The sequence below is a fragment of the Streptomyces sp. 130 genome (genome assembly GCF_007096885.1).
Classification (GTDB): Bacteria; Actinomycetota; Actinomycetes; order Streptomycetales; family Streptomycetaceae; genus Streptomyces.
This window is the reverse complement of the sequence record NZ_VJNO01000004.1, coordinates 170,875-228,545: the sequence shown is the minus strand read 5'-3', so window position 1 is coordinate 228,545 and position 57,671 is coordinate 170,875. Positions and strand designations below refer to the sequence as shown.

Genomic DNA, 57,671 nt, shown 5'->3' with positions numbered 1-57,671 from the left:
TCGCCAGTTCCCAGAAGCGCAGATAGGTCTCCCAGTCGAACCCCTGGTAGGGCTCGTCCAGCAGCAGGACGTCCGGATCGTGCATCAGGGCGAGCGTCAGGTTCAGCTTCTGGCGGGAGCCTCCGCTGAGGAGTCCCGCCCGCTGGTCGAGGTACTCGGTGAAGGCGAGGATCTCCATCACCTCGTGGGCCCTGCCGAGGTCCCGGAGACCGAACGCGTGCCGGAAGAAGTCGAGGTGCTGGCGGACGGTGAACGAGTCGTCCAGCACGACTGCCTGCGGGCAGTAGCCGAATCTGCCGCTGCGCCGCACCGTGCCCCGGTCCGGGCGGAGTTCACCGGCGAGGATCTTGAGCAGGGTCGACTTGCCGGCCCCGTTCTCCCCCACGATCCCGGCGAGAACGCCTGGTTCGAGCCGCAGGCCGACGCCCCGGAGGACGGCGTGCCGCCGGTAGGAGTGGTGCACATCGGTGACGTCCATCGCGCTGCTCCGTCGTGACTGGGCTTCCGGGGTGCGCCCGCCTGCCGCCGCCCGGGCGGCGACGGCTTCCGGCCGGCCGCGGACCCTCCGTCCGTGCTCAACGACCGTGTGGCGCCCCGGAAACGGTGCTCGGGGCTCGCCGTCCGGGCGGCGTCAACCCGGTGCGGCCCCGACCACGCGTGCGGCGGGTTCGCCGCCCGCCGACCGGCCCGGCGCGGACGCGGACGGCTAGCGTGGCGGGACACGGGCGCACCGGGCCGCGGCCCGGTCGGGAGAGGTCGGCGAGTGATGCGGAGAACGTGTGTGATCGGGGCGGGCCCTTCGGGGCTCGCGGCCGGCAAGGTCCTCGCCTCGCGCGGCATCCCGTTCGACTGCTACGAGGCCGGGTCGCGGATCGGCGGGCTCTGGCGCTACGGGAACGACAACGGGATGTCGGGGGTGTACGCGTCGCTGCACGCCAACATCTCGAAGGAGAGCATGTCCTTCTCCTCGCTGGCCATGCCCGCGGACGGGCCGGTCTTCCCCCATCACAGCCAGGTCCTCGCCTATCTGGAGGAGTACGCGGCCTCGTCCGGTCTGCACCGGCACATCGTGTTCGGCACCGAGGTGGTTTCCGTACGTCCCCTGGACGGCGGCGGCTGGGAAGTCGGCCATCGCAGGCGCGGGGACGCGGGCGCCGGGACCGTGACCCGGCGGTACACCGAGGTGGTGGTGGCAAACGGCCACCATTGGGACCCGCGTCTCCCGGACCCCGCCGTCCCGGGCGCCGAGGACTTCGAAGGCCTCTCCGTGCATTCGCACGCGTACCGCACTCCTGGGCCGTACGCCGGCCTGCGGGTGCTGGTCGTCGGCATGGGCAACTCCGCGTGCGAGATCGCCGCGGAGATCTCCCGCACGGCGGCGCGGACCTACCTGTCGGCACGTGACCCGGTCCATGTGTTCCCCAAAATGCTGCTCGGCCGGCCGGCGGACCACTTGGCCGTGAGTCCGCTCGCCGCGCTGCCACGCTTCGTCAAGGGTCCGGCGATGGCCCTGCTCCTGCGGCTGAGCAGGGGTGCTCCCCAGCGGTACGGGCTCCCCCGGCCGGCCCGGGGGCCGCTCGACACGCACCCTTCGTCGTCGGACGAACTCCTGGTGCAGCTCGCCCGTGGCGCGGTCACACCCAAGCCGGGGGTCAGCTCGTTCGGCCGGGACTCCGCGGTGTTCACCGACGGCAGCCGCGAGGCCGTGGACGCGGTGGTGTACGCGACCGGTTACTCCCTCTCCTTCCCGTTCCTGAGCCCGTCCGTCTTCGCCGCCCCCGACGGGCGTACGGACCTCTACCTGCGTACGGTTCCGCCCGGGCTGCCCGGGCTCTACTTCATGGGGCTCGCGCAGCCGGCCGGTGCGGCCTTCCCGCTGCTCGAGCCCCAGGCGGAGTGGATCGCCGATCTGATCGAGGGCACGGTCGCGCTCCCGGCGCCGGAGCGGATGGTCCGGGCGATCCGTCGCGAGCGCCGCCGCGATTCCGGGGCGTACGCGCCCACCTACCGGCACGGCATCGAGATCGAGGTCCGCGCCTACCGCAAGCTCCTGCGCCGGGAGCTCAGGGCGGGCCGACGCCGCGCTCGCGGCGCCCGCCCGGCGGACGCGTAGGGGGCGGGGGCTCAGTGCGGCGCGGTGGTCTCCGCCAGTTCCGCCACGGCCCGCTCCCACAGGTCCGGCAGCTCCCCGCCCAGGGCCAGTCCCCTGTCGACGACGACGGAGACCTCGGCCCACTCGCCGAAGAACGAGAGCCCGACGGCGAAGAGGTGCCCGGGGACGACCAGCGGCAGCAGGGCGGTCCCCGTCACCTGCGTCTCGCCCAGGCTGCCCCGGTGGGCGAGCGGCATCGAGGTGGCCATGACGTTCGCGACGCGGGGGGAGAGCACCCGGCGCATGTACCACGCGGTGGGGCGGGCCGGCATGTGGCGGACCAGGTCCACGATCGCCTGCCGCCACGCGGCGCCCCGCAGCTTCCGCGTCGCCGCCGTGACGTGGTCCAGCCGCCGCCGGGCCGCGCCCGGGTGCCCCGGCGCGATGTGCACGGGCAGTTCGAGCGGCAGGGCGAAGCAGCGGTTCCCCCAGGTCTGTTCCTCCTCGGGGCGGCGTGCGTCGACCGGGAGCACCGCCGTGGCCCGGGGCAGGGGGATGCCCGCCTTCTCGGACCAGGCCGCCAGCGCTCCGGCGAGCGCGGCGAGATGCGCGTCGTGCGCCGAGCCGCCCCCGGCGGCACCGATGCCGCGCAGGGTGTCCACCGGCACGCGTCCCCGGTACAGCCGCCGTTCCCCGGTCGGCGCGAATCCGGCGGCCGGGCGGTAGCGGCGTACGAGCGTCCCGGCCGCGAACTTCACCGCGAGCCGGAGGGCCGCGACCACCCGGCCGGGCACGGCGGAGCGGCGGCCGGGTGCCGGCACGGGGCGGCCCGACGGCTCTCCCTCGCCGAGCAGTGCCCGGAAGGCCATGGCCGCCGCCGAGCCGTCCTGGCAGGCGTGGCGGAGGCGGTAGCACACGGCGTACGCGTCGTCGGCGTGGCCGTGGACCAGCCAGATCCCCCAGTAGGCGCCGGGCGCGAAGGGGGCGTTGAGCGCGGCGTGCAGGGCGGCGTCCCATCCGTCGGGCCCTTCGGCGACGGACTCGTGGACGTGGTGCTCCAGGACGAAGTCCTCGTCCGGCTGCCAGCGCGGGCGCCGGCCGCCCGTCACCCGGCTCGTCATCAGGGGCACGCCGCGCAGGCAGTACGCGACGTAGGCGCGGAGGTCCGCGAGGGCGGGGGGCGGGCCGCTCAGGTAGGCGATGCCGCCGGTGTCCCAGCGGACGTCGGGGCGCGTCCGTTCCAGGCCGAGGAAGGCGCGGTCCACGGGGTGGACGCGCAGGTGTGCGGGGGCGCGGGACGGCTCGGGCGGGGCTGGTGGGGGCGTCTGCCCGCGGTGGCCGGCGGAGGGGGCGGCGGGCCGGGGCGGCGGGACGGGCGTGGTGGACGGCGACGACTGCGCCGGCGACCGGCCGGGAACGGACATGGGTGACGACTCCATCGTGACGGGTGCGCGCGGCGAGGTGCGCGGAGACGGGGTGCCGGGCGGCGAGCACGGCGCGCGGCGGCGGGTGCCCGCCGCGTGCCCCAGGATGACCACCGGCCACGCGGCCCCGTGACCGCCGACGGCACCGGACCCGGGTCTTCCCGGCGGGCCGCGCCGGTCGGCTGCGGCCCTCCGCGTACGGAGGCGGCGGCCCGACCGCCGTGCCGTTCCCGCGCCGTGCGACCGCGGGCCCCGCCGGTTCCCGCTTCGGGTCCCGTCCCGGGGTCTCCCCCGGGACCACCCGCAAGTTCCCCCGAAGGAGGGACGGGTGACGGGCTCGCACGCCCTGCGCACGCGGGGACTGACCCGGTGCGCGCACAGGCCGCGCCCCGGCGCCCGTGGTGCACGCGTCCGCACTGACGTGCGCGGCCCCCGGCGGGGGGCGTACTTCGTTCGGGTGAGCCGCCCGGATCGAGGTCTTCCGCTTCGCCCGCCGTCTGTCATGGTGTGCCGTGCGTCGACGATCAACGTGCTCGGGGAGGGCCGTGGAGCCGGCGGCGAGGCCGGCGTCGCCCGGAGTGGCGGTGCGCCGTTCCCGGTCGCCGCAGCCGTCCCGTGCTCCGCCGTAGGCGGCGGGCGCGGGCTGTCCCTTCCTAGCCCTTGGAGCCCTGGCCGTGCACGTAGCCCTCACCGGCGCCACCGGATTCCTCGGCCTGCGTCTGCTGCGTCGCCTGCTCGACACGCACCGGTCGGTGACGGTTCTCGCGCACGCCGGCTCGGGGGACGCTCTGCACCGCATCGTACGGTTCTTCGAACTGACCGGCTCCGCCCCGGCGTTCACCGAGGCACTCCCCGAGCGGCTACGGGTGGTGGAGACCGACCTGGCGCAGCCCCGGCTCGGGTTGCCGAAGCGGGCGTTCCACGAGCTGGCCGACACGATCGGCGCGCTCTGGCACAGCGCGGGAAGCATCAACCTGGAGGGGGACCTCCCCGAGCTGCGCCGGACCAACGTCGAAGGGACGCGGCACGTCCTGGAGCTGGCCGCGGCGGGCAGGCTGAGGCCCCGCGTGCACCACGTCAGCACCGCGTTCGTGGCCGGTGCCCGACGCGAGGGGGTGGCGTACGAGGACGAGCTGGACGACGCCTGCGGCTTCGAGAACGCCTATGAACGCTCCAAGTACGAGGCCGAGTTACTGGTGCACGACTGGGCGCGGGAGCACGGCCGGCCGGTCCTGGTCCTGCGGCCGAGCATCCTGGTCACCGACCTGCCGCCGCATCCCGAACTGCCCTCGCACCCGCTCCAGGTCATCGAGCGGATCCTGCGGGAGGCGCGCGACGCCACCGGTCCCGGGGGTGAGCGGGCCGGCGCCCCGGGCGTCCGGCCCCGCGTCCGGACGGTGGGGCATCCGCACGGCCGGCTGAACCTCCTCCAGGTGGAGCACGCGGCCGAGGTCATGGTGCGGCTGGCCGCCCGGGCCCCTGCGAGCGGGGTCGGCACGTACCACGTCGTCCATGACCGCGACGTCCCCGTGACGACGGTCGTGGACGTGCTGGAACGGCTCGTCCCGGTCTCGGTCGAGCTGGTGGCCGTCAGACCGGGCACGCCGACGGCCCTGGAGGCGCTGCTGGACTTCTACCCGGGCATGACCGCCTACCTCGCGCACCGGCGGCGGTTCGACGACACCCGGGTCAGAGCGCTGCTGGGTGCCTCGGCCGCGTCCGCCCCGGTGGGGGCCGACTACCTGTGGGCCGGCCTGGCCCCGCGCGCCCGGACGGTGCCCGGACCGCCGGGCGGGGCAGCGGGCCCGCGCTCCGTGCGCTGCGCCTGACCTGCCGTCGCCCGCCTCTTCCCGCTCTCCCCTTCTTCGTCACCTTCTTCGTCACCGTTGGAGCATCCCCGTGTCCGTCCTCGCAGCTTCCGGCTCCCCCGTGGTGGCCCGGGAGGTCTTCTCCCCCGACGAGATCGCCGCCTGCGCCCGGCGCATCCGTGAACCCGTCCATCTGGTCAGCGGTCCGGGCGGTGAGCGGGGGCTCGCCCTCGGTGCCGTGCCGCCGCCGGACCGGGTGCTCGGGACGCTGCCGCCGCTGTACCCGGAATGGCTCGGCGGCCGTACGTTCTGCGAGGCGCACGGCGTCCGGTTCCCCTACGTCGCCGGCGAGATGGCGAACGGGATCGCGACCACGGCCATGGTGGCGGCGATGGCGCGGGCGGAGATGCTGGGCTTCTTCGGCGCGGGCGGCCTGGCGTACGCGGAGGTGGCACGGGCGGTCGACACCCTCGCCGGCGAGCTGGGCGCTTCGCGGAACTGGGGCGTGAACCTCATCCACTCACCGGCCGAGCCGGAGCTGGAGCGGCGCGTCGCCGAACTCCTGGTGCGCCGCGGTGTCCCCGTGGTCTCCGCGTCGGCGTACATGGAGCTGACGCCGGCCGTCGTGTGGTGTGCGGCCCGGGGGCTGCGCCGGGGCGCCGAGGGGACGGTGGTCCGGCGTACGCGGATGTTCGCGAAGGTCTCGCGGCCCGAGGTGGCGGAGAGGTTCCTCTCCCCCGCTCCCACCGGCCTGCTGGAGCCGCTCGTGGCCCAGGGCCGGCTGACGCGGGAGGAGGCGGAGCTGGCGGCGTGCGTGCCGGTCGCCGAGGACATCACCGTGGAGGCGGACAGCGGTGGGCACACCGACAACCGGCCGCTGTCGGTTCTGCTGCCGAGGATCGCGGCGCTGCGCGACGCGGTCTGCCTGCGGTACGGCTATCGCCGGCCCGTCCGGATCGGCGCGGCGGGCGGCCTCGGCACACCCGACGCGGTGGCCGCCGCCTTCGCCCTCGGGGCGTCCTACGTGGTGGTGGGGTCGGTGAACCAGACCGCTGTCGAGGCCGGCCTGTGCCCGGAGGCCAAGGCCATGCTGTGCGAGGCGGACATCGCCGACGTGGCGATGGCGCCGGCGGCCGACATGTTCGAGCTGGGCGTGAAGCTGCAGGTGCTGTCGCGGGGGACGATGTTCGCCCGGCGGGCCGGCCGGCTCCACGCGGCGTACCTGGCGCACGGCTCGCTGGAGGAGATCCCGGCCGCTCTGCGGACCACGCTCGAACGCGGCGTGCTGGGCGCGTCGTTCGACGAGACCTGGCAGCGTACGCGGGAGTTCTGGGAGCAGCGCGACCCCGCCGAGATCACGCGGGCGGAGGCGGACCCGAAGCACCGGATGGCCCTGGTCTTCCGCTGGTACCTGGGCAGTTCGAGCCGCTGGGCGATCGACGGGCAGGCGTCACGGCGTGCGGACTACCAGATCTGGTGCGGGCCTTCGATGGGGTCCTTCAACCGGTGGGTCGCGGGCACGCCGCTGGCCGATCCCGCGAACCGGACCGTGGTCGGGATCGCCCTCCACCTGCTCGAAGGGGCCGCGGTGCTGACCCGGGCCCATCAACTGCGCACGCACGGCATTCCGTTGCCGCCCGAGGCGTTCAGGTACCTGCCGTGCGAGGCGGCATGAGCGGCCCGGGCGTCCCGCGGCCCGATCTCCGAGGAGACCAGGTGTGTGCCTCCGCGCTCAGCCGCGATCCCGTCGCCGTGGTGGGGGTGGGTGCCCTGGTGCCCGGTGCGACGGACGCGGCCGGTTACTGGCGGCTCGTGACCGGCGGGCGGGACCTGATCACCGAGGTGCCGGCGACCCGCTGGCGGGTCGAGGACCACTACGATCCGGACCCGGCGGCCCCCGACCGGACGTACGCCCGCCGGGGGGCCTTCCTGCCGGAGGTCGGCTTCGACCCGATGGCGTACGGAATCCCGCCTGCTGTCCTGTCGTCGACGGACAGCTCCCAGCTGCTCGCGCTGATGGTCGCCGACCAGGTACTGGCGGACGCCGGGGGCAGGGAGCGGCTGGACCCGGACCGGACCGGTGTGGTCCTCGGCGCGGCGGCCCTGGAACTGCTTCCGCACATGTACGCGCGGACGCACCGCCCGGTGTGGCTCGCCGCGCTCCGCGAGAGCGGGTTTCCGGAGGCCGACGCGCAGGCGGTGTGCGACCGGATCTCGGCCCGGTTCGAGCCGTGGCGCGAGTCGACGTTCCCGGGGCTGCTGGGCAACGTCGTCGCGGGCCGGATCGCCAACCGGTTCGACCTGCACGGCATCAACCACACCACCGACGCGGCCTGTGCCAGTTCGCTGGCCGCCCTGTCGACGGCGGTCGGGGAACTGGCGCTCGGCCGGGCGGATCTGGTGATCAGCGGGGGTGTGGACACGGGCAACGACGTCGGCATGTTCCTGTGCTTCTCCAAGACGCCCGCGCTGTCCCCCAGCGGGGACTGCCGGCCGTTCTCCGCTGCGGCGGACGGGACCATGCTGGGCGAGGCCGTCGTCATGTACGCCCTGAAGCGCCTGTCGGACGCGGAGCGGGACGGCGACCGCGTCCACGCGGTGATCCGGGGCATCGGCACCTCGTCCGACGGCCGCGGCACCGCTATCTACGCACCGCTGCCCGAGGGCCAGGCGCGGGCCCTGCGGCGCGCCTACGAGGAGGCGGGTTACGGGCCGGAGACGGTGGAGCTCGTCGAGGCGCACGGCACCGGGACCAAGGCCGGGGACACGGCCGAACTGACGGCTCTGAACGAGGTGTTCGGGGCGTCCCGGCGCTCGGAGGGGCAGTACGGGCAGTGGTGCGCGATCGGTTCGGTCAAGTCCCAGATCGGCCACACCAAGTGTGCCGCGGGTGCGGCGGGGCTGCTGAAGGCGGTCATGGCCCTGCGCCACCAGGTGCTGCCGCCGACGGTGAAGGTCGAGCGGCCCAACCCGGAGGCGGCCCGGCCCGACGGCCCGTTCTACGTGAACACCGAGACGCGTCCGTGGGTACGGCCGCCGGGCCATCCGCGCCGGGCCTCGGTCTCCAGCTTCGGGTTCGGCGGCAGCAACTTCCACGTCACGCTGGAGGAGTACGTGCCGTCGGGCGGCGGGGCCCGGACGGCACCGCGCCACCGCTCGGCGCCGAACGAGCTCGTCCTGTTCAGCGCCGGCTCCCCCGGCGAGCTGGTGCCCCCGCCGGCGGACGGGGCCCGCCCGCTTGTTGCACTGGCCCGGGAGAGCCAGGCGTCCTTCGACCCCGCCGCACCGGTGCGCCTGGCGGTCGTGGCCGCCGACGCGCAGGAGTTGCGGGAGAAGTACGACCGTGCGCTCGCGCTGGTCGCACAGCGCGGGGACGCGGCGTTCGCCGCGCCTTTCGGGGCCTGGTACGCGTGCGGGGAGCCGGCTCCCGGCCGTATCGGTTTCCTGTTTTCCGGCCAGGGTTCGCAGTACGTCGGGATGGGCGCCGGCCCGGCCATGCTGGTCCCGGCGGCACAGGCGGTGTGGGACGGCCTGGGTGGCACCGCCTTCGACGGGCAGCCGCTGCACCGGGTGGTGTTCCCGCCGCCCGCCTTCGACGACGGGGAACGGGCGGCCCGGCAGGCGCTGCTGGACGCCACCGAGTGGGCGCAGCCGGCGCTGGCGGTGCACGCGATGGCGCTGCTGGAGGTGGTGCGGGAGCTGGGGCTGCGCCCGGACTGTGTGGCGGGGCACAGCTTCGGTGAGCTGACCGCGCTGCACTGCGCGGGTGTGCTGGACGCCGGGGCGCTGCTGGGCCTCGCCCGGCGCCGTGGCGAGCTGATGCGGGATGCGGCGGGTGTGCCGGGGGCGATGCTGGCCGTGGCGACGGACCGTGCCCGTGTCGCGCGGGTGCTGGCCGAGGGGGCGTTCGGGGACGTGTGGCCCGCGAATCACAACGCGCCGCGCCAGGTGGTCCTTTCGGGCGCGGCGGACGCCGTCGCACGCGCCGGGGAGGCGTTCGCCGCCGAGGGTGTGACCACCCGGCGGCTGGCCGCGTCGACCGCCTTCCACAGTCCGGTCGTCGCGCCCGCCGCGGAGCCGCTGGCCGCGTACCTGCGGACGGTGCCGCTGGTGGCGCCCGGGATCGAGGTCTACGGCAACGCGGACGCGGCACCGTATCCCGCGGACCCGGAGGAGGTGCGCCGCCGGATCGCCGGCCACCTCGCCTCGCCGGTGCTCTTCCAGGACCAGATCGAGGCCATGTACGCGAGCGGGGTGCGGACGTTCGTCGAGATCGGCCCGGGCAACACGCTGACCGTTCTGGCCGGTCAGATCCTCGGTGACCGGCCGCACACCGCCGTCTCCCTGGACGGCGCCGGCCGGAACGGAACCGGCGGCCTGCACGCGGCACTCGGCGAGCTGTCCGTGCGCGGTGTGCCCCTCGACCTCGGCGCTCTCTGGGCGCCCTACGACTCGCCCGAGACCTCAGCGAAGGAGCGCGAGCCCCGAATGACGGTGAAGATCAGCGGAGCCAACCACGGTCAGCTCCCCCCGCCCCGCGCGGCGGCCACCCGGCCGCACGGTGAGCCGGCGCCCCGGCCGCGTCCCCCGCACGTACCCGAGTCCGAGACCCAGGCGGCCCCCATGCCCGCGTACCTCCCCTCCCCGGCGCCCGTGCCCGCACAGGCCGCGGAGGCCGTCACCGCCCCGGTGTCCGCCCCCGCGCACGGGACCTCGGGGCTCCACGACCCGGATCTGTACGCGGCCGTGGACCGGATGCACCGGCAGACGGCGGAGGCCCACGCGGCCTGTCAGCGCATGCTGGTCGACAGCCACCTGGCGTTCCTCCGGATGACCGAGACGAGCATGTCCGCGATGCTCGGCGTGCCGCTCGCCCAGGACGCGCCCGTCCTTCCGGCTCCCACGGCACCGCTGCCGCTCCCCCGCCCTCCGGCGCCCGCGCCGGTGGCGGTGCCGGGGCCGGCTCCCGCGTTCGCCCCCGCACCGCCGGCCCCCCTCGCCCCCGAGCCCGAGCCCGCCCCGACCACGCCGGCACCGGCCGCGGCAACGGACGCCGAACCGGCCGACGACGCCGCGCCGCGGTCCCTCTCGCCCTCGGAACTGCGGGACGTCCTGCTGTCGGTGGTGGCCCGGCTCACCGGTTACCCGGCCGAGATGCTCGACGTGGACATGGAGTTGGAGGCGGATCTGGGCGTCGACTCCATCAAGCGCGTCGAGATCCTGTCGGCCGTCCGCCGCGAGGTGGGTGACCTGGCGTCGGGGGACGTCGGGCACCTGGGCCGGCTCCGCACGCTGCGCGAGATCATCGACGCGCTGGTCACGGGCCCCATGCCCGTGGGGGCGCCCGCCGCCGTCGCGGAGAGCGGCGCTGCGGAGGGCGCCGGGTTTCCCGTCCCCGACGCCCACGGCGGCGAGGAGGTACCCCTGACCCGGTTCGTGCCGCGCCTGGTGGAGGCGCCTGCCGGCGGTCTGGTGACGGCGGGGCTGCTGGACGGGCCGGTCGTGGTCACCGGTGAGGGCCCGGACGGGTGCGGACTGACCGGTCTCGTCGCCCGGAAGCTGGCGGAGCGGGGCGTGGACGCCACCGCCGTGGCCGAGGTGCCCTCGGGCGCGCGGGCCGTCGTCCATCTCGGCGCGCTGACCGCGGCCGGTGCTCCGGACGAGGCGAGGGAGGTCCACCGTTCGGCGCTCCGCGCGGCGCGCACGGTGGCGGCGCGGGCGGCCGGGGGCGATGCCGTGTTCGTGGCCGTGCAGGACACCGGGGGCGACTTCGGGCTCGACGGCCGCAGCGGCGAACGTGCCTGGCTGGGCGGGGTCGCCGGGCTGGTCAGGACGGCGGCCAAGGAGTGGCCGGACGGGTCGTGCAAGGTCATCGACTGCGAGCGGGGCGGCCGGGACGACGAAGCGGTCGCCGAGGCGGTCGTACGGGAGTTGCTCGAAGGGGGTGCCGACCCGGAGACCGGTCTGCGGGCCGACGGTTCACGGCTCGTCCCGCGCCTGCTGCCCGCCCCGGCCGAGCCCTCCGGTGAGGTCCGGATCACCTCCGCGTCGGTGATCGTGGCCACCGGCGGCGCCCGGGGGGTGACGGCCGCCGCCCTGCGGGACCTGGCCAGGGCCCACCGTCCGCGGATCGCGCTGCTGGGCAGGACCGACCCGGACGCCGAGCCCGAAGGGTTCGGCGCGGCGGCCGACGAGCAGGCGCTCACCCGCCTGCTGGCCCGGCGTGCCGATGAGGCCGGGACGGGCGCGTCGCCCGCGCGGATCGCGGCCCGGGCGCGGGAGATCCTGGCCGCGCGCGAGGTGCGGGCGACGCTGGCGGCCCTGGAGGCGGCCGGTTCGCCCGTGCGGTACGTCCAGGTGGACGCCCGTGACGGGCAGGCCCTTGCCGCGGCCCTGCGCGAGGTCCGTGACGCATGGGGTCCGGTCACCGGCCTGGTGCACGGTGCGGGGGTGCTGGCCGACAAGCGGATCGCCGACAAGAGCGACGAGCAGGCCGAGTCGGTGATGTCCACCAAGGTGGACGGTCTGCGGGCCCTGCTGGCGGCGACGGCGGACGACCCCCTGGACACGATCGTCCTGTTCTCCTCGGTGGCCGCCGTGTTCGGCAATCCGGGGCAGTGCGACTACGCGATGGCCAACGAGGTCCTGCATCAGGTGGCGTCGGCCGAGCAGGCCCGCCGCCCCGGCTGCCTGGTGCGGTGTGTGGCCTGGGGGCCTTGGCAGGGCGGGATGGTCACCCCGTCCCTCGCGGCGCACTTCGGCCGGTCCGGGGTGCCGCTCATTCCCCTGGCGCGGGGAGCCGCCGCCTTCACGGCCGAGCTGGCGGGCCCGGCCGGTGAGCCCAGGGTCGTCCTGGTGTCCGGGGACGACCCGGCGGCCGTCGCACCGGCCGGCGGTCCCGCCAGGGCGCAGGTCCTCGTCCGCGCCAACTCGCTGCCGCAGCTGGCGGACCACGCGCCCGCCGAAGTGCCGGTGCTGCCCGTGGCGATGGCCCTGAACTGGTTCGCGGGTGCCGGCGCGGCGTGGCTGCCGGCCCCCGGCCCGCTCGTCGTACGGGAATTGCGGGTGTACCGGACGTGCGCCCTGCCCGGCCTGGCGGGTGGGGGCCACCGGCTCACCCTGCTCGGCAGCCGGGGCGCGCCCGGTGCGCCGTCCGGGCTGGAGGCCGAACTGCGGGACGAGGACGGTGCGGCGTACTTCCGGGCGGTGCTGGACACCGGGGGCGGCCGGCCGGCCCCGGACGCCTGGGCGGCCCCCGAGTCCCTGAAGCCGCTCGGCGCGGCCGGCCCGTACGAGGGGACGGCCCTCTTCCACGGCCCCCGGTTCCGTGCGCTGCGTGCGGTGCGGGGCGTCTCGGAGGACGGCGCCGAAGCCGTCGTCGTGGGTCTGCGCGGACTGGACTGGGCAGGCGGTCACTGGGCGCTGGACGCCGCAGCGGTGGACGGCGCCCTCCAGCTCGCCCTGCTCTGGGCCGAGGCGGCCCTGGGGGCCGGGACGCTGCCGATGGCGGTGGCCGAGTGCCGGGTGCACCGGCGCGGCCCGGTGGACGGCGAGGTGCGGTGTGTGGTGCGGGGGCGGAAGGCGCATGCCACGGGCGCGCGGTGCGACGCGGCCCTGATCGACGCCGACGGAGGTGTCCTGCTGGAGCTGACCGGCGTGGAACTCGTCCGCCGCCCTTCCTGACACCGCCGGCCTCCGGTCTCCGCCGCCCTCCCCGCCGCTGAAGTGAGCATCCGTATGGATTTCGAACCGATCGCCGTCGTCGGCCGGGGCTGCGTGCTGCCCGGTGCCCTGGACCCCGGCACGTTCTGGGCGAACGTCGCCGCCGGCCGTACCAGCCTGTCGGCAGCCCCGGCCGGACGCTGGCGGGTGCCGCGCCACCGGGTCATGGGCTCGGTGGGCGACCACGCCGACCGCACCTGGACGGAGACCGGCGGGTACGTCGAGGGGTTCGACTCCGTCTTCGACCCCGGCGGTTTCGCGATCGGGCCGGAACGGATCGCCGCGCTGGACCCGTTGTTCCACTGGGTCCTGTACGGCGCCCGGCAGGCGCTCGCCGAGGCCGGCCGGCAGGGGCCGTCGCCGCGCGGTGGTCTGGTGCTGGGCAATCTGTCGTACCCGACGCAGGCCGGGGCGGCCTTCGCCGAACACGTATGGCTGTCGGAGCAGCACCCGTCGCTCCGTGACGCTCTGCTGCGGGGCGGGCGCCGTGCGCGTCCCGATGCCCGCAACCGCTTCTCCTCCGGGCTGCCGGCGGCACTCGCGGCCCGGGCGCTCGGCCTCGGGGCCGGGGCGTGGTCCCTCGACGCGGCCTGCGCCTCCTCGTTGTACGCGGTGAAGCTGGCGTGCGACCGGCTGCATGACGGCACCGCCGACCTCATGGTGGCCGGTGCGGTCAGCCGGCCCGACCCGCTCTATCTCCACGTGGGGTTCTGCGCCCTGTCCGCGGCCAGCCGGACGGGGCGCAGCCGGCCCTTCGAGCGGGACGCGGACGGCCTGGTGCACGGCGAGGGTGCCGGGTTCGTCGCGCTGATGCGGCTGCCGGACGCCGTGCGGGCGGGGCTCGGGGTGCTCGGTGTGATCCGGGGCGCGGGGCTGTCCAACGACGGGCGCGGCGCCGGGCTGATCAGCCCGTCGGAGGCGGGGCAGGTGCGGGCCATGCGTCTGGCGTACGCGGGGGCGGGCGTCGCGCCCGAGTCGGTGGGGCTGGTCGAGTGCCATGCGACGGGAACACCGGTCGGTGACGCGGTCGAGGCACGGGCCATGGCCCGTGTCTTCGCGGACGGGACGGACGTGCCCATCGGTTCGGTGAAGTCGAACATCGGGCACCTGCTGGCCTCGGCGGGCATGTCCGGGCTGCTGAAGGTGCTCGGCGCGCTGCGGGCGGGGGTGCGCCCGGCGACACCGGGTGTACGGCGGCCGCTGGAATTGCTGTCGGACACACCGCTGCGGGTGCTGACGGAGCCGGAGCGGTGGACGGGGCCGCGCCGGGCGGCGGTGAGTGCGTTCGGCTTCGGCGGGACCAACGCCCACGTCGTCGTGGACCATCCCGACGAGGTGCGCCGGCCCGCCGTCCCCCGGCCGGCCGGGAAGTCGCCGGCCGCCCCGGGGCGCCGGGCACCGGTGGCCGTCGTCGCGGTCGGTGCCCGGGTGGGTGACGGCACGTCCGCGGAGGATCTGCGCCGGGCCGTCCTGGGTGGCGAACGGCGGGGCCCCGCGACGGAGTTCGCCGTGGCACTCGACGACCTGTGCTTCCCGCCCCTGGCCCTGGAGCGGACCGTACGCCATCAGCTTCTGGTGCTGGAGGCCGCCCGGGAGGCGGTGCGGACGGTGGCGCTTCCCCGGGAGCGGACCATGGTGGTCGTCGGCATGGGGGTGGATCCGGAGGTGGCGCGCGCCGGGGCCCGGTGGCGGGTGCCGCACTGGCTGGATGAGGCGGGGCAGGCAGGTGCCGTACCGGCGGACCGGGCGCGGGACGCGTTCGCCCCGGCGATGACGGCGGAGGGGGTGGTGGGGAGCATGCCGAACCTCGCGGCCAACCGCATCAGCACCCAACTGGACCTGGGCGGGCCCGGGTTCACCGTCTCGGCGGAGGAGGCCTCCGGGCCGGTCGGGCTGGGGCTCGCGGCGCGGGCACTGCGTGCGGGCGAGGTGGACGCCGCGCTGGTGGGCGCCGCCGACGTGTCCTGCGAGGCGGTGCACCGGGCCGCCCTGCGGGAGCTGGGGTACGGGAGCGAGCCGGGGGACGCTGCCGTCGTCCTCGTACTCAAGCTGCTGGACACCGCGCGCAGGGACGGCGACGAGGTCGTCGCCCTGCTCGACGACGGGTGCGACGACGAACCCGACCTGGTGATCGGTGACGGCCCGGACGCGGCCTTCGACCCCTCGGCGGCCTTCGGACGGGCGCACGCGGCGTCCGGGCTGGTCTCCGTCGCCGTCGCCGCGCTCGCCCTGCAGCACCGTGCCGTGCCCCGGCCGGACGGCCCGGCCGACACCGGGGCGGTCCCCCGTACCGCGCGGGCCGTGGTGACGCCGGTGGAGGGGCCCGCCGTGCGCGTACGCCTTCGCGCGGGGGACGCGCGGCCGTGGCTGCGGGGGCCGGCTCCGCGCCTGCGGGTGTATTCCGGTGCGGACCGCCGGGAGGTGCTGGCCGCGATGGACGCGGATGTGCGCTCCGGTGCGGGCCCGGCACGGCTGGCCTTCGTGACCGACGGCGACAGCGTGTCCCCGGAGCTCATGGAGGCGGCCCGCCGCTGGCTGACCGAGGGCGGGGCGCGGCCGGCGGGCGTGCGGTTCCGGGACCGGCCGGTGGGCGGGCAGACCGCGTTCGTGTACACCAACGGCTCGGCCGCGTACGAGGGCATGGGCCACGAGCTGATGCTCTCGCTGCCCTCGCTCGGTGCGGCGGTACGGGACACGCACCACGCGCTCGGTACGCGGCTGCGGTCCGGGCCGCGCCGCGGGGTGCTGCGGCAGCTCTGGTGCGCGGCCGAACTCGCGGTCTGCCACACGGTGTTCAGCCGGGACGTGCTCGGGCTCCGGCCGGATGCCGCGCTCGGGTACTCGTCCGGTGAGTCGACCGCGCTGGTCGCGCTGGGCGCCTGGCCCGACGCCGCGGGACTGTACGAGGCGACCCGGGCCAGCGGTCTGTTCACGACCGAACTCACCGGGGAGCTGCGCGCGGTGCGGCGCCACTGGCGGCGCCACGGCATCAAGGGCTCCCGGTGGTCGAGCTATCTGGTCGGTGCGGGCGCGGATGCCGTCCGGGCGGCGCTCGCCGGGGAGCCCGCCGTCCATCTGATGGCGGTGAACGCGCCCGGTGTGTGTGTCGTGGGCGGCGAGTCCGAGGCGTGTGCTGCCGTCGTGGGCCGGCTGGGTGCCGAGTTCGCCGTCGAGCTGGACTACGACTTGGCGGCTCACGCCCCGGAGCTGGCGGAGGTCCGCGAGGTGTGGCGCGCGGCCCACCTGCGGCCCACCGTGGAGGTGCCGGGCGTCCGGTTCTACAGCGGAGCCGACGGCCGGGCGTATCCGCTGACGGCCGAGGCGGCGGCCGACGCGGTCACCGCCCAGGGCATGGGCACGATCGACTTCGCGGCGACGGTGGAGCAGGCCTGGGCGGACGGCGTCCGCGTCTTCGTCGAACACGGGCCGCAGAAGCTGTGCACCGGGTGGATCAAGCGGGTGCTGGGCGACCGGGAACACGTCGCCGTGGCGCTGGACGCCCCCCGGGACACCGGGCTGCGGCAGCTGTGCCTCGCGGTGGCGGAACTCGTCGTCGCCGGGGTGCCGGTCCACGCCGACGACCTGCTCGGCCGGCTCGCGAAGGCCGCCACGGAGCCGCCCGCCACGCGGCCCTCGGTCACCCTGGCGCCGGTCCCGTCTCCGCGTCTGCCCCGCCCGGTCCGCGCCGTGCCGGACCTCCCCCGGGCCCCGCGTCTGGCGCCCGTCCCGGAGCACGTTCCGGGGCGGCACGGGGCCGCCCCCGTACCATCCGCGCGGGAGCCGGGCGGGGCCGGCCCCGGGGTCGTCGGGAGCCAGGTGGCCGAGGGCTCCCGGACCGCCGTGGCCCGGATGGGGCTGCGGGCCGCCGAGACGCACCGGGAGGTGATGGCCCGCCACACCGAGAGCCATCAGCGCTTCCTGCGCATGTCGGGTCTGGCCGTCGCGGCGTTGGCGCGCGCCGATGCGCCGCCCCGTGCCTCGCGCCCCGTGCGGCCGCCGGAACTCGCCGCGCGGCGCCCGGCCGTAGCGCTCGCGCCGCCGGCGGGGGCGCCGGAGCCGAAACCGGGGCCGAAGTTCGACCGTGCCCAGCTGGAGTACCTCGCGACGCAGAAGATCTCCGCCCTCTTCGGGGAACGGTTCGCCGAGCAGGACGGATACGCGGTGCAGACCCGCATGCCCGCGCCGCCGATGCTGTTCGCGGACCGGGTCACCGGCATCGACGCGGTGCCCGCGGCGCTCGCCCTGCCGGGGCCGGTGCGCACCGACGGCAGGATCTGGACGGAGACCGACGTCCGGCCGGACAGCTGGTACCTGGACTCCACCGGCCACATGCCGTCCGGTGTCCTGATCGAGGCGGGCCAGGCGGACCTGCTCCTGCTCAGCTGGCTGGGCGCGGACCTCCTCAACCGGGGTGAGCGCGCCTACCGGCTGCTCGGCTGCGACGTCACCTTCCACGGGGCGCCGCCGCGAGCCGGGGACACGTTGCGTTACGAGATCCACATCGACGGCCATGCGGAGGCCGATGGGGTGCGCCTGGCCTTCTTCCACTACGACTGCCATGTCGACGGCGAACTGCGGCTCAGTGTCCGCGAGGGCCGGGCCGGCTTCTTCACCCCCGCGGAACTCGCCGGCGGCGGCGGTGTCCGGTGGGACCCGGCCGGCCACCCGCCCGGTGACGGCGAAGCTCTGCCGCTCGACCCGCCGGCTGTCCCCTGCACCCGGCACCGGTTCGGCACGGATGAGCTGCGGGCACTGGCGGAAGGGCGGCCGGTGGACTGTTTCGGGCCCGGCTGGGAAGCGACGGCGGCCCACATCCGCACGCCGAGGCTCGACGGGGAGAGGCTGCGGCTGCTCGACGAGGTGAGCGTCTTCGACCCGGCGGGCGGACCGTGGGGCCGCGGCTATCTGCGCGCGGAAACCGCGCTGTCGCCGGACGACTGGTTCTTCTCCGGGCACTTCCACAACGACCCGTGCATGCCGGGAACGCTGATGCTCCAGGGCGGGCTCCAGGCCATGGCCTTCTATCTGACGGCCATGGGCTGCACCGTCGCACGGGACGGCTGGCGCTTCGAACCCGTGACCGGGCGGCCCTACACGGCCATGTGCCGGGGCCAGGCGACCCCGGCGGACCGGCGGGTCGTCTACGAGGTGTTCGTACGGGGCGTGTCGACCGGCCCCGTGCCGACGCTCCACGCCGATGTGCTGGGCTCCGTGGACGGGATGAAGGCGTTCCTGGGGCGCGGGATGGCCCTGCGGCTGGTGCCCGACTGGCCGCTGACGCAGTGGCGGCACGCGGGGCCGCCCGCCGTCCAGACGGACGCGACCCCGTTGCCGCCGCAGCTGCTGGGCGGGCTGGCCGGCCACCGCGAGGAGAGGCCCGTGGCGACCGCGGCCGACGGCTTCCGGTTCGGCTACCCCTCGCTGCTCGCGTGCGCCTGGGGCCGGCCGAGCGAGGCCTTCGGTGCGATGTACGAGCCTTTCGACGGCACCCGGGGCGTGGCACGGCTGCCCGGCCCCCCGTACCACTTCATGAGCCGGATCGCGTCGGTGGACGGTCCTCAGGGCGGGATGCGGGACGGGAGTGCGGTCGTCGCGGAGTACGACGTGCCGGACGAGGCCTGGTACTTCGAGCAGAGCGGTGGCCGGACCATGCCGTTCGCGGTGCTGATGGAGACGGTGCTGCAGCCGTGCGGCTGGCTCGCCTCGTACGTGGGCAGCGCGCTGGCCTCGGACGTGGACCTGCTGTTCCGCAACCTCGACGGAACGGGCACGGTCAGCGGCGAGGTGACTCCGGCGACGCGCACCGTACGGACCCGGGCCGAACTGACGCGGATCTCCCGCAGCGGGGACCTGGTCATCGAATCGTTCCGGGTGTCGTGCGCTGCGGACGGTGTGCCGGTGTTCGCGCTCGACACCGTCTTCGGCTTCTTCCCCCGGTCCGCCTTCGCCGACCAGCAGGGCGTGCCGGTGCCGGCGGACGAGCGCGCCCGTCTCTCCGAGCCCTGCGACCGCACCGTCGACCTGGTCACCCGGCCCGGCCGCTTCTGCGGCGGGCTGCTGCGGCTGCCGGGGCCCATGCTGCTGATGCTGGACCGCGTCACCGGTTACTGGCCCCAGGGCGGCCGGGCGGGGCTGGGGCGGCTGCGTTCGGAGAAGGACGTCCGCCCGGACGCCTGGTTCTTCCGGGCCCACTTCTTCCAGGACCCGGTGCAGCCCGGCTCCCTCGGCGTCGAGGCGATGTGCCAGCTCCTCCAGTACTACCTGCTGGAACGCGACGCGGCCGAGGGCGTTGCCGACCCCAGGTTCGAGCCGGTGCTGCCCGGCCGGGAGACGGCGTGGACGTACCGCGGCCAGATCACCCCGGCCAACCGGCTGATCCGGGTGGACATGGACATCGTGGAGGCCGGCCGGGACGCGCGGGGCCCCTACGCGGTGGCGGACGCGACGCTCTGGGGCGACGACATCTGCATCTACCGCGTACGGGGCCTGGGGATGCGCGTGGTCGCGGGCGGCAGCGGCTCCGGCGCGGTCCGCACGGACGGGCCGGCACCACATTGACCTGAAGTGCGCTTGAGTTTCTAGCGTGTTCCCGAGTCCACCACCCGAGACGAGAGAACACGCCATGATCCTGGTGACCGGAGCCACCGGAAACATCGGAAGCGCCCTGCTGAGGGAGTTGCACGCCCATGGGGCGGGCCCCGTGCGGGCGTTGACCCGTGACGTCTCGCGGGCGGCGTTCCCCGCCGGGGCCGAGGCGGTCGAGGGCGACCTCGCGGTGCCGGAGTCCCTGGCGCCCGCGCTGACCGGGGCGCGGTCGCTGTTCCTGCCGTCGCGCGTGGGGCCGGACGCGGAGATCATCGCGGCGGCGCGGCGGGCTGGGGTGGAGCACGTGGTGCTGGTGTCGTCCATCACCGTCGCGACCCATCCGCATCTCGGCCCCGCCGTCGAGAACCAGGCGGTCGAACGACTGCTCGAGGACAGCGGCATGGACTGGACGGTGCTGCGCCCCACCCAGTTCGCGTCGAACGCATTGATGTGGGCGGCGTCCATCCGCTCCGGCGACGCGGTCCGCGCGCCGTTCGCGGACACCGGGCTGCCCACGGTCCATCCCGGGGACATCGCGTCGGTGGCACGGGCGGCCCTGACCGAGCCCGGCCACCGGGGCGGCACCTACGCCCTGACCGGCCCGGAGCCGGTGTCGGCCCGGCAGCAGGTGGCGGCGATCGGGGCAGCCATCGGGCGCGCGGTGCCGTTCGCCGAGATCGGCCGCCAGGAAGCCCGGGCACGGATGGCCGAGGTCTTCGGGGCCGGGGCGGCGGACGCGGTGCTCGACGTCACCGGCGGCGACGTCAACGACGAACTCCTCGCCGTGCGCGACACCGTCCGGCACATCACCGGCACACCGGCGAGGCCCTTTCGGCAGTGGGCCGCGGAGCACGCCGACGCCTTCCGCTGAGGCGAAGCGCGGACTCGTTCCACGGGAAACCCCTTGCGCAATGGTCAAGAAGTGTTGACCATTGCGGACATGCCAACCGACGACATTCCCGGGACGTTACGCGTCACCACCGACGAGCAACTGCGCGCGGTCTCCAGTCCGACGCGCCACCGGATCATGGCCGTGCTGCGCTTCGAGCCGGCGACGATCACCCAGATCGCCGAGCGGGTCGGCCTCGCGAAGGGGAGTTCCAGCTACCACGTGCGGCTCCTGGAGCGGGCCGGCCTGGTGAGGGTGGTACGGACGCGCAAGGTGCGGGGCGTCATGGAGCGGTACTACGCGATGGCCGCGCGGTCGATCGAGCTGCCGGCGCCGGGCGACGGAGGGCCGGATGTGCTGATGCGTCACGCGGTGGCGGATCTGGAGGCGTCACCGGCGGACGGCGAGCGGCATGTGCGGATGGCGCATCTGCGGCTCACCGACGAGCAGTTCGCGGAGCTGGGGGCACGGCTGCAGGCCCTGGCGGACGAGTACCGTGAGCTGTCCGATCCCTCGCTGCCGGACACCTCGCTCGTGTTCGCGCTGTTCCACCCCGCGCAGATCCGGAAGACCGAGGGGGACGCCGAGTGAAGGCGAACGCGGCGAGGCTGCCCACCGGATTCGGCCGGCTGTGGACCGCCCAGACGGTCTCCTCGCTCGGTGACGGGGTCACCCACGCCGCGCTGCCGCTGATCGCGTTCACCCTGACGCGGGACCCGCAGGCCCTCGCCGTCGTCACGGCCGCGGGGACGCTCCCGTGGCTGCTCTTCGGGGTGCTCGGCGGTGCGCTGGTGGACCGCTGGGACCGCCGGCGCACGATGTGGGTGGCCGACGCGGTGCGCGCGGTGCTGCTCGCGATACCCGCGGTGGCGGCCGGGCTCGACGCGCTGAGCATTCCGCTGCTGGCGGCCGTCGCGTTCCTGCTCGGGCTCGGCGGGCTCTTCTTCGACACCGCCGCCACGGCCTGTCTGCCGGACCTGCTCAGCCGCGACCCCGTCCGACTGGAGCGTGCCAACTCCCGCTTGCGCGGTGCCCAGACCGCGATGTCCGGCTTCGCGGGGCCGCCCGCGGGCAGCGCGCTGCTCGCATTCGGACGGGCGGTTCCGCTGGTCGCCGACGCCGTGTCCTTCGCGGTCTCCGCGCTCCTCGTACGTACGCTGCCCGCCGTGCCCCGGCCGGTGCCGGAGGCCCGCGAGTCGCTGCTCGAGCAGGCCCGGGCGGGCGCGTCCCATGTCCTGCGCGACCGGTTGCTGCTCGGGCTGGCGCTGCGCCCTGCGGTCGGGAACATCGCCTTCCTGGCCGTGGAGACGGTGCTCGTCGTCTTCGCCCATGAACGCCTCGGCATCGGCACGTACGGCTTCGGTCTGCTGCTCACGGCGGAGGCGGCCGGCGGCCTGCTCGGCGCGGCCATCGCCTCGCGGCTGGGCCGGCGCCTCGGCACCGGCACCGCCCTGACCTGCACGGCCGCCGTCGAGGGCCTGGCGATCCTGGGCCTGGCGTCCGCCTCGGACCCGTACGTGGCCGGGTCGGCGCTCGCCGTCTGCGGGGCCGCCATGGGCGCCACGATGGTGCTCGGGCCCTCCCTCCGGCAGGCGATCGTGCCGGGCCACCTCATGGGCCGGGTCGCGTCCACCTCACGGATGCTCGCGATGTGCGCCGCGCCCGTCGGGGCGTTCGCCGGCGGCTGGCTGGCGACCGCGTACGGCATCCGCACCCCGCTCTACGCCGCCGCCGCGCTGCTCCTGACGATGACGGCCGTCACCGCCTCCATGACGAACAACCATCGCGTGGAGGCGGCGCTGCGTGCGGCGGCCCCGGCCGGGAAGACCCCCCGGGACGGCGCTCCCGCCGCGGTGTGAACCGCCGGCCCGCCCGCCCCGGGGCCATGGGGCGGGCGGGCCGCTCTCACCTGCCCTGTTCGGCGAGCGTGTGGGCGACCAGGGCGTTGGCGTGGCCGTGGCCCAGGCCGTGTTCGGCCTTGAGCCAGGCGACGAGCTCCATGTGCCTGGTCAGGTCGGACGCGCGGATCATGTCCTTCCACTCGTCGATGGGGCGGCCGTACTTCTTCTCGATGGAGGGGAAGTAGCTGGCGGGTCCCTTGGCCTGTGCGGTCATGCGGTGCCTCCTTCTGGTGCGGGCGAATGGTGGTGGTGCCGGTTACCGCGCCTGTTCGCCGCGGAAGAAGTCGGCGAGGGCCGGTGCCAGGACCCGCGCCGCGATGTCGTGCTCCTGCCCCGGGAAGACCCGCAGGGTGAAGTTGTCGCCGGTGGCCGCGAGTTCACGGGCACCGGTCAGCATGTGCGGTGCGCCCGCGTCCCCGCTGCCGACGAGGACGGGCACGGTCACCGACGCCCAGCGTGCGACCGGGAGCGGGCGGCCGGACATGGTGTCGCCCATGATCCGGCCGTCGTACGGGAGGGTGTGGGCGACGGTCTCCATGTCCGCCCAGAACGGGGCCTGCCGCATGCCCGCGACCGCCTCGCCGGGGAGACCCACGGCCGCGGTCATGAAGTACGCGGCGGCGTCCCCGTACGCCTCGCGGCCGATCAGCTCCGTCAGGTGCGCCACGTAGCCGGCCGGCAGCGGCGGGCGGCTGTCGTCCGTGACGAACGGCGGTTCGTAGAGCGCGAGCCGCGCCACGGCGCTCCCCCGGGCCGTCGCCTCCAGGGCCAGCACGGCGCCCGAGGACATCCCGAAGAGCATCGCGGAGCCGCCGCCCGGACCCTCGATGAGCGCGTCGATGTCCTCGATCTCGCGCCGCACCTCGTACTCGGGGGCGTCCCCGCTGTCCCCCCGGCCCCGGCGGTCGTACGTGATCACCGTGAAGTGCCCGGCCAGCAGCGCGGCGAGTTCGGCGAAGGCGCCCCGGGTCATGAAGGCGCCGCCGACGAGCACCACGGCCGGGCCCGTGCCCTGCTTCTCGAATGCGATCGCCGTGCCGTCGGCGGAGACGACCTTGTCCACGGCGTTGTCCACGGTCCTGGTCCTGCTCATGCGAAATACCCCCATTGATGCACTTCTGCCAAGGCTTCCGGCCCGCAGCGAGCAGCCGCGGACTGGAACTGGACGGTACAGTACTCACACGAGTACTGAACAGTCCAGTACTCTTCGGGGGCAGGCAGGCCGACGTGGAGAGGGAGCCGATGATGGACAGCCGGTCAGCGCGCAAGCACCAGGCGATCCTGGAGGCCGCGACCGATGTGTTCCTGAACAAGGGATACGCGGGCACGAGCATGGACGACATCGCGAAGCTGGCCGCGGTCTCCAAGCAGACCGTCTACAAGCACTTCGCGGACAAGGAGAAGCTGTTCGCCGAGATCGTGCTGGCCACCACGGACCGCATCGACGCCTTGGTGCACCTGGTGGCGGACATCCCCGCCGACGCCGAAACCCTCGGTGAGAACCTGAACCGGCTCGCCCGGAAGTTCCTCACGGGTCTCACCCAGCCCCGGGTGATCCAGCTACGGCGGCTGATCATCGCCAACGCCGACGCCTTTCCTGAACTCGGCGCGGCCTGGTACGAGCAGGGCTTCGAGCGGGTCCTCGCCACGCTCGCGGACACCTTCCGCCGCCTCACCGGCCAGGGGGTCCTCAACACCCCCGACCCGCTGCTGGCCGCCCACCACTTCTCCGGGCTGCTGCTGTGGATCCCGGTGAACCAGGCCATGTTCCACGGCAGCGCCCAGCACACCGACGCCGACCTGGACCGCTACGCGGAGGGCGGCGTCCGCGCCTTCCTTGCCGCCTATGCGTGAACGCCCGCCCGGCGCGGCAGCCACCACCGGGTGGACGCGAGGGCGGCCAGAACGGCGCCGGTCGCGTTCACCAGGACGTCGTCCACCGAGGAGACCCGGTCGAGCCGGAGCACGTACTGCAGGGTTTCCAGCAGGACCGACAGGCCCGCGCCGAGCGCCAGGACGCGTGGCAGCGTCGCCAGCGCGGAGTACCTCATCGGGGCGAAGAAGCCGAGCGCGGCGAACACCAGCAGATTGCCGAGCAGCCCGAGCGGTCCCATCGTGACCAGGTCCACCAGCGGGACCAGGCTGACACGGCCGGGGACCTCACCGGCGTGCGCGCCCGGCATCAGGATGAGCCACACCCACGGCACCGTCCCGTGCACCATGCCCACCTCGGCCAGCGAGGCGCGCCGCGCCCAGACCGGCTCGACGCCCGCCGCCCTGCGCCGGCGCGTCAGGAGCCATACGGTCAGCGCGGACAGCGGCAGCGCGGCCACCATGGTCAGCATCACGCCGTTGAACGTCCAGAACCAGGCGTGCCGGCCACCGCGCACGACCATGGGCACGGACACCACGAACATGCGCAGCACGAACGGGGTGACGGCCGCCGCGACGATGCCGAGGGCGGTGAGCACGACCAGGCGGGCGGCTTTCCGGACGCGACGGGGCGAGGTGGGCAGTGCGGTGTTCCGGTCCATGCCCCTACTCAACACGCGGGGCGGTTGCGGGGGCGTATGCGCATTTCGATACGCGGACGATAGGCGCGGTCAGGAGCGCGGCGCCGGGGCGGCGGGCAGTTCGACCGTGACGCGCAGTCCGCCTGCGGGACGCGGGGCGAGGGTGAGCGTGCCGTGGTGGGCGTGGGTGATGGAGCGGACGATGGCCAGGCCGAGCCCCGTGCCGGGGTGGTCGGTGTGGACGCGTTCGGTGCCGCGCTGGAACGGTTCGGTGAGGCGGGGAACGAGGTCCGGTGGGACCGGGTCGCCGGTGTTCTCGACGGTGAGCACCACGGTGTGCGGGCGGACCTCGGTGGTGACCCGTACGCTGCCGTGCTCGCTCCGATTGTGCACGATCCCGTTGTGCACCAGGTTGGTGGTCAGCTGGAGGAGGAGCGCCGGCGAGCCGGTCGTGGGGGCGATGTCGCCGTCGGTCTCCAGGGTGACACCGTGTTTCTCGGCGAGCGGCAGAAGCGTCTCGGTCGCCTCCTCCGCCACGAGGGAGAGGTCGGCCTCCTCGCGGGTGAAGGTCTGCCGGTCGGCCCGGCTGAGCAGCAGCAGCGCCTCGGTGAGGTCGATGGCCCGGGTGTTCACGGCGTGGAGGCGGTCGATGAGCGGGTCGGCGGCGCGGTCCGGATCGGCGCGGGCCACGTCGAGCAGTGCCTTCGTCACGGCGAGCGGGGTGCGCAGTTCGTGGGAGGCGTTGGCGGCGAATCTCCGCTGTTCGCCGACGTGGGCTTCGAGCTGGGCGAGCATGGTGTCGAAGGCGTCGGCGAGTTCGCGGAACTCGTCCTGGCGTCCGGGGAGCCGGACGCGGTGGGACAGCGAGCCCGCGGCGGCCGTGCGGGTGGCGTGCGTGATGCTGTTGAGCGGGGCGAGCATGCGGCCTGCGAGGAACCATCCTCCGCCGAGGCCGAACACCAGCATGAACGTCAGGGTCGTGGCGGCCAGCGGGGCGAAGTCGCGTGCGACGGCGAGCTGGTAGTCGGGCACGAAGACCAGCCCGATGTGCGGAACGCGCGTCAGGAACAGCCACCCGGTGGCGAGCATCAGGACGCCGGCCAGCAGGACGAACCCGGTGTAGCTGAGGGTGAGCTTGAGGCGGATGCTCGGGCCGGGCCGTCTAGCCACGGTCCGCCGCCCCGGTGCCCGGTGCGGGGGCGGTGTCGATGCGGTAGCCGACGCCCGGCACGGTGGCGATGATCCACGGTTCGCCGAGGCGCTTGCGCAGGGCGGAGACGGTGATGCGTACGGCGTTGGTGAACGGGTCCGCGTTCTCGTCCCAGGCCCGTCGCAGGAGTTCCTCGGCGCTGACGACGCCGCCTTCGGCGGCGACGAGCACTTCGAGCACCGCGAACTGTTTGCGGGTCAGCGCGACGTACCGGCCGTCGCGGTAGGTCTCACGGCGGAAGGGGTCCAGGCGCAGGCCCGCCACCTCCCGCACGGGTGGCCGGCTGTGCGCGCGTCTGCGGTCGAGCGCCCGGAGCCTGAGCACCAGCTCCCGCATGGCGAAGGGCTTGGTGAGGTAGTCGTCGGCACCCAGCCCGAAGCCGGACGCCTTGTCGTCCAGACGGTCGGCGGCGGTGAGCATCAGGATCGGCATGCCGCTCCCGGAGGCGACGATGTGCTGGGCGATCTCGTCGCCGGTGGGCCCGGGGACGTCCCGGTCGAGGACGGCGATGTCGTAGGTGTTCACGCTCAGCAGTTCGAGCGCCGTGTCGCCGTCGCCCGCGATGTCGGCCGCGATGGCCTCCAGGCGCAGACCGTCACGGATGGCTTCCGCCATATACGGTTCATCCTCGACGATCAGCACACGCATACGGGCATGCTACGAGCCGCCGCATATCGCCGGCGTATCCAAAACGGCGCCCGTCCGCCGGACGGGCCCTACACGTGGCTGGTGGCGAACAGGTCGAGATGTCCGCACTTGGGGCAGCGGAACGCCTCGATCCGGCGGCGCGGCCGGCCCATGCGCTTGGCGCCGCCGAAGACTCCGCGTTCCAGCGCGCCCTCGATCCAGCGAGCGTACCCGCGCGAGTGCTCGCCCGCGTCCTCGATGAAGCCGTCCTCCAGGCCGACGGTTCCGCAGTGGGTGCACGTGAGATCGTTCATGTGGCAAGTCTAGGAACGCGGCCGGGGCAAAGGGCCCTGCGGCTTCGGACGGTTGCCCGACCGGTACGTACGGGACGCCCCGGGCGGGGCACACTGCCGTTGACCGACGCCACCGTGCACACCTCTGATCTGAACCCGGAGTCGCAGCATGCCCCCTGCCGGCCGCCTGTCGGACGTCCTCGTCTTCACCCGCACCACGGACTACCGCCACGAGTCGATCCCCGCCGGGCGGGCGGCCCTGCGCGAGCTGGGCGAGGAGTACGGGTTCGGGGTGGAGTGCTCCGAGGACCCCTCCGTCTTCACGGACGCGTCCCTGGCGGGGCGCGGTGCCGTGGTCTTCCTGTCCACCAGCGGGGACGTGCTCACCGAGGAGGGGCGGGGCGCCCTGCGGCGCCGGCTCGCCGGTGGCTGCGGCTTCATGGGCGTCCACTCCGCCGCGTGCACCGAGTACGACTGGCCGTACTACGGGGAGCTGGTCGGGGCGCGCTTCGCCGGGCACCCCGCCTTCCAGCCCGGCACCGTGCTGACCGAGGACCCGGACCACCCGGCGATGCGCCATCTGCCGCCGCGCTGGGACTGGAGCGACGAGTGGTACGACTTCCGGAGCAACCCGCGCCGTCTTCCCGGGGTGCGGGTCCTGGCGAGCATCGACGAGACGGGTTACGAGGGCGGGGGCATGGGGGCCGATCATCCCTTGATCTGGTGCCGGGAGTCCGGCGCGGGCCGCTCCTTCTACACCTCCCTCGGCCACGCGGAGGACGCCTACGCCGACCCGTCGTTCCGCGCCCACCTGCTGGGCGGGCTGCGCTGGGCGGCGGGCGGGAATCCCTAGTCCCACCAGAACGACCAGGCCGGGATTCGCCTTCCGGTCCGCCAGGCGCGGCCACAGCTGGGCGATGTCCTGGGGGAAGGCGTCCGAGATCCACAGTTCCGCGGTGCCGGGGTGCTGGAAGCGGCCGCGGGGCAGCCCGCCGGGGAGGGTGAATGGCGCGGGCGGACATGTACGGCGCGCCTCTGACAGCGCGGGTGTGGCGGCGAAAAAGGAGAGGACGGGGTCTTGTCGCGTTGGCAGGATGTCCGCGTTCGGCTCTCTACCCGATTGGACCCGCCCCATGCCCCGCGCCGTCACCCTGATCCGCTCGGCCGCCCTGTCCGATGTCGCCGAGTACGCGTATGCGGCGACCGCGCCCGCCGAGTCGCGGCTGGTCTTCCTCGCCGGTGCGTGCCCGTTGCACGAGGACGGTTCGACGGCGGCGGTCGGGGACTACGCGGGCCAGGCGCGCAAGGCCGTGGAGAACATGGAGGTCGCCCTCCGTGCCGCCGGCGCGTCGCTCCGGGATGTCATCAGCACCCGGGTGCTCGTGGCGTCGAGCCGTCAGGAGGACCTGGTGACGGCCTGGCAGGTGGTCCGGGACACCTTCGGCGACCATGACGTGCCCAGCACGCTGATGGGTGTCACCGTGCTGGGCTACAAGGACCAGCTGGTCGAGATCGAGGCGGTCGCCGCCGTGCTCGACGCCTGACGGCGGCGGTGGGACGGGTCATGCGGCCGGGGGCCGGACGCCCATCCACTGCTCGGCGCCCCACGCCTCGTAGCGGTGGACCTCGGTGAAGCCTAGCTTCTCGGCGAGGCGCCTGGCGGGGGCGTTGGCGGTCTGGGTGACGAGCACCACGGGTTCGCCGGGGCATGCCTCGGCGAACCGGTCGAGGACCGCCGCGCACGCCTCGGCGGCGTACCCCCGGCCCCATGCCTCCGGCAGCAGCAGGTAGCCGAGTTCGGCCCTGCCCGCGTCCGGGCGGACCGCGTCCGGAGCTTGCGGGTCGCGGCGCTTGAGTTCGACGGTGCCGATCATCTCTCCGTCGAGCTCGATCACGAAGTGCCCCGGGCGTCTCCCCGGTGTCCCGGGCACTTCCCGCGCGAGCTGGTCGCGCGGGCGGGCGCCGCCCAGGTAGGCGTTCACCTCGGGTGAGGCGAACAGCTCGATGTACGCCGGGCGGTCCCGGCTCTCGGATGCGCGCAACACCAGCCGCGCCGTGCGTATCGGCGCGGGCGGCCAGGGCAGGAAGCTCGGTTCGGCCATGGTCGGGAACCTACCCCAACGGCCGTCACGGGCCCGGGGGCCACCGCCTTCCCTGCGTGGGCGATGCTGTTCCCCCTGCCCCTCGTCCGCCTGCCGCCGATTCCGGAGCCCCGCCCGTGCTGTTCGACGTCACCCGTACCGAACTCGTCGCCCTCTTCGGCGAGGACCGGATCGCCACCCTGCCCGCCGCCTGCTTCCCGCCCCCTGCCGCACGCACCGAGGGCGCCCGCCTGCTGCGGACCGTGGGCGTGCCCACCGGGACGCTCTCGCTGCGGACCCCCGATCCGGAGTCGGGCCTCCTCCCCCTCGTACGGGAGGTGGCCGACGCCGGCGGGGACGCGGGCGAGTGGCCCGTGATCGGCTGGCTGCTGAGCGCGCACCTCGCGCTCGACCCGGGCTCCGGGACGGTGTACGCCGTCGACCCGGACGAGGAGACCGTGCGGGCGCTGCATACGGATGTCTCCTCCCTCGTCCGCGTGGCCCTGCGGCTCCAGCGGCTGCTGGAGGAGTTCGCCTTCAGCGGTGAGGACGCCGACGAGGAGGCCGGCTTCGAGCGCCTTGACCGCGAGGTGGAGGACATCCGGCGGACGACGAGCGAGGTGGACCCGCTGCCCTTCGGGGACGAGGAGTCCGTGTGGTCGGTGGTCGCCGACGAGATCGCCGCGGGACGGCGCTTCGCGGCCGGCAGCCCGGGGGCGGTGTTCCTCTACGGCTGAACGGGGTTGTGGCGGGTCTGCGACGCGTCGTCAAGTCGCCATGGCGACGGGGTCGTTAGCCGTCCGGGCGCTGCCAGGATCAGGGCGTTCTCGCTTCTGTGATCCTTGGGGGTTCTCTCCGTGCAGGTCAGATCCATCGCCGCGGCCACCGGTCTGGTGGCCGCGCTCATACCCATCGGTGCCGCACACGCGGCGGGGCCGGCCGCTTCGGCCCCCGCCCCGCGTGCGGCCGTCTCCGTCACCACCCTCAGCGTGCCGCTGCCCACCGGTGATTCGGTGACCGTCGAACGCGCGGGCAACGATCTCCGTTCGGCGACGGTCACCCCGGCCGCGGGCCGTGAGGGGGTCTCCTTCACCACCAGTTCGGTCGGCGACGGCGACCTCAGCGTCGTACCGGAGGACGCCGAACCGCTGCTCGCCGCCGGACGCGTCGATCCCCGCCTCTTCGACATCGGCGCCCTGCTGGACGCGGGCTACGGCGTGAAGGGCACCACCGCCCGCGGCGCCCTCGGCGTGATCGTCCAGCACGGCAAGGGCAAGGGCGCCGCGAGCAGGGCCCGGGACGCCGCCGGCGGCGCGGCACGGCCCGGGCGGGCCATCGACCGGCTCGGCCTGACCGCGCTCGGCCCGGACGACGGCGCGGACGCGGCCACGACCTGGAAGCGCCTGACCGAGGGAGCCGGGAACTCGCTGGCCGGCGGTGCGACCAAGCTCTGGCTCGACGGGCGGATGCACACCGCCCTCGACAAGAGCGTGCCGCAGATCAACGCCCCGCAGGCGTGGGCCGACGGCTACACCGGCGAGGGCGTCACGGTCGCCGTTCTCGACAGCGGTTACGACTCCGGCCATCCGGACCTGGCGGGACGGGTGACCGTCTCGGCGAACTTCCTCGGCGGGGACACCGCGGAGGACGACAACGGCCACGGCACGCACGTGGCCTCCACGATCGCGGGGGTCGACGGCACGTACCGGGGTGTCGCCCCGGACGCCTCGCTCGCCGTGGGCAAGGTGTGCGACAACACCGGTACCTGCCCGACGTCCGCGGTGCTGGCCGGCATCGACTGGGCGGTCAACACCGTGCACGCCAAGGTGGTCAACATGAGCCTGGGCGGGCCCGCCGACGAGACGGACCCGGCGATCGCGGCCATCAACGCCCTGTCGGCGAGCACCGGCACGCTCTTCGTCGTCGCGGCGGGCAACGACGGCGAGTACGGGACCGGCACCGTCGGTGCGCCCGCCATCGCGGACGCCGCGCTGGCCGTGGGCGCCGTCGACTCCGAGGACGAGCTCGCCCCGTTCTCCAGCCGGGGCCCCCGACCGAGCGACAACGCGGTGAAGCCCGATCTCACCGCGCCCGGCGTCGCCATCGTGGCGGCGAAAATGGGCGGCGGGCACACCGCCAAGAGCGGTACGTCGATGGCGACGCCGCACGTGGCGGGCTCCGCCGCGCTGGTCGCCCAGGCACACCCCGACTGGAGCGGTGAGCGGATCAAGACCGCGCTGATGAACAGCGCGGTGCCGAATGCGAAGCGGTCCCCGTACCAGCAGGGCACAGGCCGGATCGACGTGGCCCGCGCCGAGCGGCAGACGGTCCTGGCCTCACCGGCGAACCTGACGACCACCGCGGGCTGGTCGGACGGAGCGGGCAAGGACACCGAGCACACGGTCACCTTCACGAACTCCGGTGACAGCGACACCACGCTCGACCTGGCCGTCGAGAAGCCGCTGTCCCCGACCGCCCAGCCGGGCAACGCGGCGCAGTTCTCGGTGGACCGCGACAAGGTCACCGTCCCGGCGCACGGCAGCGCCACGGCCACCGTGACCACCCGTGCCACGCTGCTCCCGCACGGCCCCTGGTCCGCGGTGCTCACCGCTTCGAAGGGCGGACAGCCCGTCACCCGGACGATCCTCGCCGTGGACAGCGTCCTGCCCAGCCACAAGGTGACGCTGCACGCGGAGCAGCGGGACGGTTCCCCGGCGACCGGTTCGGCGCTGATGGTCAACCGCTGGACCGGTGACCGTTACCCGGTCCGCATCACCTCCGGCACCGGCACGGTGACGGTGCCCGAGGCGCAGTACTGGGTCGGCATGACGATCACGAGCGGTACCGGCACGGACCGCTCGACCACCATGGCCGTCACGTCGGTCACCCCGCTCGGGGACACCGACGTCGACCTGGACGCGCGTGACGCCGCTCCGGTGGGTGCCGATGTGCACGACGACGCGGCCCGGGCGACGGCGGTGCAGGCGGCGCTGGCCGTGCCCGCCGGCACGGGGTCGTACACGCTGAGTGTGGTCACGACCGGTGAGCGCGCCGGGCAGTCGCTGTACGCGACGCCGTTCGCGGACCCGGACGCCGAGTACCGTACGTTCGCGGTGTTCGCGGCCGAGGGGGCGTCCTCGCAGGCGCCCAGCCCGTTCTTCTACCACGTCGCTCGGACGTGGCAGGAGGGTGTGCCGGCCAAGCCCTCATTCTCGGTCAGGCGCGGCGACCTGACGGAGGTGCGCGAGCACTTCAACGCGCAGGGCACGCCGGCGGCCGGAACGTCGGCGGCGACTCCGGACGACGACGTGCTGCTGCCGCTCTTCATCGACCAGTCGGTGCGTTTCCCGTCCGTCGTGCGTGACTACCGGACACCCGGTGAGTGGCTCGACCGGGCCACGATCGCCGGCCGCCAGTCCATCGCCACCTCGACGGAGGAGTTCGACGGGCGTTCTGTGCACCGTCTGGACTTCGCCGCCGCGGTGATGGGGCCGGGGCTGCCGGCGGCGCCCGCCTACCGGGTGAACAACTCCGTGGTCTGGGCGGGGACGCCGTGGTTCGCGGACGGCGACGGCACGCGCGGCGGCTCCGACTGGGGGGCGACGGGCACCCTCACCCTGGCCAAGGACGGGCAGCAGGTGAGCACGTGGAACGCTCTGGGCAGCGCGAAGACGGTCACGGTCCCGGCCGGGGCCGGCCGGTACACCCTGAAGGCGGACGTCAGCCGTGATCAGCAGTACGCCGCACTGTCCACCCGGGTGCGGTCGGAGTGGGCGTTCGACTCGGACACCGACGACGGCGCCGGGACGATCCTGCCGCTGATGGGCGTGCGCTTCACCCCGCACGGCCTCGACGACTCGGGGCGCGCCCTGGCACTCCTGCCGACCCGGGTGGACCTGAAGGTGCAGCGGGCGCCGGGGGCGGCCGGGGCGGCGGTCGGCCCGGTGAAGCTGGAGGTCAGCTGGGACGACGGGGCCGGCTGGCGCACGGTAAAGGTCACCGACGCCCGGCGCGGGACGCCCGCGCACGCCCTGATCACCGCGCCGCTCCATGCCTCGTACGCCACCCTGCGCGCCACGGTCACGGCGAGTGACGGCAGCACGGTCAAGCAGACGGTGACGCGGGCCTACGGCGTCAACAAGCCCTGGTGGTAGTCGATCTGACGCTGTGACGGGCCGGTCCTCGCACGGGGACCGGCCCGTCCGGCCGTCGTCCGGGGGTGGCGAGGTCACGACATGGCGTACCTTCGCCACCGTCGGCCGCATGGCCGCGGCAGCCCCTTTCAGGCCAGTAATGGCGCGGCGAACGGGCCTCCTGGCGGGGTTGCGGGGTTCGCGGCAGGGCGGTGGCCGTCGACAAGACTGAGGCCCATGCCCGATCTTGGACGACCGATGAGGACCTCCGGAGCCGACGCCGCGCCGGAACAGGTGCGCGCCGCCTTCCGCCGGCTGGAGGAGGACGTACGGCGTGCCGAGGCGGCCGTGGCCGAGCTGGTCCGCGCGCAGCCGCCGGACGAGGGGCCGGTGCGGGTGGAGACCGTGGACGGCGCCGCCGCCCAGGCACGGCGCATCCTGGAGCTGGAGACCGGCGCGCGGCGCACGTTCCAGGCGTTCCTGACGGGCCTGAACAGGGTCACCCCGGTCCCGGACACCCTCGACACGGCCGGTGGCTCCCCGGACGAGGAAGGCGCACGGCTCAGCGCTCCGCCCGGGGTCGCCTACCAGCTGCTGGTCGACCGTGACTTCCTCGCCGAGCCCGCGGCGGTGGCGGCCCTGGAGGAGCGGGTGCGGCGGGGCGAGCAGGTCCGGGTGGTCGACAGCCCGCTGCTGAAACTGGCCGTCGCGGACGGCGAGACCGCGATGGTCCAGTTCAGCCCGGAGCGGGCGGTGCTGATGCGGCAGCCGCTCACCACGCTCGTCACGGAGCTGTTCGCCACGGCGTGGCGGCATTCGCGTCCGTATCTCCGCGAGGTCCCCGAACTCTCCCCGGTGGACCGGCAGATCCTGCAGCTGATGCTCTCCGGGCTGACGGACGCGGCGACGGCGAAGCAGCTGGGGACCTCGCCCCGTACGGTGCAGCGCCGGCTGCGGGCGCTGATGGACCTGGCGTCGGTGACGTCCCGGCTCCAGCTGGGCTGGTACGCGATGCGCAACGACTGGATGTGACCGGTCCCGCGCCGTCCGGCCGAGCAGGCCGCCTCCGGGCGCCGGATTCTCGGTGCGCGCCGAACAACCCGGCACTGCGGGCCCGCGGTGCCGGGCGCTGACCGCCGGCGTGCCGTACGCGGTCGTGTCCGGGCACGAACGGCGCTCCGGGGCGTTCGTCCCCGGCCGCCCGGACGGTCGGTTGGCGAGTGGGCGTCATGTCGCCAACTCGTCAGTCCACGGCCGCCGGTGACTCGGTGTGCCGCTCCCATACTGCTGAAGTCACCACCTCGTGATCGTTTGTGTGAAGGAGAGTGCGTGTTGAGGCAAGTCCCCCCACGACGGCGCACCGTCGTCGCAGCCCTGCTGTCGGGTGTCATGAGCCTGTCATTAATCGGAGTGCTCCCCGCGTCCGCGTCTCCCCCTCCCGAGCCGAGCCCGTACGCGCAGAAGACGGCCGGCGCGGTCCGTGAACAGCTCGCCTCGGAGGACCGGGTCACTTTCTGGGTGCAGCTCGGCGAGCAGGCCGACACCTCCGCCGCCCGCAAGGAGCGGAAGAAGGCCGACCGCGGCCGTGCCGTCATCGCGGCCAAGAAGGCCGAGGCGGGCCGGAGCCAGGCCGGCGTCGTGTCGCTGCTCAAGAAGGCCGGCGCGCGCTACACCTCGTACTGGATCGCCAACACGCTCAAGGTGACCGGCGACCGGGACCTCGCCCGGAAGATCGCCGCGCGGCCGGAGGTCGCCTCGATCGAGGAGGACAAGGCGCTCGTCCTGCCGCACGCCACCACCGGCGGCCGGGTGAGCACCGTGGACGGCGTCGAGTGGAACATCGACCGGATCAACGCCCCGAAGGTCTGGAACGGCCTCGGCAAGCACGGCGAGGGGGTCGTCGTCGCCAACATCGACTCGGGTGTCGACTACCGCCATCCCGCTCTCGCCGCGAACTACCGGGGCCACCGGGCGGACGGCACGGTCGACAACGCCTACAACTGGTTCGACCCCGCCGACGAGTGCACCGGTGACGACCCGTGCGACAACGACGGGCACGGCACCCACACCATGGGCACCATGGTCGGCGACGACGGCACCGGCAACGCCGTCGGAGCCGCGCCGGGGGCGACCTGGATCGCGGCGAAGGCGTGCGAGGACGACGGCTGTCCGCGCGATGCGCTGCTCGCGGCCGGGCAGTGGATTCTCGCCCCGACCGATGCCGCCGGCGCCGACCCGCGCCCCGATCTGGCGCCGGACGTCGTCAACAACTCCTGGGGCACGACCACACTCGACCTGTGGTACAAGGCCACGGTCCAGGCGTGGCGTGACGCGGGGATCTTCGCCTCGTTCTCCAACGGCAACACCGGCCCCGACTGTGTGACGACCGGTTCACCCGGCGGCTACGACAACGCGTACGCCTCGGGCGCCTTCGACAGCGACGGCGACATCGCCGACTTCTCGTCCCGGGGCGCGGGCGAGGGCAGCGGCATCAAGCCCGACATCGCCGCACCCGGTGTGGACATCCGCTCCGCGTGGCCGGGCGGCGGCTACCAGTCCCTCAACGGCACGTCGATGGCCGCCCCGCACACCGCCGCGACCGTCGCCCTGATGTGGTCGGCGTCGCCCGCGATCCGGGGCGACGTGGCGGAGACCGAGCGACTCCTCGACAGCACCGCGGTCGACACGTTCGACCCCGCGTGCGGAGGGACGGCGGCCAACAACAACGTGTGGGGCGAGGGCAAGCTCGACGCCTACGCCGCCGTGATGGCCACCCCGCGCGGCCCGCTCGGCACGCTGAGCGGCACCGTCACCGCCGACGGCAAGCCGCTGGCCGGCGCGACCGTGCGCCTGGACGGGCCCATGCGGGCGAGCGTGCGCACCGCCGATGACGGCACCTACGCCCTCGACAAGGTGACGGCCGGTGACTACACGGTGTCGGTGTCGCGGTACGGGTATCTCACCGACCGGGCCGCCGTCACGGTCGTCGCGAACACCGGCGTCACCCGGAACGCCGATCTGAAGACCGCCCCCACCGGGACGGTGACCGGAACCGTCCGCGTCAAGGGCGGCCCGGCAGCGGGTGCGAAGCTGGAGGTCTCCGGCACCCCGGTCTCGCTGACCACCGCCGCCGACGGACGGTACGCGCTCGAACTGCCTCTGGGCGATTATCAGTTGGCCATCACTCCGGGCGACAAGTGCGCCAGGGCGGTGGTCTTCACGCTCGCGGTCGCCGCCGAGCCGAGCGCCAGGGACCTCGATCTGCCGCTGCGCACGGACGGTTACGGCACGACCTGCCAGGTCGTCGCGGACGCCCCCTACCCGACCGGTGAGGTGAAGCTGCCGCTGTCGGGCGCGGCCGGCGGTACGCCCGTGAACCTGCCGTTCCCGGTGGCCCTGTACGGCCGCACGTACACCGCCGCGAACGTCACCGTCGAGGGTGTGCTCGCCTTCGGGCCCTCCAGCACCACCAGCATCAACGAGGAGCTGCCGTACACCGGCACCCCCAATGGCGCGCTCTACCCGTTCTGGGACAACTTCCTGATGGACTCCTCGTCCGGGGTCTACACCGCCTTCCGGGGGACGGCCCCGCACCGCGAGTTCGTCGTGGAGTGGCGCGACATGGTGCTCAGCGACAGCAAACCCCAGCGGGTGAGCTTCGCGGCCGTGCTGAGTGAGGACGGCGGCTACACCTTCCACTACAAGGACATCGGGGACGGCGCCGCCGAGCGGGGTTCCAGTGCCACCGTCGGCGCCGAGAACCACGACGGCACCGACGCCTTCCAGTACTCCTGCGACGAGACCGCCCTGCACGACGGCATGACCATCGCGTTCCGGCCGGCGAAGAGCGCGTCCGTCGCCGGCACCGTCACGGACGCCAACGACGGCAAGGCCCTCGCCGGTGCCGAGGTGACCGTCAGCCGCGACGGGGCCACGGTGGGCACCGGCACGTCGGGCGCCGACGGCCAGTACCTGGTGCAGGTCCCGGCCGCCGAGAAGGACGCGTACGAGGTACGGGTGGGCGCCTCCCACTACGAGACCGCGACGCGCTCGGCGGCCCTCGGCGGCGGCGACGTGTCGCGCGCCGACAGCGCCCTGCGGACCGGCCTCGTCACCGCGTCGCCCGACGAGGGCTGGCGGCTCGTCGTGCCTGCCGGGGAGCGCCGCACCCGCGCGTTCACCCTCGCCAACGCGGGGCTCGCCGCGGACTACACCGTCGGCGAGAAGGACGGCGCCGGCTGGCTGACGGCCGCCCCGGCCACCGGAAGCCTGGCCACCGGCGGCACGCGGAAGGTGACCGTCACCTTCGACGCGTCGGACGCCACACCCGGCACCGTCCTGCGCGGCACCCTGCGGGTGGCGTCCCGGAGCGGGCGCGCCCCCGTGCTCGACCTCCCGGTGGTCGTCGCCGTGCCCGCGTACCGCACCGCCGTCGACGCCGGGTCCGCCACCGCGGTGACCGACACCGCCGGTGACCTGTGGGCCCCCGACCGGGCCTACACCGAGGGCTCGTACGGCTACCTCGGCCGCAAGGGGACCGTCACCACCCGGAAGACCATCGCGAACACCGACGAGCAGCAGCTGTTCTCCAGTGCCGCCAAGGGCGCCTACGAATACCGCTTCGACGGGCTGCCCGAGGGCGTGTACGAGGTGGAGCTCGGGTTCGCGGAACTGAGCAGCACCCAGCCCGGCCGGCGGCTGTTCGACGTGCTCGCCGAAGGCGTCCAGGAAGTCCCCGACGTCGACATCGCCCTGGAGGCGGGCGGCCCCTACCGCGCCCTGAGCAAGACGTTCACCGTGCGGGTCGGGGACGGGCAGCTCAACCTGCGGTTCGCGAGCCCCGCCGACCAGCCGGTCGTCAACGCCATCCGCGTCACCCACCGGCCCGACCTGGGCTGACCCGGCCCTCCGCCCCGAAGCGGACCGGTCCGGTCACCCCGGCCCGTCCGCACCCGCGCCACCGCCCTTCGGAATCCTTCGGAAAGAGAGTGCGTACGTGAGACAGCAACTCAGGAGACGCCACGGCCTGCTGGCCGCCGCGCTCACCGTGGCCATGGGGGCGCCGCTCCTCGCGGCGGTGCCCGCGGCGGCGGCTCCCCCGCCCCCGCCGGTGACCGGCCTGCGGAGCAAGGCGGACACCCAGGTCCTCCGGCAGCTGGACAAGAAGGACACCGCGACCTTCTGGGTGCGGCTCGGCTCCCAGGCCGACACCTCTGCCGCGAAGAGGCAGAAGACCCGCACGGACCGGGACAAGGCCCTGATCGCCGCCAAGAAGAAGCACGCGGCGAGTACCCAGGCCGCCGTCGAGGCACTGGTCAGGAAGGCGGGCGCGCACGCCACCTCGTACTGGATCAGCAACACGCTGAAGGTCACCGGTGACAAGGCTCTGGCGGAGAAGATCGCGGCCCGCCCCGAGGTGGCCGCCATCGAGCCCGACCGGCTGCTGCCGCTGCCGCAGGAGCTGCCGGCCGAGCAGGAACCGACGGTCGACGGAGTCGAGTGGAACGTCGACAGCATCGGCGCGCCCAAGGTCTGGGACGAGCTGGGCGTGCGCGGCGAGGGCATCGTCATCGGCAGCATCGACACCGGAGCCGATTACCAGCACCCGGCGCTCATGAGCACCTACCGAGGGCTGAAGAACGACGGCTCCTACAGTCACGACTACAACTGGTTCGACGCCACCCGCAGTTGTACGGGCGAGGCCCCCTGCGACGACTACGGCCACGGCACCCACACGATGGGCACCATGGTCGGCGACGACCACCAGGGCGACAGGATCGGCGTCGCGCCCGGGGCCCGCTGGATGACCGTCAAGGCGTGCACGCCGCTGGGATGCGCCCAGGACGCGCTGATGGAAGCCGGTCAGTGGATTCTCGCGCCCACCGACCGCGACGGCGCCGACCCCCGTCCGGACCTGGCTCCCGACGTCGTGAACAACTCGTGGGGCGGCGACGTCATCGACACCTGGTACAAGGACATGGTCCAGGCGTGGCGCGACGCCGGTATCTTCCCCGCCTTCTCCAACGGCAACGCCGGCCCCTACTGTGCGACGGCCGGCTCCCCCGGCGCGTACACCAACAGCTACGCCACCGGTGCGTACGACAGCGCCGGTGACATCGCCTACTTCTCGTCCCGGGGCGACGGCGAGAACGGTGCGGTCAAGCCGGACATCTCCGCGCCCGGGGTCGACATCCGGTCCGCCGCGCCGGGCGGCGGATACGCCTTCATGTCCGGGACGTCGATGGCCTCACCGCACACCGCCGCCACCGTCGCCCTGATGTGGGCGGCGTCGCCCGCGATCCGCGGTGACGTCGCGGCCACCGAACGCCTCCTGGACCGCTCGGCCCACGATGTCGACGACACCACGTGCGGCGGCACCGCAGAGAACAACAACGTCTACGGTGAGGGCAGGCTGGACGCCTACGACGCCGTGGCCTCCGTGCCCCGCGGCCCCCTCGGCGGCCTGACCGGCACGATCACCACGGGCGGAGCCCCGCTGGCCGGCGCCACCCTGGAGCTCGACGGCCCGATGTACGCCACGGCCACCAGCGGACCGGCCGGCACCTACACCCTGCCGAAGCTGATGGTCGGCGACTACCAGGTCAAGGTCACCAAGTACGGCTACCTCACCGCCGAGTCCACCGCGACGGTCACCGAGGGCGCCACCGCCACCCGCGACCTGAGCCTCGCCCTGGCGCCCACGGGGAAGCTCTCCGGCACGATCCGCACCCGGTCCGGCCCCGAGGCCGGTGCCAGGATCGTGGTGGCCGGAGCCCCCGCGTCCACCACCACCACGACGACGGCCGACGGCGCGTACGCGCTGGAACTGCCCGTCGGCGACTACCAGCTGACGATCACCCCGGTCTCCCGGTGCGCGACGGTCGGGTCGTTCGGCGTGCAGGTGACCCCGGGTGGTCACGACCGGGATCTCACCCTGCCCGATCGCGGGGACCGGTTCGGGACGGTCTGCACGATCAGTCACGACACGGCGTTTCCGACGGGTGCGACCCGGCTGAGCACCAGCAGCAATTACGAGGGCGCCGCGACGGTCAGATTCCCCTTCCCGGTGGCGCTCTACGGCAAGACCTACCGGCAGGCGTCCGCCAACGTCGAGGGTTACCTCTCCTTCGAGACGCCCGTGAGCTCCAGCGCCAACCACAGCCTCCCGTACACCGCGTACCCCAACGGTTCGCTCTACCCGTTCTGGGACAACCTTCAGCTGGCCTCCGCGGACGGCGGCCTCTACTGGTCGGCCCGTGGCACCGCCCCGCACCGCGAGATCGTCGTGGAGTGGCGCAACATGGTGACGACCGGCGACCGCGCGCAGAGGCTCGGCTTCTCCGTGGTGATCGGTGAGGACGGGACGTACGCGTACCACTACCGCGACCTGGCCGGCGACGACTACGCGCGCGCCGCGAGCGCGACGATCGGCGCCGAGAACGCCGACGGCACCGACGCCATCCAGTTCTCGCACAACGAAGCGGCCGTCAGCGAGGGGCTGGCGGTGGCCTTCCGGCCCCTGCGCAGCGCCGCCCTGTCCGGCACCGTCACCGACGGCAACGACGGCAAGGCGCTCGCCGGAGCCACCGTCACCGTCGCCCGTGACGGCGAGGTCCTGGCCACCGGGACCACCGCGTCCGACGGCACCTACCTGGTCCAGGCACCGGTGACCGGCGACCGGAACGACTACGACGTCACCGTGTCCGCGGCCCACTACACCGCCGACACCCGCACCGTCGCACTGGCGACCGGCTCCACCGAGCGGTTCTCCACCGCGCTCGCCACCGGCCTGGTCACCGCGAGCCCGGCGACCGCGACGACCGTCGTCGTACCCGCCGGGGAGAGCCGGCAGCGCACTCTCACCCTCGCCAACTCCGGTACGGAGAGCGGTTACTCGGTCACCGAGGCGGCGGGCGCTCCCTGGTTCACGGCCGCACCGGCCGAAGGCCGGCTCGGCAAGGGGGGCCGGCAGGAGGTCGTCCTGACCCTCGACACGCACGGCATCGCACCCGGCACCGTACTGAAGGGCACCGTCGTCATCGCGTCCGACAGTGGCCGCGCCCCCGAGATCAAGATCCCCCTGACCGTGTCCGTGCCCGGCTACCGCACGGCGCTCGACAGCGGCTCGGGCAAGGCGTACACCGACTCCGCCGGGGAGGTCTGGTCGCCGGACGTGAAGTACACGGCGGGGTCGTACGGGTTCATCGGCCGGTCCACGAAGGTGAAGACCGCCAACGCCATCGAGGACACCGCCGACGACAAGCTCTTCCGCACGGCACGCGAAGGCGCGGTCGAGTACCGCTTCGACCACGTGCCCGACGGGACCTACCAGGTCGAGCTGGACTTCGCGGAGCTCGGCAAGGTGGCCGCCGGCAAGCGCCTCACCGACGTCCTCGCCGAGGGCACCGTGCAGGTGCCGGACCTCGACATCGTCCGGGCCACCGGCGGCAGTTTCCGGGCCCTGACCCAGTCCTTCACCGTGCGTGTCACCGACGGTCAGCTCAACCTCCGGCTGGTCGCCACCGGTACGGAGAAGACCCTCGTCAACGCCGTCCGCGTCACCCAGCGCCCCGACCTGAGCAGCTGACCCACCTGAGGAGAACCACACGTGAACAGACACAGATCCCGATGGCGGGGGCTGCTCGTCACCGCACTGACCACGGCCCTGGGAGCCTCCTTCCTGGGAGCACTCCCGGCGGCTGCCGCCGACCCGGAGCCGGCCGCCCCGTCGGCCCTTCGGAGCAAGGCGGACGGCGCCGTGCTCCAGGACCTCACGGCCCACGGCAAGGTCTCCTTCTGGGTGCAGCTCGACTCCCAGGCCGACACCTCCGCCGCGAAGAAGGCGGCCACCAAGGCAGGCCGGGGCCGCGCCGTCCTGAAGGCGAAGACCGCGCACGCCGAGCGCTCGCAGCGGGGGCTCACCGCACTGCTGGAGAAGTCCGGCGCGTCCTACGAGACGTACTGGATCAGCAACACCGTCAAGGTCACCGGTGACAAGGCCCTCGCCGCCCGGATCGCCGCCCGTTCCGACGTCGAGTCGATCGAGGCCGACGACACGATCCCGCTGCCTCCGACATCCGAGGGCAGCCAGGTGGCGTCGGTCGACCGCATCGAGTGGAACGTCGACCGCGTCAACGCCCCCAAGGTGTGGGACGAGTTCGGCGACCGCGGCGAAGGCACCGTGGTGGGCGGCATCGACACGGGGGTGGACCACCAGCACCCCGCGCTCGCCGCCTCCTACCGGGGCCTGAAGGCCGACGGCACGTACGAGCACGGTTACAACTGGTTCGACGCGACCCGGACCTGCGGTACGGCCAAGCCCTGTGACGACCAGGGGCACGGCACCCACACCATGGGCACCATGGTCGGGTCGGACGGCACCGGCAACGCCATCGGTGTCGCGCCCGGCGCACGCTGGATCTCCGCCAAGGCGTGCACCCCCGAGGGCTGCCCGCGCGAGGCGCTGCTGGCCGCCGGCCAGTGGATGCTCGCGCCCACCGACGCGGACGGGGAGAACCCCCGGCCGGACCTGGCCCCCGACGTCATCAACAACTCCTGGGGGGCGGACAGCCTGGACACCTGGTACCAGGCGATGGTCCAGTCCTGGCGGGACGCCGGCATCTTCCCGGCCTTCTCCAACGGCAACACCGGTCCGGCCTGCGACACGGCGGGATCACCGGGCGCCTACACGAACACGTATTCCTCGGGCGCCTTCGACAACACCAACAAGATCGCCTCGTTCTCCTCACGCGGTCCGGGCGTCGACGGGACCGTGAAGCCGAACATCGCGGCACCGGGCATGAACGTGCGCTCGTCGGCGCCGGGCGGCGGCTACGCCATCAAGTCGGGTACGTCGATGGCCTCGCCCCACACCGCGGCGACCGTCGCCCTGCTGTGGTCGGCGGCACCGGCGCTGCGCGGCGACGTCGCGGCGACCGAGGCGGTGCTGAACCGGTCCGCGATCGACGTCGACGACACCACCTGCGGCGGCACCGCGGACTTCAACAACGTGTACGGGGAGGGCCGGCTCGACGCGTACAAGGCCGTGGAGGCGGCTCCGCGCGACCACGTCGGCGCCCTCACCGGAACGGTCACGGCGGGCGGTGACCCGGCGGCCGACGCCGAGGTGTCCGTCGCCGGTCCCACCCGGGCGACCCTCACCACGAAGAAGGACGGCTCCTACGCCTTCCCGCGTCTGGTGTCGGGCGACTACAAGGTGACCGTGACGAAGTTCGGCTACGTCACCGACACGGCCGCGCTCACCGTCACGGACGACGGCTCCGCCGTGCACGACCCGGCGCTGGCCGTCGCCCCCACGGGCACCCTGACCGGCACGGTACGCAGCGACTCCGGCACCGAGGCGGACGTCGCGATCAAGGTGCAGGGCACTCCGGTGCGCGTGTCCACGGCGTCCGACGGCACCTATGAGCTGAAGCTGCCCGTGGGCGGATACCGGATCGGCTTCACCCCGCTCAACCACTGCGCCGCCGCCGTCGGGATCGTCGCGGACGTGGCCGCGGGCTCCGCCACCAGGGACGTGCGGCTCACCTCGCGCAGCGACGCCTTCGGGACCACCTGCCGGCAGGTGGCGGCGGACTTCCCGGCCGGCGGGACGAAGCTCGGCATCGCGACCCCGTCACCGGCGTACACGGCCGTCACACCGCCGTTCCCCGTCGCCCTGTACGGCCGCACGTACGACAAGGGCTGGGTCACCCGTGACGGCCAGCTGATCTTCGGATACCTGGGGCTGGTGGAGAACGGCCCGATGCCGCAGAAGGCGGCGCCGAACGGCGCGCTCTCGCCCTTCTGGGACCGGCTGACCATGGATTCCGCCTCCGGCGTCTACACGGCGGTGCGCGGCACGGCTCCGCACCGGGAGTACGTCGTCGAGTGGCGGGACATGCTGATCGCCCGGGACACCTCGCAGCGCATCGGCTTCGCGGCCGTGCTGAGCGAGGACGGCACCTACACCTTCCACTACAAGGGCATCGACCCCAGTGAGAAGGGGTTCGAGCAGGGCACGGGCGCGACCGTCGGCGCGGAGAGCCACGACGGCACCGAGGCGTTGCAGTACTCGTACGACGAGCTGTCGCTGCGCGACGGGATGGCGATCCGATTCCGGCCGGAGGGCCACGCGGTGGTGTCCGGCACGGTGACCGACGCGAACGACGGCGAGCCGGTCGCCGGTGCGACCGTCACCGTCACCCGTGGCACCGCGACCGTCGGGACCGCCACCACGCGGGCGGACGGCGCCTACCTCGCACAGGTCCCGGTGGCTGCCGCCGCCGCCCACGAGGTCACGGTCGCGGCGACGGACTACGCGTCCGCGAGCCGTACCGCCGAGCTGGGCAGCCTGTCCGCGCTGCGCACCGAGACCGCGCTGACCACCGGCGCGGTGCGGGCGGACACCGAGGAGGGCTGGCAGCTGACCGTACCCGCCGGTGAGCGGCGCGAGCGCACCCTGACGCTCACCAACGAAGGCTCCGCCGCCCAGTACACCGTCGCGGAGAAGTCCGGTGCCTCCTGGCTCAAGGTCGCCCCGGCCTCGGGCACGCTCGCGGCGGGCGGTCGGCAGGAGGTGACGCTGGCCTTCGACACGACGACGGCGACACCGGGGACGGCGTACACCGGCACGCTGGTGATCACCTCGCGAAGCGCCCGGAAGCCGTCGCTCTCGCTGCCGCTGAAACTGGTGGTCCCCGCCTACCAGCAGGGCGTCGACGCCGGCGCGGACTTCGCGTCCCTGGACGCGCTCGGCGACGCGTGGAGCGCGGACCGCGCCTACGCGAAGGGCAGGTTCGGGTACACCGGCGCCGGCACCGCGCCGACGTACACGCGCAAGGACGTCGCCGGCGCCGGCAGCTCTCCGGCGCAGCAGCTGCTGCGTTCGGGCCGTGAAGGTGTCGCCGAGTACCGCTTCGACAACGTCCCGTCCGGTGTCTACCAGGTGGAGCTGGGCTTCGCCGAGGCGGCCGGGACGAAGCCGGGCACGCGCGTGTTCGACGTGCTCGCCGAAGGGGCGGAGAAGGTGCCGAACGTCGACGTGCGCCTGGAATCGGGTGGTGCCCGCACCGCGCTGTTCAAGTCGTTCACGGTCAAGGTGACGGATGGTCAGCTAAACGTCGCCTTCGACGCGGTCTCCGGAAGGACGCTGGTCAACTCGATCCGGGTGACCCAGCGTCCGGACCTGAAGGGCTGAATCACGGCACGTGCGCACATGGGCGGGCCCGCCCCGGACACACCTCCGGGGCGGGCCCGCCGCGCTCTTGCCCGGGTTCGCCGGGCCCCGTACCTTACTCTCAAGTAAGTTTACTTCGGAGTAAGGGGCTTGTCTTGACCGCCTATCGGACCCTGCTGGTCGGCACGGACGGATCCGAATCCTCGTACGCGGCCGTCGAGGCCGCCGCACGCCTCGCCGCCGTGTGCGGTGCCGCGCTCGTCATCACCTGCGCGTACGCACCCATGCGCGGACCTGAACTCGCCGCCGCCAAGGATCAGTTGGGTGCGGAGGCATTCCAGGTGGTGGGCTCGGCCCCCGCCGAGGAGACGCTGAGAGTCGCGAGAGACCGCGCGCGTCTCCAGGGCGCGGCCGAGGTGCGCACGGTCGCCGTGGAGGGTGAGCCGGTCCCCTCGCTCGTGCGGACGGCACGGAAGTGCTCGGCCGACCTCCTGGTGGTCGGCAACCGGGGGCTGCGGTCGCTGGCGGGGCGGATTCTCGGCTCCGTGCCGGCGGACGTCGCCAGGAAGGCCGGCCTCGACGTCCTGATCGTGCACACCACGTGAGCGGGGAGCCGGACGGCGCGGACGCGGGGTCCGTGGAGGAGGTGCTGCTCGGCGGGGGCCGGGTCTGGACCCGGCGGGACGTGGCCGCGCGCGCCGGGGTGGAGTTCGAGCGCGCCGTACGGGTGTGGCGCGCGCTCGGGTTCCCGGCGGTGGACGACGATGCCGTGGTGTTCACCGACGCCGACGTCGAGGCCCTGCGCGCGGGGGAACGCCTCATCGCGGCCGGGCTGATCACCGAGCACAGCGAGACCCTGATGGCCCGGGCCCTGGGCCACCACCTCTCCCGCCTCGCCGACTGGCAGGTGGACACCCTGCGGGACTGGACGGTGCGTGCCGGCGGTCCCCCGCCCGGCCGGGAGACCCTTCTGGAGCACATGGCGGCGCTGCTGCCGGAGATCGAGCGCGTCCAGCGGTACGTCTGGCGCCGCCATCTCGTCGCGTACGCCGGGCACTTGCCGGCCGGGGAGCGGGAGGGCGGCGCGGTGGCCGGTGACGGCGCGCATGTCCGGGAGCGCGCGGTCGGCTTCACCGACATGGTGGGCTACACCCGGATGACCCGTGGCCTGGACGGCGCCGAACTGGTGGAGGTGCTCGACCGCTTCGAGACGATGACCGGCGATGTGGTGGCCGAGGGCCGGGGCCAGGTGGTGAAGACCATCGGCGACGAGGTGCTCTTCGTCTGCGAGTCGGCGGCCGACGCCGCCGGGATCGGCCTGGAGCTGACGGCGCGGGCGCAGGCGGACCCGAAGCTGCCGCGCGTGCGGACCGGGCTGGCACACGGCCCCGTGATCGGCCGCTTCGGTGACGTCTACGGGTCGGCGGTCAACATCGCGGCCCGGCTCACGGCGGTGGCCCGCCCCGCGTCCGTGCTGGTCAACACCGCGCTCGCCGGGGAGCTCGCGGGGACGGCGGCGTACACGCTGAGGCCACTGCGCCCGGTGTCGGTGCGCGGCTACAGCCGGCTGCGGCCGGTGCTTCTGCGCAGGGCCGGGCCCGGTTCGTGAACCGATGAGGCGGGTGCGGGCGCGTGCCGGTGCCGGGCGGACCGCCCGGCACGGCGTAGAAAAACAGGAAGCAGGGAGAACCCTCTCCCTGCCGTAACCAACTTATAGCGCACCGGGGGGCTTGCGGCAAGGGCCGGGGGGTGCCGCAGAATCATCGGCCTGACCACCCCGACCTGCGGAAATGAGGACGCTGCGTGCGCGAGCGGTACGTGTGGGAGCTGAACGAGGCCGACGGGGCGCCGGTCGCGGCCGTCGGCGGCAAGGGAGCGCACCTGGCCGCGCTGTCGCGCATCGAGGGCGTCCGGGTGCCGGCCGGATTCTGCGTCACCACGGACGCCTTCCGGGACGTCGTGGGCTCCGAACCGGCGGTCGCCGCACAGCTCGGCCGGCTGGCGGACGTGGACCCGGACGACGGGGCGGCCGTGCGCACCCTGAGCGCGGAGATCCGGCGGACCATCGAGGGCATCGCCCTGCCGGATGACCTGGTGGCGGCGGTCACCGGCGCGCTCGCCCGCCACGGCGAGGACGCCGCGTACGCCGTGCGGTCCAGCGCGACGGCGGAGGACCTGCCGACGGCCTCCTTCGCGGGCCAGCAGGACTCGTATCTCAACGTCGTGGGTCCGCAGGCGGTGCTCCGGCACATCGGCCGGTGCTGGGCGTCGCTGTTCACCGAGCGGGCCGTGGCGTACCGCCGGCGGGGTGGCATCGACCACCGTGGGGTGCACATGGCCGTGGTCGTACAGCGGATGGTGTTCCCGCGGGCTTCGGGCATCCTCTTCACGGCCGACCCGGTGACGGGCAACCGCAGGGACGCCACGGTGGACGCCGGTTTCGGGCTGGGCGAGGCCCTGGTCTCGGGGCTGGTCAACCCGGACGTCTTCACCGTGCGCGAGGGCGAGATCACCCACCGGTCGATCGCCGCCAAGGAGCGCGCCGTCGAGGCGGTGGAGGGCGGCGGCACGCGGGAGGTGGCGGTCGACGCGCGGCGGCGGGAGGAGCCGGCGCTGACGGACGGGCAGGTGCTGGCGCTCGTGGGGCTCGGGCGGCGGATCGAGGCGCACTTCGGCCGCCCGCAGGACATCGAGTGGTGTCTGTCCGACGACGGTTTCCGGATCGTGCAGAGCCGGCCGGTCACGACGCTGTTCCCGGTCCCGGCGGCGACCGACGACGGGAACCACGTCTACGTCTCCGTCGGGCATCAGCAGATGATGACCGACGCGATGAAGCCCCTGGGCCTGTCGATGTGGCGGCTGACGGCCATGGCCCCGATGGTGGAGGCCGGCGGGCGGCTGTTCGTGGACGTCACCCGGCGCCTGGCCTCGCCTTCGGTGCGGGCCGGGCTGCTGGAGATGATGGGCAAGGGCGATCCGCTGGTCAGGGACGCCCTGGAGACCGTTCTCGCCGAGCCCGGCTTCGTCCCGACGCTCCCGGACCCGGCGCCCGCCGCGCCGCCGGCCGGTGGCGCGCCCGCCCCGGTCCCGACCGATCCGGCCGTCGTCGCCGGGCTGATCGCGCGCAGCGAGGAGTCCGTCGCCGCCCTGGCCCGCGAGATCCGGACGCACACCGGGCCCGCCCTGTTCGACTTCCTGCCGAGGGCCTTCGAGGAGCACAAGCGGGTGCTCGGCGACCCCGTGAGCATGCAGGCGATCATGGCGGGCATGGAGTCCACCTGGTGGCTCAACGACAAGCTGCGGGAATGGCTCGGCGAGAAGAACGCCGCCGACACGCTCACCCTGTCCGCCCCCGGCAACGTGACCTCGGAGATGGGCCTCGCGCTCCTCGATGTCGCCGACGCGATCCGCCCGCATCGGGAGGCGGTGGCGTATCTGCGGGGCGTCGGGGACGACGACGGCTTCCTGGACGGCCTGGGGAAGGTCCCGGGCGGGGCCGAGGCGCGCGAGGCCATCGAGGCGTATCTCGACCGGTACGGCATGCGGTGTGTCGGGGAGATCGACATCACCCGGCCGCGCTGGAGCGAGCGCCCCACCGCGCTCGTGCCGGTGATCCTCGACAACGTACGGCTCTTCGGGCCGGGCGAGGCCGCGCGGCGTTTCGAGGAGGGGCGGCGAAAGGCGCTGGCGAAGGAACGGGACGTGCTCGCACGGCTGCGGGAGCTGGTGGACGGCGACCGGAAGGCCGAAGAGACCAAGGGGATGATCGACCGGGTCCGGACCTTCATCGGATACCGCGAGTACCCGAAGTACGGGATCGTCTGCCGCTACTTCCTCTACAAACAGGCCCTCGTGCGGGAGGCGGACCGCCTGGCCGGCGCCGGGGTGCTGGCCGACCGGGAGGACGCCTGGTATCTCACGCTGGAGGAGTTCGGTGACGCGGTGCGTTCCGGCACGGTGGACCGGGACCTCGTCCGGCGGCGCAAGGAGGAGTTCCGGGCGTACAGCGCGCTGACCCCGCCCCGGGTGCTCACCTCGGACGGCGAGGCGGTGCACGGCGCCTACCGGCGGGACGACGCGCCGGAGGGGGCACTGAACGGACTGCCGGTTTCCGCCGGGACCGTGGAGGGGAGGGCCCGGGTGATCCTGGACGTGGCCGAGGCCGATCTCGAAGCGGGCGACATCCTGGTCACCACCTTCACCGATCCCAGCTGGTCACCGCTGTTCGTCGGCATCGCGGGGCTGGTGACCGAGGTGGGCGGGCTGATGACCCATGGCGCGGTGATCGCCCGGGAGTACGGGCTGCCGGCCGTCGTGGGCGTCGAGCACGCCACACGGCGCATCCGGGACGGTCAGCGCATCCGCGTCCACGGCACCGACGGGTACGTGGAGCTGCTGTCCTGACCGCGGAGCGGTGCCCGGCCGGTTCCGTACCCTGGAGGCATGCGCATGCGCCCCACTCTGAGCTGGACCCCCACCGCGGGGCTGCCCCCGGCCACCACCGACCTGGAACCCGTCGTCGAAGCGCTCGGCCGGGGCGGGGTGCTGGTGCTGAGCGGGGCCGGCATCTCGACGGAGTCCGGCATCCCCGACTACCGGGGCGAGGGCGGGAGCCTGAGCCGGCACACGCCGATGACGTACCAGGACTTCACGTCGGGTGCCCAGGCCCGGCGGCGGTACTGGGCGCGCAGCCACCTCGGCTGGAAGACGTTCCGGCGGGCCCTGCCGAACGCCGGTCACCGGGCGGTCGCCGCGTTCGGGCGCGGTGGCGCGCTCGCCGGGGTGATCACCCAGAACGTGGACGGCCTGCACCAGGCCGCCGGCAGCGAGGACGTGGTCGAGCTCCACGGGGGCCTGGACCGGGTCGTGTGTCTGAACTGCGGCACGCTCGTGGCTCGGCGCGAGGTCGCCCGGCGCCTTGAGGAGGCGAACCCAGGCTTCCGGCCGGTGGCGGCCGGCGTCAATCCGGACGGGGACGCCGATCTCACCGACGAGCAGGTCGGGGACTTCCGGGTGGTGCCGTGCGAGGTCTGCGGCGGCGTCCTCAAGCCGGACGTGGTGTTCTTCGGCGAGTCGGTGCCCCCGGCGCGGGTCGAGCACTGCCGCGAGCTGGTCCGTACGGCGGCCTCACTGCTCGTCCTGGGGTCCTCGCTGACGGTGATGTCCGGGCTGCGGTTCGTCCGGCAGGCGGCGCAGGACGGGAAGCCGGTGCTCATCGTCAACCGCGAGCCGACGCGGGGCGACGGCCAGGCCGTCACGCGGATCGGGCTCCCGCTCGGGGCGGCTCTGGGCACGGTGGCGGACCGGCTGGGGCTGCGGGTCGAGGAGTAGCGGGCGGCGTCCCGTCAGGGGACCAGCTGCTCCCGTACCCACGCCGGGTCCGGGTTGGTGTGGGGACGCCCCGCCACGAAGACGGTGGGCACGGTCTCGTTGCCGTCGTTGACCGCCCGCACCGCGGCGGCGGCCTCGGGATCGCGCCAGATGTTTACCCAGTGCATCCGGCGGGCGTGCCGGCGCAGCCGGAAGCGCAGCCGAAGACAGTAGGTGCAGCCCGGGCGCCAGAAGACGACCGGACGGCCGTCGGCCGCGCCTCGGCGCCGGGCCTCCGCCGCGCTGACCGACCTGGGGAAGACCAGGGGCGAGTTCAGGCCGGCGAGCAGCGCGAAGGCCACCAGGAGCACGACGCCCTGCCGGGTGCTCCCCCGGACGATCGACCCGGCCCCGGCGACTGCTCCGACGGCGAGGAAGACGATCGGCAGCGACCAGGCACGCATCATGGCGCACCAGGGTACCGACGCGCCGGTACGGCCCGGAACCCGGCCCGCCACCACCTGCGCGGGCGCCCGCGCAGGTCCTCCTCCTCGGGGCCCGGCAACGGCGGGTCCGCATAGGTCCGGGCGGTGAGCTGCACGGCCAGGCCGACGCGGCCGGGGTGCACGCAGACCGGGGTGCGCGCGTCCGCGGTGTACCGGAAGCCGTCCGCCGCGTCGAACGGCCAGTCGCGGCTGGGCCGGTCCGCGACGAGGAAGCCGGTGCGCGGCAGCCGCAGCGCCGGGCAGAACCAGCAGCACGGGTAGTCCGACTCCGGGTCGATGAAGGGTGCCTCGGCGTCGTCGTCCATAGCTCCAGGAAGGTAGCGCACGGCGCGCCGGCGCCGCTCAGCCGGCGGTGGGCCGCCAGCCGTCCGGCCAGGGCACGGCGCGGGCCGCGGCCCCCGGGACACCGAGGCCGGCCCGAGCGCGGTCGACGTAACGGTCCCGCGCCTGCCGGAACTCCAGGTACGCCTGGTCCCAGTCCTGCTCGGCCGCCGTCCCGACGCCCCGGGCCAGGGACTCCAGCCGCCACAGGCAGTGGTCCACGGACTTGGACGCGGTGTTCGCCTCCGTGTCGCCGAGCAGGCCGAGCGTCTCCGAGAGCGCGGAGCGCCGCGACTCCAGCTGCCCCACCTCGGCCAGCACCTCGGGCGTCGCCTCCACGGGGATGGGACCGGTCGTGAGTCCCCGGCCGGCGGCGAGCATCTGGTAGCGCGCGGCCAGCTCCTTGACCGCGTGAGCGTAGTCGGCGTAGGCGGTGAGACGGCGTTCGTCCCACCGGACGGCCTGCTGCCTGCGCCATTTCGTACGCTCGTTGGCGCTGGTCACGAGCAACGAGGTGACGGCGCCCAGGGCGACGCCCGCGAGCGGCAGTATCTGTGCGGTCAGACTCACGAAGGCCCCCCGGTCGGTCCTGTGCACGGCGGAAAGACCATAGCGTCCCGCCGTAGGGGGCTGCGCGGCGCCGGTCGCCGTACGGGCGGATAATTCCCTGCGCTCTGCGGCCGCTTGCGGCAACACTGTGCCGATGGACGCACCTTCCTTCCCCACTGCCCAGCAGCGTGCCCTCGCCCATGTCGCGGAGCTCGCGTCGGGTCCGGCGGTGGACCCCGCCCTGCGCGTGACCCTCAACTTCCACCCGGACCGGCTGCTGGACGGCAGGCCCCTGCTGGAGGCGATGGCCGCGACCGGTGTCTACGCGTCACAGTTCGTGACCGGCACGAGCAACGGCGGCCTGACGGCCCGTCCCGGCGGTGACCGGTGGCGCTGGGAAAGCAGGATCTTCGGTGGTGCGTACGACGACGCACCGGCCGGGGAGCGGCCGGTGTACGGGGCGTTGAACTTCCGCCGGTACGCGGTCGGCGGGGCGCCCAGGTTCGGCTCCGCGCACTTCCGGCTGGGTGTCGGGGCGCTGGAGCGTACGACCTTCTGCTATCCGGACAGCTTCCTCGAACCCACGGACTTCGGGGTCGCCACACGCATGGGCCTGGTCCCTCTCGCGCTGGCCGACGAGCAGGATGTGCTCGACGACTACATCGAGGCGCAGGTGCACGGGCCGGTCCGGCCGGACCGCCATGTGGAGGCGCTGGTCCTGGACCCCTGCTACCGGGGCACCGATGTGGAGGCGGCCGCCGGGCGGCTGGGCTGTCCGGTGGAGTGGCACCCCGGGTTCCGCCTCACGGTGGACGAGCTGCGCCGGCATCCCGGCTATCGGGGGCAGGAGTACGTCGATCTGGGCGAGGCCGTCGCCGTGGACGGTGTCCTCGATCCCCGCGTGATCGGGACCGCGGTGCGCGCGGGGCGCTTCGACCCGCAAGCGGCCAAGAAGGTGTGGCACTGCCTGGCACGCTTCGGTTACCCGTACGGGGACCGGAGCACGGCGGTCGCCGGTTCGTCGGCGGAGCCCGTGCCGGCCGGGAAGGACGGATGACCGGGGGGCCTGCCGTGCGGGGCTGGGTGTCCACATCCGCAGGGCGGCCGCCCCGGCCATGGGGCACGTGTGCCCCGTAGCGGGGCCGTCAACGGCGGTACGGGAATTCTTCTTCGGCCGAAAACGGTTGGAATGGTTCGCGTGTGACGGGGAATCCGATGGTCGTCGTGAGCGACGCCCCTGCCCCGGCCGCCCCATCGGCTCGGGAGGGTCAGTTCAGTTGAGGAGGAGTTGGCTGTGCTGCTTCCCACGCCCGCGGACCTGCGTGCCGCGCTGTCCCGTTATGCCGACGCGGTGATCGAGGACGAGCGCCGTTCGACCCCGGAGACCGTCCGGCAGCGGGAGGACACCGCGTACACCCTGTGCATCATGACGGGCGTCAGTGACGTGCGCGAGGCCCTGAGTACCGCGGACGCCCTGCTGAGCCGCGGCGCCCCCGCCCCGGAGGCCGACCGGGCCGACCACTCGGGGGCCGTCCCCGTCTGACGTGCGTCCGGCACGTGGAACCGGCCGCCGGTGCCCCTGGAGATCCGGGGCGCCGGCGGCCGGCGTGTGCGGCCCCGGGCGCGGGGTACCCGGGATTCCTCCCGCCGCACACGGGGCCGACGTGGCCGCCCGCGGCCGACCCGATGGAGGACGCGGTACCGGATGACGTTGGTGCACGGCATATACGCGGCTGCGGGGATCGGCATCCTGATGGCCGCGGTCCTTCCCCCGCTCGTCCGTCGGCGTCCCTTCTCGATGCCCATGGTGTTCCTCGTGGCGGGTGCGGCGATCGCCCTGCCGCCCCTCGGCGTGCCCGTCGTGGATCCCGTACGGGACCGGGTGTGGGTCGAGCATGTGACGGAAGTCTGCGTGATCGTCTCGCTGATGGGGGCCGGGCTCGCCATCGACCGGCCCTTCGGATGGCGTGCCTGGGCGGGGGCCTGGCGCTTCCTGGGACTCGCCCTGCCGTTGACCGTCGGGGGCGTGGCGCTGCTCGGGGCGTGGCTCATGGACTGGCCGCCGGCGGTGGCCCTGCTGCTGGCCGCGGCGCTGGCGCCGACCGACCCGGTGCTGGCGGCCGAGGTGCGGGTGGGTGAGCCGACGAGCGGCGACGACGAGGAGGACGAGGAGGAGGTGCGGTTCACGCTGACCTCGGAGGCCGGTCTCAACGACGGGCTCGCCATGCCGTTCGTGCTGGCCGCCGTGGCGCTGGCGGCGGCTGCGGGCGACGGCTGGTCGGCGGGGTGGATCGGCCACTGGCTGCTGGCGGACGTGCTGGTGCGGGCGGCGGTCGGACTGGTCGCGGGGGTGGCCGTGGGGCGGCTGCTCGGCCGGCTGTTCTTCCGCTCCCGGCACGTCCGCCTCTCGCAGCAGATGGAGGGCTTCACCGCACTGGGGGCCACGTTCACCGCGTACGGGCTGACCGAGCTGGTCCACGGGTACGGATTCCTCGCGGTGTTCGTCACGGCGTGCACCATCCGGGGCGCCGAACGGAGCCACGGCTACCACCAGGTGCTGCACGGCTTCAGCGAACAGATCGAACGCCTGCTGACCGCCGTGCTCCTGTTCCTGCTGGGCGGCTACCTGGTCGCCGACGGCCTGGCGGACCTCCCGTGGCAGGGGGCGCTCCTCGGCCTCGCCCTCGTCCTGGTGATCCGCCCGGCCGCCGGCGCCGCCGCGCAGCTGGGCTTCCCGGCCGGGGCGCGCGAACGGGCGGTCACGGCCCTGTTCGGCATCCGGGGCATCGGCTCGCTGTTCTACCTGGCGTACGCGCTCGGCGAGGGGCCCTTCACGCGGTACGCGGACGAGCTGTGGGCGGTCACGGCCTTCACGGTCCTGGTCTCCGTACTCCTGCACGGCGCGACGGCGACCCCGGTGATCCGGCGCCTGGACCGGCGGCGGGAGCGCGTCTCCTAGGGTGCGCGGCCCGGCCGGACGGTCTTCACCATCTCGGCCGGGTTGACGGGTTCCACCAGCTCCGCCCTCGCGGCGGCCACGAGGTGCGCGGGCAGGGCTCGCCGTCCAGCAGGGTGCGCGCGTAGCCGGCGGCGTCCGAGGGCGGCAGGCCGGGCAGCTTCCGGCGGAGCAGCCGAACCGCGTGCAGCCGTCCGTGCTCGGCGGCGGTCGCCCGTGCGGCGTCGTGGAGGTCGTCCACCGCGGTCCGGACGGGCAGTCCCCGGATGCGGCCGTGGGAGTCGTCCATCCATGCTCCGGACACCGCCGCGACGGCCAGGCGGGCCGAAACGGCCAGGGCGGGGTTGGGGGAGGCATGCCCATGGCATCCGCTGACGCTGGAGGCCAGGACGTGTCTCCTGGAGCTGCTGCGGGGGTTGGCGGGCGTCCACGCTGACGATGACATGGGCCAGGATCGCCCGGCCCGGGCCCACCAGCCAGACGGCCGGTTCCGGGACGTCGCAACCGGCGCCCCGGTCCGGCGCGGCGGCACCCGGAGTGCCGCGCCGGGCCGTTCGTGCAGCCCTGCCGGAGCCGGCGCCCGGGCTCCGGCGGGGCTTCTCAGGCCGTGTCCAGCATCGCCGGGCCCCAGGGGGCCGCGCCCGAGCCCTCCGCCCAGGCCGTGAGCGCGGTGCCGTCCACGCAGCGGATGCCGCACGCCTCGGCGTACTCCAGGGCGGGCGCGGTGAATTCGCTGGTCGTCACCACGGCGGCGAGCTGCGCGCCGTGGACCGTCCAGCAGGTGCCGCCGAAGCGCTGGAGGTCCTGGGAGCCCACCTTGTGCTCGGGGCCGTACTGCTTGCACTGCACGACGACGCGGCGGCCGTCCGGGGCCGTGGCCAGGACGTCGGCGCCCAGGTCACCGGCGCCGCCCACCACTTCGACGTCCTGGCAGCCGTCCCGCTCGCACAGCGCCGCCACGGCGGCCTCGAAGCCGTCCGGGTCGAGGGCGGCGAAGTCGGGGGCGGGGGGCGGGAGTACGGCGGTGAGCCCGTCGTGGGCGTCGGTGGGGGCGGCCGGGGCCCGCGGGGCGGGAGCCGGTTCGGGGGCGGCCTCTTCCCCGGCCGGCGGGGTCATGCCCGCACGGGCCGCCCGGCGCAGCTCGCGGGCGCGGGGCATGGCCCGGAACAGGACGTAGAGCACGGGCAGGGCGAGCAGCGCCAGCAGCACGGCGGTGACCGGGTGGGCACCGGCCCAGTGCGCGAAGCGGACGAAGAGCAGGGCCGCGGCGCCGATCACCGCGCCGGCGAGGGCGAGGGTGAGCAGGGGGCTCCGCAGGGCGCGCGTGGCGCGGGGGCGGGGTGTCACGCCTCTCGTTCTGCGTATCGGCACCGGCGTCTCCTTCGGCGGGTCGCGTATGTCGTCGCCCGCCGTGTGCCCCGAACGACTCCGTCCATGATCGGCGAGCGGTGTCCGCGCTCAGGCGGCCCGGTGTGCTGTCGGTGTTGGTGGTGGGTGCGGAGGCGTGGCCGCCGGAGTTGGTGGCTAGGTGGGCGCCGGGTCGTCACATGGTCAATGCGTATGGTCCGACCGAGGTATCCGGATCGCCGATCCCGGGTCGCCGCCCCGGCCGCCCCGGACCAGCGGGCCGGCGGGCCGCACCGTCACCGCCGCCATCGCGTTGCCCGCTCGTCGCGCCCGCGCAGGCAGCGGGCGTCGGCGGCCGGCGGCCGGCGGCCCAGCGGCCCCGCGCCCCGCGCCCCGCGCCCCGCGCCCCGCGCCCCGCGCCCATCATCCGCCCCGACGCCTCTGTGAACCGCGAGCCCGGGAACGCCGAGCGAGGCACGGCCGCCGCGTCGTCGGCCCGGCCGGGGCCGGCGGCCTCGACCGCCGGTCCCGGAGCGGTGCCGGCCCGGTCGGGGCGCGGCGCACCGGCGTCCACGGCTCGCCCGGCACCTCCCGGACCAGCACCTCCCGCGGCGACTCGACGGCCGCCCTGCCCGCCGGCGGCGCCCCGTGCGCAGGGGCGGGACAGGTCGTCGGCCGGCCGCCGAGCGAACTCTTCGACGCGGCGGGCGTCCGGCGCGGTCGTCAGCCGGACCGGGCCCGGTCCGTCGTACGGCCCCTGCGAGGGCTCCCGAGCCTCGCCGCGTACGTCAGTCGCCGGGCACGCCCGCACGCGTGGCGGGCAGTTCGCCGCAGTCGTACGCGTAGAGCCAGCTCGTGGCCTTCTCGTAGAAGAGGCGGATGCCGACCGGCATCATCAGGTCCCGCGCCCAACGGCCGAGCGGGCCCGCCGTCTTGGAGTCGCGGTTGCCCGCCGCCGCCCTGGCCATCCGGGCGAGCCGGCCCGAGCGCGCCGCGTCGTAGGCCGAGAGGGCGGCCGGGACGGAGCTTTCCGTGCCGAGCGCACGCGCGAGGACGAGGGCGTCCTCCAGTGCCATCGAGGCGCCCTGGCCGGCGCCCACGGGGTGGTCGGCGTCCCCGAGCAGCACGATGCGGTCGTCGTGCCGGACCGTCACCGCGTCCAGGGTGTGCGTCAGGGTGGGGCGGTGCAGTGCGGTGGTGGCGGCGAGGACCGCGGACGGCACCCG

Annotated in this window: 40 protein-coding genes (2 of these 40 only partly in view); 25 read left to right on the top strand and 15 right to left on the bottom strand. The window is 74.1% G+C overall.

The features are described 5' to 3' along the window. On the bottom strand, window positions 1-478 hold the 5' portion of the coding sequence (locus tag FKN01_RS05995) for an ATP-binding cassette domain-containing protein (protein WP_143617151.1). It extends 137 nt beyond the left edge of the window; only the first 478 of its 615 coding nucleotides appear in the window; it begins with the start codon at window positions 476-478; its stop codon lies off the left edge, out of view. 303 nt (window positions 479-781) lie between these two features. Between FKN01_RS05995 and FKN01_RS05990 the strand changes: the two genes are divergently transcribed. Beyond that, a complete protein-coding gene (locus FKN01_RS05990) occupies window positions 782-2,113 on the top strand; it encodes an NAD(P)/FAD-dependent oxidoreductase (RefSeq protein ID WP_260696794.1) in 1,332 nt (443 codons plus the stop codon). Window positions 2,114-2,124: 11 nt separating this feature from the next. On the opposite strand, the gene FKN01_RS05985 is transcribed toward FKN01_RS05990, so the two are convergent. After that, on the bottom strand, window positions 2,125-3,516 hold the full coding sequence (locus tag FKN01_RS05985; protein ID WP_143617147.1) for a wax ester/triacylglycerol synthase domain-containing protein: 1,392 nt from the start codon (window positions 3,514-3,516) through the stop codon (window positions 2,125-2,127). On the opposite strand from FKN01_RS05985, the gene FKN01_RS33000 reads away from it, so the two are divergent. From FKN01_RS33000 to FKN01_RS05950, 8 genes are all read left to right on the top strand, one after another. Continuing rightward, window positions 3,515-3,649, top strand: coding sequence for a hypothetical protein (locus FKN01_RS33000; RefSeq protein ID WP_260696793.1), 135 nt, complete (start codon window positions 3,515-3,517; stop codon window positions 3,647-3,649). The genes FKN01_RS05985 and FKN01_RS33000 overlap by 2 nt on opposite strands. A gap of 541 nt (window positions 3,650-4,190) precedes the next feature. Continuing rightward, entirely contained in the window at window positions 4,191-5,345 is a 1,155-nt protein-coding gene (locus FKN01_RS05980; protein ID WP_185992759.1) for an SDR family oxidoreductase, read from the top strand. A gap of 70 nt (window positions 5,346-5,415) precedes the next feature. After that, complete coding sequence (locus FKN01_RS05975) at window positions 5,416-6,999, top strand: PfaD family polyunsaturated fatty acid/polyketide biosynthesis protein (protein WP_143617143.1); 1,584 nt, start codon at window positions 5,416-5,418, stop codon at window positions 6,997-6,999. A 41-nt stretch (window positions 7,000-7,040) separates the two neighbouring features. After that, on the top strand, window positions 7,041-13,007 hold the full coding sequence (locus FKN01_RS05970) for a type I polyketide synthase (protein WP_260696792.1): 5,967 nt from the start codon (window positions 7,041-7,043) through the stop codon (window positions 13,005-13,007). Window positions 13,008-13,061: 54 nt separating this feature from the next. Next, window positions 13,062-19,604 (top strand): type I polyketide synthase, encoded by a 6,543-nt coding sequence (locus FKN01_RS05965; protein WP_143617139.1) that lies wholly within the window; start codon window positions 13,062-13,064, stop codon window positions 19,602-19,604. Between the two features lie 64 nt (window positions 19,605-19,668). Beyond that, window positions 19,669-20,502, top strand: a complete 834-nt coding sequence (locus FKN01_RS05960) for an SDR family oxidoreductase (protein ID WP_143617137.1) — start codon at window positions 19,669-19,671, stop codon at window positions 20,500-20,502. Window positions 20,503-20,571: 69 nt separating this feature from the next. Next, window positions 20,572-21,111, top strand: a complete 540-nt coding sequence (locus FKN01_RS05955) for a transcriptional regulator (protein WP_143617135.1) — start codon at window positions 20,572-20,574, stop codon at window positions 21,109-21,111. A gap of 17 nt (window positions 21,112-21,128) precedes the next feature. Further along, window positions 21,129-22,379 carry an MFS transporter gene (locus tag FKN01_RS05950; RefSeq protein WP_143617237.1) on the top strand — a complete coding sequence of 417 codons (1,251 nt, stop codon included), beginning with the start codon at window positions 21,129-21,131 and terminating at the stop codon, window positions 22,377-22,379. A gap of 46 nt (window positions 22,380-22,425) precedes the next feature. Here the strand turns inward: FKN01_RS05950 and FKN01_RS05945 are convergent, their stop codons facing one another. Together FKN01_RS05945 and FKN01_RS05940 are read right to left on the bottom strand one after the other, a co-directional pair. Next, window positions 22,426-22,635, bottom strand: coding sequence for a DUF4287 domain-containing protein (locus tag FKN01_RS05945; RefSeq protein WP_143617132.1), 210 nt, complete (start codon window positions 22,633-22,635; stop codon window positions 22,426-22,428). Window positions 22,636-22,677: 42 nt separating this feature from the next. Beyond that, the gene (locus tag FKN01_RS05940; protein WP_260696791.1) at window positions 22,678-23,514 is read right to left on the bottom strand and encodes an alpha/beta fold hydrolase; all 837 of its coding nucleotides are present in this window, start codon (window positions 23,512-23,514) and stop codon (window positions 22,678-22,680) included. A gap of 152 nt (window positions 23,515-23,666) precedes the next feature. Here FKN01_RS05940 and FKN01_RS05935 point away from each other — a divergent pair, with 152 nt between their 5' ends. Then, complete coding sequence (locus tag FKN01_RS05935; protein ID WP_260696790.1) at window positions 23,667-24,275, top strand: TetR/AcrR family transcriptional regulator; 609 nt, start codon at window positions 23,667-23,669, stop codon at window positions 24,273-24,275. Here the strand turns inward: FKN01_RS05935 and FKN01_RS05930 are convergent. From FKN01_RS05930 to FKN01_RS05915, 4 genes are all read right to left on the bottom strand, one after another. Further along, the gene (locus FKN01_RS05930) at window positions 24,266-24,955 is read right to left on the bottom strand and encodes a VanZ family protein (protein ID WP_143617128.1); all 690 of its coding nucleotides are present in this window, start codon (window positions 24,953-24,955) and stop codon (window positions 24,266-24,268) included. The genes FKN01_RS05935 and FKN01_RS05930 overlap by 10 nt on opposite strands. A 69-nt stretch (window positions 24,956-25,024) precedes the next feature. Then, window positions 25,025-26,104, bottom strand: coding sequence for a HAMP domain-containing sensor histidine kinase (locus FKN01_RS05925; RefSeq protein ID WP_143617126.1), 1,080 nt, complete (start codon window positions 26,102-26,104; stop codon window positions 25,025-25,027). Continuing rightward, window positions 26,097-26,792, bottom strand: coding sequence for a response regulator transcription factor (locus FKN01_RS05920; RefSeq protein WP_143617124.1), 696 nt, complete (start codon window positions 26,790-26,792; stop codon window positions 26,097-26,099). Before FKN01_RS05920 ends, FKN01_RS05925 begins: the two co-directional genes overlap by 8 nt. Before the next feature lie 68 nt (window positions 26,793-26,860). Next, window positions 26,861-27,085 (bottom strand): hypothetical protein, encoded by a 225-nt coding sequence (locus FKN01_RS05915; RefSeq protein ID WP_143617122.1) that lies wholly within the window; start codon window positions 27,083-27,085, stop codon window positions 26,861-26,863. A gap of 148 nt (window positions 27,086-27,233) precedes the next feature. Between FKN01_RS05915 and FKN01_RS05910 the strand changes: the two genes are divergently transcribed. Together FKN01_RS05910 and FKN01_RS05905 are read left to right on the top strand one after the other, a co-directional pair. Beyond that, complete coding sequence (locus FKN01_RS05910; RefSeq protein WP_143617120.1) at window positions 27,234-27,917, top strand: ThuA domain-containing protein; 684 nt, start codon at window positions 27,234-27,236, stop codon at window positions 27,915-27,917. 280 nt (window positions 27,918-28,197) lie between these two features. Beyond that, on the top strand, window positions 28,198-28,608 hold the full coding sequence (locus FKN01_RS05905; RefSeq protein ID WP_143617118.1) for a RidA family protein: 411 nt from the start codon (window positions 28,198-28,200) through the stop codon (window positions 28,606-28,608). 18 nt (window positions 28,609-28,626) lie between these two features. On the opposite strand, the gene FKN01_RS05900 is transcribed toward FKN01_RS05905, so the two are convergent. Beyond that, complete coding sequence (locus tag FKN01_RS05900) at window positions 28,627-29,166, bottom strand: GNAT family N-acetyltransferase (protein ID WP_143617116.1); 540 nt, start codon at window positions 29,164-29,166, stop codon at window positions 28,627-28,629. A gap of 116 nt (window positions 29,167-29,282) precedes the next feature. On the opposite strand from FKN01_RS05900, the gene FKN01_RS05895 reads away from it, so the two are divergent. The 10 genes from FKN01_RS05895 (at window position 29,283) to FKN01_RS05850 (ending at window position 50,787) form a co-directional block, all read left to right on the top strand. Beyond that, window positions 29,283-29,882, top strand: a complete 600-nt coding sequence (locus FKN01_RS05895) for an SUKH-4 family immunity protein (RefSeq protein ID WP_143617115.1) — start codon at window positions 29,283-29,285, stop codon at window positions 29,880-29,882. A 120-nt stretch (window positions 29,883-30,002) separates the two neighbouring features. Beyond that, window positions 30,003-33,299, top strand: coding sequence for a S8 family serine peptidase (locus FKN01_RS05890; protein ID WP_260696789.1), 3,297 nt, complete (start codon window positions 30,003-30,005; stop codon window positions 33,297-33,299). A gap of 237 nt (window positions 33,300-33,536) precedes the next feature. Further along, the gene (locus tag FKN01_RS05885) at window positions 33,537-34,310 is read left to right on the top strand and encodes a helix-turn-helix transcriptional regulator (protein WP_260696788.1); all 774 of its coding nucleotides are present in this window, start codon (window positions 33,537-33,539) and stop codon (window positions 34,308-34,310) included. 357 nt (window positions 34,311-34,667) lie between these two features. Next, complete coding sequence (locus FKN01_RS05880; protein ID WP_143617111.1) at window positions 34,668-38,177, top strand: S8 family serine peptidase; 3,510 nt, start codon at window positions 34,668-34,670, stop codon at window positions 38,175-38,177. Between the two features lie 97 nt (window positions 38,178-38,274). Next, complete coding sequence (locus FKN01_RS05875; protein WP_260696787.1) at window positions 38,275-41,865, top strand: S8 family serine peptidase; 3,591 nt, start codon at window positions 38,275-38,277, stop codon at window positions 41,863-41,865. Window positions 41,866-41,886: 21 nt separating this feature from the next. Then, window positions 41,887-45,477 carry a S8 family serine peptidase gene (locus tag FKN01_RS05870; protein ID WP_143617109.1) on the top strand — a complete coding sequence of 1,197 codons (3,591 nt, stop codon included), beginning with the start codon at window positions 41,887-41,889 and terminating at the stop codon, window positions 45,475-45,477. Window positions 45,478-45,611: 134 nt separating this feature from the next. After that, a complete protein-coding gene (locus FKN01_RS05865) occupies window positions 45,612-46,061 on the top strand; it encodes a universal stress protein (RefSeq protein WP_143617107.1) in 450 nt (149 codons plus the stop codon). Beyond that, on the top strand, window positions 46,058-47,065 hold the full coding sequence (locus FKN01_RS05860; protein WP_143617105.1) for an adenylate/guanylate cyclase domain-containing protein: 1,008 nt from the start codon (window positions 46,058-46,060) through the stop codon (window positions 47,063-47,065). Before FKN01_RS05865 ends, FKN01_RS05860 begins: the two co-directional genes overlap by 4 nt. A 194-nt stretch (window positions 47,066-47,259) precedes the next feature. Then, entirely contained in the window at window positions 47,260-49,860 is a 2,601-nt protein-coding gene (rph, locus tag FKN01_RS05855) for a rifamycin-inactivating phosphotransferase (RefSeq protein WP_143617103.1), read from the top strand. Window positions 49,861-49,899: 39 nt separating this feature from the next. Next, on the top strand, window positions 49,900-50,787 hold the full coding sequence (locus tag FKN01_RS05850; protein ID WP_143617101.1) for an NAD-dependent protein deacetylase: 888 nt from the start codon (window positions 49,900-49,902) through the stop codon (window positions 50,785-50,787). 14 nt (window positions 50,788-50,801) lie between these two features. Here the strand turns inward: FKN01_RS05850 and FKN01_RS05845 are convergent, their stop codons facing one another. Genes FKN01_RS05845 through FKN01_RS05835 form a run of 3 tightly spaced genes read right to left on the bottom strand, consistent with a single transcriptional unit; the run spans window position 50,802 to window position 52,163 of the window. Further along, window positions 50,802-51,233 (bottom strand): glutaredoxin domain-containing protein, encoded by a 432-nt coding sequence (locus FKN01_RS05845; protein ID WP_143617099.1) that lies wholly within the window; start codon window positions 51,231-51,233, stop codon window positions 50,802-50,804. Beyond that, a complete protein-coding gene (locus FKN01_RS05840; RefSeq protein WP_143617097.1) occupies window positions 51,230-51,577 on the bottom strand; it encodes a hypothetical protein in 348 nt (115 codons plus the stop codon). Before FKN01_RS05840 ends, FKN01_RS05845 begins: the two co-directional genes overlap by 4 nt. A 37-nt stretch (window positions 51,578-51,614) precedes the next feature. After that, entirely contained in the window at window positions 51,615-52,163 is a 549-nt protein-coding gene (locus tag FKN01_RS05835; RefSeq protein ID WP_143617094.1) for a hypothetical protein, read from the bottom strand. A 133-nt stretch (window positions 52,164-52,296) separates the two neighbouring features. On the opposite strand from FKN01_RS05835, the gene FKN01_RS05830 reads away from it, so the two are divergent. The 3 genes from FKN01_RS05830 to FKN01_RS05820 all read left to right on the top strand — a co-directional run bounded on the left by FKN01_RS05830 (window position 52,297) and on the right by FKN01_RS05820 (window position 55,101). Then, window positions 52,297-53,199, top strand: coding sequence for a DUF3626 domain-containing protein (locus FKN01_RS05830; RefSeq protein WP_185992758.1), 903 nt, complete (start codon window positions 52,297-52,299; stop codon window positions 53,197-53,199). 237 nt (window positions 53,200-53,436) lie between these two features. Beyond that, a complete protein-coding gene (locus FKN01_RS05825) occupies window positions 53,437-53,685 on the top strand; it encodes a DUF5133 domain-containing protein (RefSeq protein ID WP_143617092.1) in 249 nt (82 codons plus the stop codon). A gap of 162 nt (window positions 53,686-53,847) precedes the next feature. Continuing rightward, window positions 53,848-55,101 (top strand): sodium:proton antiporter, encoded by a 1,254-nt coding sequence (locus FKN01_RS05820; RefSeq protein ID WP_143617090.1) that lies wholly within the window; start codon window positions 53,848-53,850, stop codon window positions 55,099-55,101. Window positions 55,102-55,126: 25 nt separating this feature from the next. On the opposite strand, the gene FKN01_RS05815 is transcribed toward FKN01_RS05820, so the two are convergent. The 3 genes from FKN01_RS05815 to FKN01_RS05805 form a co-directional block, all read right to left on the bottom strand. After that, window positions 55,127-55,387 carry a hypothetical protein gene (locus tag FKN01_RS05815; protein ID WP_260696786.1) on the bottom strand — a complete coding sequence of 87 codons (261 nt, stop codon included), beginning with the start codon at window positions 55,385-55,387 and terminating at the stop codon, window positions 55,127-55,129. A gap of 311 nt (window positions 55,388-55,698) precedes the next feature. After that, window positions 55,699-56,469, bottom strand: a complete 771-nt coding sequence (locus FKN01_RS05810; protein WP_185992757.1) for a restriction endonuclease — start codon at window positions 56,467-56,469, stop codon at window positions 55,699-55,701. Window positions 56,470-57,233: 764 nt separating this feature from the next. Beyond that, window positions 57,234-57,671 carry the 3' end of an FAD-dependent monooxygenase gene (locus FKN01_RS05805; RefSeq protein ID WP_143617088.1) on the bottom strand. It continues 738 nt past the right edge of the window, so only the last 438 of its 1,176 coding nucleotides appear in the window; its start codon lies beyond the right edge, outside the window; it ends in the stop codon at window positions 57,234-57,236.

What these genes read in the sequence shown, in the direction of transcription:
- FKN01_RS33000 (WP_260696793.1), top strand. Translation starts at nt 3,515, where the DNA reads ATGGGTGACGACTCCATCGTGACGGGTGCGCGCGGCGAGGTGCGCGGA.
- FKN01_RS05985 (WP_143617147.1), bottom strand. Translation starts at nt 3,516, where the DNA reads ATGTCCGTTCCCGGCCGGTCGCCGGCGCAGTCGTCGCCGTCCACCACG.
- FKN01_RS05965 (WP_143617139.1), top strand. Translation starts at nt 13,062, where the DNA reads ATGGATTTCGAACCGATCGCCGTCGTCGGCCGGGGCTGCGTGCTGCCC.
- FKN01_RS05960 (WP_143617137.1), top strand. Translation starts at nt 19,669, where the DNA reads ATGATCCTGGTGACCGGAGCCACCGGAAACATCGGAAGCGCCCTGCTG.
- FKN01_RS05955 (WP_143617135.1), top strand. Translation starts at nt 20,572, where the DNA reads ATGCCAACCGACGACATTCCCGGGACGTTACGCGTCACCACCGACGAG.
- FKN01_RS05945 (WP_143617132.1), bottom strand. Translation starts at nt 22,635, where the DNA reads ATGACCGCACAGGCCAAGGGACCCGCCAGCTACTTCCCCTCCATCGAG.
- FKN01_RS05940 (WP_260696791.1), bottom strand. Translation starts at nt 23,514, where the DNA reads ATGAGCAGGACCAGGACCGTGGACAACGCCGTGGACAAGGTCGTCTCC.
- FKN01_RS05935 (WP_260696790.1), top strand. Translation starts at nt 23,667, where the DNA reads ATGGACAGCCGGTCAGCGCGCAAGCACCAGGCGATCCTGGAGGCCGCG.
- FKN01_RS05930 (WP_143617128.1), bottom strand. Translation starts at nt 24,955, where the DNA reads ATGGACCGGAACACCGCACTGCCCACCTCGCCCCGTCGCGTCCGGAAA.
- FKN01_RS05920 (WP_143617124.1), bottom strand. Translation starts at nt 26,792, where the DNA reads ATGCGTGTGCTGATCGTCGAGGATGAACCGTATATGGCGGAAGCCATC.
- FKN01_RS05915 (WP_143617122.1), bottom strand. Translation starts at nt 27,085, where the DNA reads ATGAACGATCTCACGTGCACCCACTGCGGAACCGTCGGCCTGGAGGAC.
- FKN01_RS05910 (WP_143617120.1), top strand. Translation starts at nt 27,234, where the DNA reads ATGCCCCCTGCCGGCCGCCTGTCGGACGTCCTCGTCTTCACCCGCACC.
- FKN01_RS05905 (WP_143617118.1), top strand. Translation starts at nt 28,198, where the DNA reads ATGCCCCGCGCCGTCACCCTGATCCGCTCGGCCGCCCTGTCCGATGTC.
- FKN01_RS05900 (WP_143617116.1), bottom strand. Translation starts at nt 29,166, where the DNA reads ATGGCCGAACCGAGCTTCCTGCCCTGGCCGCCCGCGCCGATACGCACG.
- FKN01_RS05885 (WP_260696788.1), top strand. Translation starts at nt 33,537, where the DNA reads ATGAGGACCTCCGGAGCCGACGCCGCGCCGGAACAGGTGCGCGCCGCC.
- FKN01_RS05880 (WP_143617111.1), top strand. Translation starts at nt 34,668, where the DNA reads ATGAGCCTGTCATTAATCGGAGTGCTCCCCGCGTCCGCGTCTCCCCCT.
- FKN01_RS05850 (WP_143617101.1), top strand. Translation starts at nt 49,900, where the DNA reads ATGCGCATGCGCCCCACTCTGAGCTGGACCCCCACCGCGGGGCTGCCC.
- FKN01_RS05845 (WP_143617099.1), bottom strand. Translation starts at nt 51,233, where the DNA reads ATGATGCGTGCCTGGTCGCTGCCGATCGTCTTCCTCGCCGTCGGAGCA.
- FKN01_RS05840 (WP_143617097.1), bottom strand. Translation starts at nt 51,577, where the DNA reads ATGGACGACGACGCCGAGGCACCCTTCATCGACCCGGAGTCGGACTAC.
- FKN01_RS05830 (WP_185992758.1), top strand. Translation starts at nt 52,297, where the DNA reads ATGGACGCACCTTCCTTCCCCACTGCCCAGCAGCGTGCCCTCGCCCAT.
- FKN01_RS05820 (WP_143617090.1), top strand. Translation starts at nt 53,848, where the DNA reads ATGACGTTGGTGCACGGCATATACGCGGCTGCGGGGATCGGCATCCTG.
- FKN01_RS05815 (WP_260696786.1), bottom strand. Translation starts at nt 55,387, where the DNA reads ATGGACGACTCCCACGGCCGCATCCGGGGACTGCCCGTCCGGACCGCG.